Source organism: Solwaraspora sp. WMMB762, assembly GCF_049179115.1.
Classification (GTDB): Bacteria; Actinomycetota; Actinomycetes; order Mycobacteriales; family Micromonosporaceae; genus Micromonospora_E.
This window is the reverse complement of the sequence record NZ_JBMHMD010000001.1, coordinates 4,542,149-4,599,819: the sequence shown is the minus strand read 5'-3', so window position 1 is coordinate 4,599,819 and position 57,671 is coordinate 4,542,149. Positions and strand designations below refer to the sequence as shown.

Genomic DNA, 57,671 nt, shown 5'->3' with positions numbered 1-57,671 from the left:
CTCGTACTTCCCGTCCTGACCGACCCGCGGAGCCTGAGTAGCAGCAGCGACGTGCCTGGCGGGAACGGATCCCGCCAGGCACATGGTGCATGCCGGCCGCTGCCTACTCGTAGCGCAGCGAGTCGACCGGGTCGGCCCGGGCCGCCCGCGACGCCGGCAGCGTGCCGGCCAGGAACGCGATCGCCATCACCAACAGGATGATCACCGCGATGGAGACCGGCTCGAAGGCGATCAGCGTGAGCCCTGGCAAATCCGCCAGGAAACCGCCGGCCAGCGCGCTGCTGATCGCGGTGCCCGCCGCGATCGCCAGCACCGCACCGATCGCGCTGCCCAGGAAACCGATGACGGTAGCTTCCAGGCTGAACAGGCCGAACACCTTGCCGGAGCCCATGCCCATCGCCTTCATCAGGCCGATCTCGCGGGTGCGCTCCTGCACCGACATGAACAGCGTGTTGACGATCCCGAAGCTCGCGGCCAGCAGCGCGATCACCGCGAAAGCGTTCAGCACCCAGACGATGCCGTCGATGACGGTCCGGAACGCGCCGAGCTGGTCGGCGACCGTACTCCCGGTGTAGCCGGCGTCGGCCAGCCGGTCCTTCAACGCGCTGATCTGCTCGTCGGTCGCGGCCGGGTCGAACCAGATGCTCGCCTGGGCGTACCGCTGCGCCTCGGCGGCAGGGATGCCGGTGTTCTGCGCGTCGAACAGCGCGTCGGTCAGCGCGTCGTTGGGCACGACGCCGTTCCCGGTCGCCAGGGTCTCCTCGGCCACCCCGACGATCGTCGCCTCGATCACCTGCTGGGTGCGCTGCGCGTCGGTGACCGCGATCGAGACGGTCTGCCCGACCGCCGCCGCGTCGTCGGTGAAACCGAGCGGTTCGACGTACGACGTCGGGAGCGCGAGCTGCAGTTGCGACGACGAGCTGTCCGGCTCGGCCCCGGCCGCCAGCGGGGTCCGCTGCCCGGCGACCAGCCCGCCCACGTTCACGACGTACCGCGTGCCGCCGCCGACCTGGATGTAGTCGGCGCTGATCGACCTGGTGGCCTGGACGTCGAGGACGCCGTCGATGCCGGCCAGCGTGTCGAGGTCGGCCGGGGTGAGCGCGACGACCGTCTGCCCGGGCGGCCCGTCCTGCCCGCTCGACACCCTCGCCGGGTCGTACTCGGCCGGCCCGGCGTCGGCGGCACCGAACCCGCCGTCCTGCTCCGAGGTCTTCACCACCGCCATGACGTCGGAGGCGCCGATCGCGGTCACCGTGTCGTCGATGTACGCGTTGATGCCGGTGCCCAGCCCACTGGTCAGGGTCAAGGTAAACGCGCCGATGAAGATCGCCAGAATCGTCAGCAGCGTACGGGTCTTCGACCGGAAGGTGTTCGCGGTGGCCGAACCGACCAGATCGGAGATCTTCACGCCGGCACCGCCGCCAGATCGTCGACCAGCTGGCCGTCCCGGACCAGGATACGGCGGTCGCAGCGCGACGCGAGCTCCTCGTCGTGAGTGACGACGATCAGCGTGATGCCGTTCTGCCGGTTGAGGCCGAAGAGAATGTCCTCCACCACGGCGCCGGTCGCGGAGTCGAGGTTACCGGTCGGCTCGTCGGCGAAGATGATGCGCGGGTTGTTCACCAGCGCCCGCGCGATCACGACGCGTTGCTTCTGCCCGCCGGAGAGATTCGACGCCTTGTTCTTCGCCTTGTCGGCGAGCTCCAACTGCTCCAGCGCTGCCATGCCGCGCCGTCTGCGTTCGGCCCGTCCGACGCCGGCAATTTTCATCGGCAGTACGACGTTGTCGAGCACCGAGGTGTTCGGGGTGAGGAAGAACTGCTGGAAGACGAACCCGAACGTCTTGTTCCGGGTCTGGTTGAGGCGGCTGCCCCGCAGCGTACGGGTGTCGACGCCGCCCAGCGTGATCGTGCCCGACGTCGGGGCGTCCAGCAGCGCGAGAATGTGCATCAGGGTCGACTTGCCGGATCCGCTCTTGCCGAGGATCGCAACGCTCTCGCCGTCATGAATGTCGAAGTTGACTCCCTTCAGCGCGTCGAAACTGTTCGCGCCCCGACCGTACGTCTTTCGTACGTCGACAGCCGAGATGACAGGGCTTTCCATCGGACTCCTCGTATTCGCCGACCAGGCCGAATTCCGGCTGGTGTCTCCATCGTCGTCGGCGGTCCGGTTCGCCGCGTCACTCTGTGGCGGGCATTCGCGTACCGCGTTCGCGGTACGGGGGAATACCGCGCCAGGTGGACCTGCCTGGTCACGGCGGCCGGCAGACTGGGGCCATGACGACCACTGCGGCCGGGCCGGCGGACCCGAGGCACCGGCGTCCGCGCGTACCGCCGTGGGTCGGTGACCTCGTCGCGGCGGTGATCATCGTCGCGACGGCGCTCACCCCGTTCAAAGTCCCCGAGCACGAGGCGGCCGGACCGGTCACCGTCGCGCTGGCGATCGTCCCGGCCGTGCTGCTGCCGCTGCGGCGGCGCTGGCCGCTGCCGGTGCTCGCCGGCTGTATCGCGATCTACGGTCTGGTGGCGGCCACCGGGGCGCTGGAGCCGGGCGTGGTGCTCGCCGTGTCGATCGCCATGTTCGGGGCGGCGAACCGCACGGACCGGCGGACCACGCTCACCACGGCCTGCGCCGCCGTCGTCGCGACGACCCTGCTCAACCTCCTGACCGCGATCGGGAGTGTGTTCGATCCCCGGGCGTTCCAGGTCACCGTCATGGTCGCGTTCGCGGCTGCCGCCGGCGACGCCACCCGCTCCCGGCGGGAGTACCTGCTCGCCATCATCGAGCGTGCCGAACGGGCCGAACAGACCCGCGAATCGGAGGCACGGAGACGGGTGACCGAGGAGCGGCTGCGAATTGCCCGTGACCTGCATGACGTCGTCGCCCACCAGATCTCGGTGATCAGCCTCAACGCGGGGGTGGCGTCGTCGGCGCTGGAGTCCCGCCCGGAACGGGCGCAGCAGGCCCTCGGCGTCATCCGGGGCGCTGCCCGGACCGTGCTCACCGAGATCGGCGACCTGCTGCGGGTGCTGCGGACCGAGGACGACGACCCCGCCAACGGGGCGGCGACCGCCCCGCAGCCCGGCCTGCACCGGCTCGACCAGCTGGTCGCCGGCTTCACCGGGGCCGGGCTCCACGTGTCGCTGCGGACCGAAGGGGACCTGTCGGCGGTCAGCGGCGCGGTCGACGTGGTCGCCTACCGGGTCGTCCAGGAAGGTCTCACCAACGCCCACAAACACGGCGCCGAGCACCGCGCCCACGTCCTGATCGAGGTCGACGCCGACCGGGTCCACGTGGTGGTCACGAACCCGGTGTCCGGTCGATCGTCCGACGACCGGCCCGACGTGCCCGTGCCCAGTGGCGGGCACGGCCTGGTCGGCCTGCGGGAACGGGTCGCCTCGGTCCGCGGCGTCGTCGAAACTGGCCTGTCCCCGGGCGGCTACCGGCTCGCCGCCACCCTGCCACTGCCCAAGGAGGATCCCCGGTGACCAGCGTGCTCGTCGTCGACGACCAGTCACTGATCCGGCAGGCCGTGACCGACATCCTGACCGACGACGGCGGGATCAGCGTCGTCGGCGAGGCCGTCAACGGTACGCAGGCCGTCGGGCTCGCCGGCTCGCTGCGCCCCGACGTCGTACTGATGGACATCCGGATGCCGGAGCTCGACGGCATCGGCGCGACGGCGGCCATCTGCGCGGATCCGGCGCTTGCCGACACCCGGGTGCTGATCCTCACCACGTTCGAGGAGGACGAGTACCTGGTGGCGGCGCTGCGGGCCGGCGCGAGCGGCTTCATCGGCAAAGGAGCGGAGCCGGAGGAGATCGTCCGGGCGGTCCGCGCGGTGCACGCCGGCGACGCGCTGCTGTCACCCGCCGCGACCCGCAGCCTCATCGAGCGGTACGTCCTACCGGGTTCGGGTCCGGGCACCGCCGGCGGCTCGCTTGCGGTCCCCGAGAGTTTCGGGCAGCTGACCGACCGGGAACGCGAGGTGCTGCTGCTGGTGGCGCGCGGCCGGTCGAACCAGCAGATCGCCCAGGACCTGGTGATCTCGCCGCACACGGCAAAGACCCACGTCAACCGGATCATGACCAAGCTGTACGCGCACGACCGCGCCCAACTGGTCATCCTCGCGTACGAAAGCGGCCTGCTGACCCCCGGCCTGACCTGAGCTGGACTTCCCATGATCGGATGCGCGCCAGCTACTCGACACGCCGGACGCGTAGCAGCTGGCGCGCATCCGATCATGTGGCACGCGTGACGGATCAGAGGTTGTTGAGGCGCGTCACCGTTGTCGCGGTGTCGCCGCGCGCGGCGCGTCGTCCGGCGGCCGCTGCCTCCTCCGGGGTAGCGCCACGATTCATCGCTCTGGCCACGGCTGCGGTGCGCTGCTCTTCGATCTTCCTGCTACGCCTCTTCGTGAACCAGCTCCAGACAGACATCCGCTGGATCTTCCCGGAAGCCGGAGAGACCAAACCCTGGCTGCTCCCGCCGGCCCGACGTAACCTCAGCGTCGACCTGACACCGGTCGCCGGGCCGGGGAGGGCCGACTACCGGCGGACGAGGACGACGGTTTCGTCGACGAGCCGGGCGCGGGTCGCCTGGTAGCCGCCGGCTGCGATCGCCTTGCTCAGCGAGTTCGACTGCGAGTACCAGTACCCCGAGCCGGTGCGGGCCGACGGTGCCAGCGGACCGCCGATGACGGTTTCCAGCTCGTCGAAGGTGACCGACAGCGATGCGGCGTCCTGCTCACGTAGCCAGTCGGTCAGCGGCCGGTACTTGCCGGTCAGCGCGATGGACTGGCCGGGAGCCGACTCCTCCTCGGGTTCGTCGACCTCCCCGGCTGGCACCTTCTCCTTCTCTGCCGTGGCCAGGGCCGCGACGGCGGCGCTGACGGCCGGTGCCGGCCAGATCTGGATGATCCGCTCGATGAACTCGGCGGTCCGCTGGCGGATCTGCTCGACGTCCCAGCCGTGCGGTGCGGTCAGCACGATATCCGCGTTGATCTTCAACGTGGTGTGTTTCTGCAGCTCGGTAAGCTTGCCGGTGTCGGCGGCACCGACCGACTGGGCCTGCTCGTCGGTCCATGGCCGGTTGGACATGGACGGGTTCAGCTTGTTGTTGACCAGGGTCAGGTTGCCGATGGTGTGCAGCAAGGCGGCCCGATCAGTAGCCAACTCCTCGGTGAGCCCGGCGGTCCAGTACGTCTGCCACCCCTGCGGCAGCAGGTGCTCGATGGTGAGATTGCGTGGGCAGTGCGGCTGCTCGCTCTTGGGGGTACGCCGGTGCTCCTCGACTGCTTCCAGGACCATTCGTAGCCGGGCCCGCAGCAGCGTCCGGTAGACCGGCGCTGTGGTCAGCGCCTCGCGTACCTGATCGTCGGAGGGCCAGAACCGGGAGTCGGCCCGCTGTCCGGCAAGGAAGGTCTCGGTGACGTCGCCAGCGGTCGCCGGGCCGGTCTCGTCGAGCTTGCGCAGCAGGTCGAGAGTCAGCCGGTTGATGTCCTTGCTGGTGAGCCGGCACAGCGCCCGGCGCACCAGCCAGCTTTCCAGCGCGGCCAGTGCCTTGTCCCGCTGGACGGTGGGCAGCTCCTGGTCGGTCCAGCGCAGCAGCCACAGCAGGACCGGGGTGACCACGGCCGAGTCCATCGCCTGCAGCACCCGGTAGCGGAACCTGCCGACAGCCGAGCCGGCCGGCCACTGCTCCAGGGCCGCGTAGTTGGCGGCGTCGCGGGACAGGTCGGCGAGCAGCGCCGGCAGTTCGAGCTGGTCCGGCGGTGTCGGTAGATGCTCCTTGAAGGACAGGTAGAGACGGTCGGCCGGCACCTCTCTGAGGGTCCGGGTGATCAGCCAGTGGTGGAGGAAGATGTCGATCCGGGGCACGTACTGCCGGCCACGGGCGACCCGCAGCCGCCAATGGTCGGTGTCCAACTGCTCCCAGTGCTTGCGATACAGGCCAGCCACATCGAGCTGCCGCGCCTGCGCGATCTGGAAGACCAGGTTCTTGATCAGGTCGGCGGCGAGCAGCGGCATGCCCCGGCTGTTGAGGCTCTCGAAGATCACCTGGGCGTTGTCGCCCGGCTCCAGCTGGATCACCACCAGCTTCAAGTGGTCGCGCAGCGCCTGGGTCAGCGCCTGTAGTCGGGCAGCGGCCTTGTCCGGGTCACCGGTGACCTGGGACCACTCGGCGATCGCCCGGACGAAGAAGTCGTGGCCACGCACCAGCGCGGAGCCGGCCAGCTCCGCGCTGAGCGTGCCGTCGCCGTCCATAGCGGCCCGGAAGGTGTCCTGGTCGCGGTCGGTCGGCCAGACCTTGTACGCCTCCGACGGGTCCTGCAGGATCTCGGGCTGGTTGCGGACCAGGACCTGCAGCGCCTGAGCGTGCAGGGTGCTGCCGTGCTGTGCGGCGACCCGTTGCGCGGCGTTGAGCATGAGCTGCAGGGTGGTCAGCCGCTGCTGGCCGTCGATGACCTGACGCATCGTGAGGAAGCCGGGTGGGCCGGCGGGCTGGTCGAGCACGATCGCGCCGAGGAAGTGCGGGGCGACGGCCGGGGCGCCGTAGCCAACCGGTGCGGTCAGCACATCCTCCGCCACCCGGGCGACGTCTTCCCATAGTGGAGCCCATTGGTCCTGCTCGTTCCACACGTACGGCCGCTGGAACAGCGGCACGACGTGCCGGACCTGGTTGCCGAAGATTTCGGTCGGGGTGAGGGTGTGTGCCTGCATATCGGGGTGCCTCGCGGGGTTCGATGGTGGTCAGTGGGTGGCCTGGGTGTCGAGGAACGGGCTGGGGGCACCGGCGTAGGAGACGTAGAGCGAGTCCCGGGCGCGGGTGCAGGCGACGAATAGCAGGCAGCGTTCCCGCTGCAGGTCGTGCCGGTGTGCGGTGGGGTCGTCTGCGGCGGCGGTGATGGTCGAGCGGGCCGGCATGGTGTCCGCGTCGACGCCGATCGCCGCGATGCAGCGGAACTCGAGCCCTTTCATGGCGTGCATGGTGCCGACCCGTACCGCGTTGGTCTTGGTCGCGGTGGGGGTGCTGACCGGGATACCGGCGGTGCCGAGCCGGTCGCGGGCGGCGCGGGCCAGGTGGCCGTTGCGTGCGGCGACGGCGATCGCGTGCGGCTCGACTCCGTCGTCGATCCAGCTGCGTACCTGGGTGACGAGCTGGTCGTGCTCGGCGTCGCGGTCCGGGTGGCCGACCACCCGAGGCCGGCGGCCGTGCATCGGGGACCGGTAGCCGGTCAGGTTGTCCGGCTGGTCGTCCAGCCCGGTCGGCTGCACGCCGGTGAGTAGCCGCACCGACCAGGCGAGGATCTCCTGGGTGGTGCGGTAGTTGATGGTGAGCTTGCGGCTGCGGCCACGGATGCCGACGCCGAGGCTGCCCAGCGACACGTGGTTGTCGTAGATGCGCTGGTGCGGGTCGGCGACGATGAACAGGTCGTCGGGGCCGGCGGCGACGGCGGCCCGCAGCAGTCGCCACTGCGCCGGGTGCAGGTCCTGGCCTTCGTCGACGATGACGTGCCGGTACGGGCGGTCCGGCCGTTCGGCGAGGATCTTCGCCGCCTGGTCGGCCAACTGCAGGTGGGTGTGCTGCTCCTGTTGTCGCAGCGCGTCGGTGACCTGCCGGATCGCTTCCCAGACGGCGAGCCGCTGGTCGGCGCGCAGCGGCGCGCCCCGGCCGTGTCGGCGGGCAGCCAGGTAGCCGGCCGGTTCGGTGATGCCCTGGGCCAGGATCACCTGCTCCCATTCGCGTTGCAGGAAGGTGGCGCTGTGCTGCCCGCCGGTGGCGGCGGCCGCCTGCTCCCACAGCGGCCGGGTGACGGTCTTGGCGTCGGCGATGACCGGCTGGCGGCCGAGGGTTTCGGCGACGAGCCGGTAGGCGAGCCGGTCGACGTTGAGCACGTCGATCCGGTCGCGGACCGCAGCATCGTCGGTGAGCAGGCCGAGTTGCCGGTCGAGCGTGTCGGCGAGGTTGCGGGTGAAGGTGGTCAGCAGCAACCGGTCCGGGCCGCCGGCCGTCCGTCCGGCGAGGAAGACCGCCCGGTGCAGGGCGGTCACCGTCTTGCCGGTGCCGGCACCGCCGGTCACCAGCGCCGGTCCGGCGTACGACGGCCGGTGGGCGATCTCGCGTTGCGCCGGGTGCAGGAAGACCCGCCAGGAGTCGAACGGGTGGGCGAGGATGCTGGCCAGCTCGTCGGGGCCGGAGACCAGGTGGAACCGGTCCGGGGTGCGGGCGGCGGCGGCGGTCAGGTCGTCCGGGTCGACGGGCTCGGCCGGGGCGCTGGTCGGCAGGTGCGCGCTGACTTCGGCCCACACCTGCTCCGGCGTGTACCCGGCGGCGAGGCCGGTGAGGGCGTCGTACTGGGCGGTGGGCAGCAGGTTCGCCAGGGCTTCCAGGTGCGCTTCGGTGGTGAGCAGCCGGACCAGGGGCAGCACGTCGGCATCGACGCCGAGCCGGATCAGGTCGGCGTCGTTGACGTTGGCGAACAGCAGGCTCGGGTTGGCCTTGGCGGCCTGCTGCAGGGCGGGTTCGATGCTGTCGAGGGCCTGCTGGTTGCGGACCTCGAGAACGCCGAGGGCCTGGTTGACGGTGAACCGGCGGCTGGTGGCGTACTCGATGGCGTCGTCGTGCGGCAGGACGGTGAGCAGCAGGAACTCGTCGCCGCCGGTCGGGGCGAGTACGACGCCCCGGTAGAACTGGGTGATCCGGATGGTGCGGATGCGTGAGTCCTTGGCGTTGGCGAGTTTTTCCAGGTGGATGCCGGCGTGGGTGTGTGCCGCGAACTTGTCGATCACGGCGGAAACCGATTTCTGGACGGGTTTCTGCAGCTTGGCGTAGTCGGCGAGGAAGTCCTTGGCGATACCGAGCTTGGCCACTGTCATATCCCCTGTCGACTGTTTTGGGAGATTCCACTAACCTGCACGCCTGCGTTCGCGGGAGAGCCCATGTTACGCAGCGGCTCCGGGCTCAGGAAACGACGAAAGGTGCAGAGTGGAGGCACGTACGTATGGAATGGGCCGTTCGGACACTTCGCACCAAACTATCGACGATGGTCAGCGTATCGGGTCACCTGTCACAGCACTGACGGACCAGCCGGCGGTGCCGGCCGAAGGTCAACTGGTGACGGTACGAAACCGCAGGTGGGTGGCGGCGCAGGTGCATCGCGGCGAGGTCGCCAGCGCCGAAACCAGCGCGGACACTGGCGGTTGCGGGAGATCCACGTCGAGATCGACGAGGCGATTGCCGAGGCGTACGGCTGGTCCGACCTGCGGCTCAACCACGGCTTCCACGAGACCCGGCAGGGCGCCCGCTACACCATCGACCCGGCGGTGCAGGTCGAGATCCTTGACACACCACGCAGGTCAACCAAGTCGGTCCCGCGACCCCGAGGGCCACAGGAGCCGGAGCCGCTACTCCCTGCCTTCCACGACGCCGTATTCCCCCGCCCCGACGCCCTATTCTGATTCTGGAGTTGAGATGTCACCAAAGCGTCCATCCCGTATTCGTCGCGAGTTGCTGATCAACGGTCGACGAGTCCGCATATCCGACCTCATGGAAGCCGAGTTGCTGCAGCCTGGGCAGAAGCTCTACTACACGCCTCGCTACGGTGAGCCGCCGTACGAATCCGTCGTAACGGACCGTGGGAATCTCCGGCTGGCTGACGGTCGGGAGTTCTCCACGCCTTCAGCGGCTGGCGCTGCTGCTGCTGACATTCGTGCTCTGGCCGGTTGGTCCGCTTGGAGGGTGAGCCCAACCGGAGCCTCGCTGCACGAGCTACGCCAGCAGTTGCTCAAGGCGGTTGCCGAGGAGGTCGCGTCCGAACACCAGGCACCTCCGGAGGAGGCCGAGGCAGCACGTCGTCGCTTCGAGTATCTGGAGGAGGCCCGCGCGAAGGCAGAGGCAGGGAAGCCACAGAGCTTGACCGTGCGTGAGTTCATCCGGCTCTGGGGCGTCGAGGACCGTGACCGTGAGGCCAGCGCTCGCATCGATGCGGATCTCGCCAACCATGGACTGGTGACCGTCCCCGACTTCCGGGCGGTCGGGCTGCATCTCACCCTGCGGCTAGAGACGCCGAATGAGAGCGATGAAGCGCCGGTGAAGGCGGCTGACCACCGTACCCCTGAGCGCGAGGAGTCAGCTGACGACACGAACGACGAGGACAGTACGGACATCGGCCTGACGTTGGGCAACCTGCTGCAAGACGACAGCCCGCTGGTCTCGGTTTCTCCCTCGGCAACCTTCGAGGAAGCTATTACGGCCATGCGGATCAATGACTATTCGCAGGTCGCGGTGCTGGTGAACCCGTATACCGTGCACGGTGCCGTTTCCTGGGAGTCGGTAGCCGCAGCGAAGCATCGAGACCCGAGCGCGACGTTCAGTGACGCCATCGATCGGCGGGTAAAAGACCGCGTCTTTGACTATGACACGCGCCTGCTCGACGTCATTGGCACGCTGCGGCGAGACGGTTTCATCTTCGTTCGCGATTTCGAAAGAAAGATCACCGGTATTATCACGGCTGCGGACGTTGTCCACAAGTATGATGAGACGGCAACGCCGTTCTTTCTAGTTGGCGAGATTGACCAGGAGCTTCGTCAACTGTTGCAGAATACTTTCGACGAAGATGTGATCAGGGACGCCTGTAGTGCTGCAAATCAGACCTTCAAGTCGTTCAATAGTATGTCTGTCGGCCAGTATCAAGCTGTCCTGGATAATCCGAGCTGCTGGGCTCAACTGGGCTGGCCTTTGGATCGAAAGCTATTCATCAAGCGCCTTGACGAGCTTCGCCGGGTGCGTAACAACGTGATGCACTTCAACCCAGACCCGGTGAAGCCAAGCGAGGTGAATAAGCTCCGCATTTTTCTTCGCATCATCCGCGAGTACGGCAAGTAGTCGCGCTCGTGGGTGCTTGTCGGCCGCTGACGCTCTCAGTCGGTGCGGCCTTGCAGATGAATTCCGCCGAAGACGTCGCGGGCCTGGATGACGGTGCCTTCGACGTCGCCGGAAATCTGGTTGGTCACGGAGCCGTCGCTGGAGCCGGGAGTGCCCACGGCTCGCCAGAGCGCGACCAGTTGGCGAGCGAACTCGGGGTCCCGTTCAGCCTCCTGCCACAGCAACTCTGCGGCCTGGGTCGTCTGCTCGGGCTGGACCTGCGTAGACAAGGTGCCTTCGACGAGCGTGAGCTCTGCTGGTCTCTCCTGGAACCGATTGCGGATCAGCCGTACCCACGACTTGACAGTGTTGCTGCCGCCCTGGGCGACGGCGGTCGTCGCCCAGGTGACGAGTGCGGAGACGACGGTGGCCATGATCGGTTCAGTCACCGGCACTCCCAATCTGAGGATTATCCCTATTGGCGACATCGGGTGCGAAAGGAGCTTGATCAAGCTGTTTCGATGTTACCGTAAGTCACACCGGCTAGCGAGTCTTGGAAGGTCATCATGAGTGGATCAAAGTGGGAAGCCGATCCGACAGCCACCCTCATCAGGCGCTGGGGGAAGTCCGCGCATGAGCTGGGAGAGACTTCTGGTGATGGAAGTTGCCCCGACATCTGGGAGCTCTCCAACGGCGACATCGCAGTGATCGGCCATGATCTGACCGAGACCTACCACCAGCAACTGCCGGAGGGCGTGTCGATCGATCCGGGCGAGCGCCTGGTGATCATTCCTCGTTCGACCATGATCGCGGCAAGGGCGGACATACCTGATGCATGAGGTCCTCGGCGATGACCCAGGTGAGCTGCTGACGCTCGATGACTACTGGTCCGACTTCTACGAGCACTTCTGGCGGATAGAGTCGGTCGGCTTCTGGAAGCTGGAGCGGCAGCAGTTCTTCAAGGAGCCCGGCAACAAGAGCTGGGAGGCTTTCGTCGACGGCCGGTGGGATGAGTCGCTTCGGCTGATCGAAGAGCAGCGCGACGACTTCGCCGACTACTACGGCCGGATCGCGCGTCAGGGCTTCGTCAACCGGCGGGTGCGGATCGTCGAGAAGCCGATCATCCCATACCTGCAATGGGAGCTGCACCTGCTCCGGCTCCGGCATGAGTACGGCGGCCTGACCAACGTCGTCGGTCCGGAGCAGGTCGCTCTGTACGAAGCGGAAGGTCCGCTGCCGGAGATTTACACGCTCGGCCTCGACGTGATGTACGAGGCGGTCTACGACGACACGGGTGTGCTCGCCGCCGCCCGTCGCTTCACCGACCCTGAGCTGATTGCCCGGTGCCAACGTCTCATCGAAGGGCTGTACCAGCAAGGCGAGCCGTTGGACACGTTCTTTGATCGGGAAGTGGCCACACTGGAGCCGCCTACGGGAACATGAGACATGTTCCAGGGCGGCGCGGCGTCGGACGACCCGGATCCCCGACACGTCAACCAGACCGACCTTTCCGGCAGCGCGGACCTGGTGCAGGCCCGTGACGTGCATGGGGGCGTACATTTTCATGGCGGCGACCCGGCACCCGGTCCGCCGCCACGGCAGCTACCCGGCGGGGTCGCCGGCTTCCTCAACCGCAACCGCGAGCTTTTGGCCCTCGACCGCCTGCTGACTGACGCCCACCAAACCGCACCTGCGGTGACCTTGTTCGTCGTCGCCGGCACGGCCGGGGTTGGCAAGACGTCGCTTGCCGTCCGCTGGGCACATCGGGTCAAGACGCGTTACCCGGACGGACAGCTCTATGTGAACCTGCGCGGATATGACCGCGGACTGCCGGTCGATCCAGCGGAGGCCCTGGACCGGTTCCTCCGGTCGCTTGGCGTACCACCTGCTGCGATCCCGGCAGACCTGGACGAGCGGGCAGCGGTGTATCGGTCCCGCCTCGCCGACCGGCGGATCCTCGTCGTGCTGGACAACGCCGCATCGGTTGGTCAGGTTCGACCGCTGTTGCCTGGCACAGACACCTGCTCGGTCATCGTCACCAGCCGGAGCAGACTCTCCGCACTGGTGGCCAGGGACGGTGGCCAACGCCTGACGCTCGACATCCTGCCGGAACACGACGCCATCGAGCTGCTGCGGACTGTCATGGACGGCTATCGCCAGGGGGACAGCGACGAGGAGTTGGCCGAACTGGCCCGGCTATGTGCGCGGCTGCCGCTGGCGCTGCGGATCGCCGGCGAACGAGCGGCCAGCCGGCCCTTCATGACACTGCACGAACTGATTCAGGACCTGCGCGACGAGTCAGCGCTCTGGGACACGCTCACTGCCGACGACGGTGACGAGTCCGACGCGGTCCGGACGGTGTTCGCCTGGTCGTACCGTGCGTTGACCGAGGAAGCGGCGCGACTGTTCCGGTTGCTGGGGCTGCATCCCGGCCCGGATTTCAGTGCGGCGGCGGCCGTCGCACTGTCCGGCACCCCGGCACGCCGGATCCGGCACCTGCTCGATCAACTCGTTGGCGCCCACCTACTGGAGCACGTCGGGCTGGACCGGTACCAACTGCACGACCTGCTCCGCGCGTACGCCATCGATCAGGTGCGCCAGCATGAGCCGGACGACGAACGCCAAGCGGCGCGGCTGCGGGTGCTCCGCTGGTACCTGCACAGCGCCGACGCTGCGGTGACGGCGATGCTCCCGTTCAACCAGACGGTGCCGCTGGACCCGCCCGGTGGCATCGAGGCGATGGCGTTCAGCGCATCGACGACCGCGGCCGAATGGTTCGAGACTGAGCGGCACAACCTGGTCGCGGCGACCCGCCTCGCCAGCGAGTGCGGCGCACACCAGGTCGCTTGGCATCTGGCGGCGGTGCTACGCGGCGTCTACATGCATCAGAACGCGTTCGACGAGTGGTCGACCACTGCGCGGATCGGGCTGGCGTCAGCCCGGTCGGTCGGTGACCGGCGCGGGGAAGCCGAAACCCTGGAAAGTCTCGGCAAGGCACACTTCCAGGCACGCCAACTCGACGAGGCGGCCGAGTGCCACCAGGCGGCCCTGACGGTCCGCCGCGAGATCGGTGACGAGTTCGGCACCGCTGTTTCGATCAACGCGCTCGGCCTGCTGGGGCTGCGGCATCGCCGGCTGACTGACTCGGTCCGCTTCTTCTCCGAAGCCCTGGAGATCGTCACCCGGCTCGGCAACCGACGCTGGCGGGCGCTGGTGCTGAGCAATCTGGGCGAGACACGGTACGAGATGCTGCAGTTGCCGGAGGCCGCCGTGCTGCTCCGGGAAGCCCTCGCCGAGCTACGCGACCTCGGGGACCGGGGCCAGGAAGGCAACGCGTTGTTCTTCCTCAGCAGGGCCGAGCGGGAGATGGGTGACGTGGCCAACGCCGAGGCCAACATTGAGACTGCGGTCGCGATCGCCGAGGAAGCGAACAACTCGCTGTGGCTGGGCCACTGGCTGGTCGAGCTGGCCCGGGTACGGCAGGCCATCGGTGACCCTGCCGCCGCACTCGACATCCTGCACCGCGCTGCTGCGCTGCAACGACGAATCGGTGACCGCAGCCGGGAAGCAACCGCAATCGACGGCGTCGGCGAGGCGTATCAGGATCTTGGCAGGTCGGCGGAGGCAGTGGACTTCCACCGCCAGGCCGCCGGAGTGCACCGCCGGCTCGGCGACTCCTGGCAAACCGCCGTCGCACTGCACAACTTGGCGACTGCCCTTGCTGCGACTGGCCGTGAAGCAGAAGCCCTGCCGGTACGGCAAGACGCGTTGACGCTGCTCAGCCAGTTCGAGGACGCCCGCGCAGTCGACCTCCGCGAACGGATCGAGCGGGCCTGACCACGCCGTCGACTCCGATGCTGTGCGGATACCACACGCCCGGCTGTAGTGGTAGCTGACCCATCCGCAGAGTGGACTTACCGATACTGGGTCTGAAACATCCGTGAGCGTGGCCGTAGCCGATAGCGGCGCCAAGGGGTCGCGGAGTAGGCGACGATGCCGATGAGGAGAAGCGCGCCACTGAGGACAAGGCTGGGAACGTCGTTCGGAGGGCGGGCGGTGAACTCCCACCAGAGATAGTAGCCTTGGCTGCCGTATCCCCAATACCAAAGAAACAAGATGGTTGTTACCGGCATGGCCCAGGCGAGACGCCACCCTAGGATCACGCCTGATAAAAGCGAAATTCCGTACCAGGCAATGAGCGCGCGGAGGGTGATAGCCAGAGCTTCAATAGGAAGAGTGGTACCTGCAAGGATGAGATACAGCAACCAGCATGTGGTTGCCATGGCGACAGCGTAAAGCCAGGTGAGTCGTTTCAGGTGGGCGGTAGCCACAGATTCTAGGGCGCCCAGATTGCTCTGTAATGCAAGTACCGGAGAAACGCTCGCAGCCATTGCGAGCATTCTCCAGAGCGGAACGCTGACCTGGCCGTTTTCGCCCACGGTTGGCAGGGTAGCCTCAATTGTTCCAAACCAGGCGGCGGATACGCCGCAGAGTGCAGCTGAAATTAGGGCAGACCGGACCGGTCGCACGGCAACAAACATCCGGATCCCCCGCCAAGAAGCGCGGCTGGACTGCTTAACTCGGGGAGCTGCAGTAGCGGTCACGAATCTCACTCACTTCTTCGTTTGCCCAGGCGATTTGATCGCCAATTGATTCGTTGCTAGCGAGCGTTCGACCCGCCTTCCACGCGTCCTGCATGTCGCTTGGGGCATTTGTTGTCGAGTCTGGGGCGCCACCGCCGACCAAGTAAGCGGTCAGCCATGCTTCAAGTGTCCACAGTCGATTCGAGTCGTCTTCTGATATTTTCTGCCAATTACATGCATCCCGGTCAAGGAATTGGAATGTTAGGCTCAGGATGGCTTTTCCGATGTCATCTCCGTAGGACCATGGGCTGCCTGCGATGATTTGGAAGTATGGGGCGGCATCTAAATCTTGTTCGCGTTCGTTGGTGAGATATGAGTGTGAATCTATCCCATACTCGTTCATTTGAGATGGAATCGAAAAATTCCCTGGAAGGGCATTGATGCGAGTGCTGATGGCGCGAATGTCAGAAAGATACTTTTCGTGCTCAGGCCAGATGCACAGATGCGAGCGTCCTTCGACGCAGAGTACGTTGTTTCCGGGTGGATTTCGTGATACAACGACCGGCGTGGCTAGCATGGATACTATGACTGCTATGGCGGTTGCCAAAGATAAGCCGAAACTTCGAAGCTTGGTTTTCTCCGATTTGGATATCCAGAGTAGTGTTACAAGAAATGCAATTATGCTGGAAGTTCGTAGGAGCAACGAAAGCGAGTCAAGTACAAACGCAGGCCTGCCGGTTAGGATGGCGAAAGAGCCCTGTTGGTCGAGAATTCCAATGAGGAGTAAGAATCCGAGTGGTGCGATCAACGCGGCTATCGCAGCATTAAATATCTTCCCCATTAGCCAGCCGACAGCAATCGCAACAAGTAGTACAAAGGCTCCAAAAACGAAATAGCCTATCCAAAGATGGAATCCTGGCGGTGCTGTCCGAGCGGTAATGGCAAGGGCGACAGCTTGGCCAATAACGTAGGGGCTGAGTAGAATGGTGGCTGTCGCACATAGAAGGTAAGCTTCGCGGGCGGCTGGAGCAACTCTGGCTGCGGCGAGTTGCTCATCTACCCCGTGTCTACCTGGCGCTGTCACCGACCATGCTGCAGCGCCGGCTGTCACGACACCGAGCATGTATGCTGGCACCTGAGCTGCGGCACCTGTTTCCGGCCACACTCCGATCCAGTGCCGACTGCGTATGAATATGATCAATAGGTCCAAAACAATTAAGGGTGGCAGCGCCCAACGAATTGGGGAATTGCGCAGGTGTAGCAGTAGAATCCTCATACCTGCCGCTCGCTTTCCGGCAAGACGTGCATGTATGCCTTTTCCAGATCGGAGTGACCTGGCAGGTCCTCGCGACTCAGGGACGATAGGGCAATAACCGACCCGTCGAACCGGACCTCTCCGCTGTGCATGACAATTACTCGATCGCAGGCGGCGGCGACGTCGTCAGTGAGATGGGTGCTTAGCAGGACGATCGCGTCATCGAGCCCGGATAAGATACTCCTGAACTGGAGCCGCTGGCGAGGGTCCAAGCCAACGGTAGGCTCGTCGAGTAGCACCATTTGAGGGTTTCCTACGATCGCCCAGGCAATGCCTGCTCGGCGACGCATACCGCCCGAGAGCTTTCGCATCTTCGATCGTCTCCGATCGGTCAAGTCGACCATCTCTAGCACACGATCTATCGATCTATTCCACTCTCCTGGCTCGACTCCCCGCATCCATGCAGCGTACGCTACGAAATCGGCAACGGTCATCTGCGGATCAAATCCGAAGTCCTGCGGGAGGTAGCCGATACGGCTGCGGACCGATCGAGCCTTCTGTTCTGTGTCAATCTGGACGTCGTCGAATAATATGGAGCCGTAGCTGGGTGGCATGATCGTTGCCAATGTGCGCAGAAGGGTTGTCTTGCCGGCACCGTTTGGGCCGAGAATGCCAATTGTGCCAGGCTGAAGTGTGAGGCTGATGCGATTCATGGCGAGCGTCAATCCGTACCGCTGTGACACCGCGTCTAGCACTACGTTCATCTGATGATCTCACTCCTCAGCAGCGTGCTGGGGGTGCGTATTACCGCACCCCCAGCACGCTGTTTCGCCTAGCGTTCGATAGGTTCTAGTAGTAAGTGATATGCCCGTTGCTGACGGAGAAGAGGCAGTCGGCACCGGAGACGGTTTGGGTGCTCCCGGAAAAACGGAATCTATCAAGGTAGCGGGTGCCCTGAAGTGAGCAGCTGACGGAAGATTGGTACGTTCCGGTCAGACCGGCACCCGGCGATGAGCACTTTTGTGCCCACGCGGTGTTCCACCATTCGGTGTAGCAGTTTGAAACTTTGTTTGACGTGCCAGCTGCGGTTGCTGCGGAACTGCCAAGTGCCACCGCTGCGACCATGATGGCTGCGAGGGCAACCGCTTGTGTGATCCGCCTTGGGTTCAGTGAGTTCCGCTGTCGTACCACTTGCCTTGCACTCATGAGTCCACCTCGCGAGTTGAAGGAACAGCTGGCAACGCAGAAGTGATTGATCTGCATGCGCAGCGTAGCAATGCTTCGGCGGGGGGGGCAACGAGGACGGATCTGGTTCGCTGGCCTTTGGCAGCTGCGGGCCGGAGCCTCCTTGTGCAGGTGCAGGTGCAGGTGCAGGTGAGTGAGTCACTCCTAATGTCGGTCGGGCGAACGCGTGTGATGCATGTCACACCCACCTAGGCTCGTCGAGTGGGTTGGCGGCTTCGCTGGGGGTGGACCGCCGTCATGCTTGCCGCCGCCCAAGGAGGAGGCCGCGCTTGGTTCGCGTCGCCGAGATCGCCGTCGGTCCTTGGGGCGCAGGAACCTCGAGCAGGGCTGGGCTGCCAGGGCTGGGCGGGGGTGTGCTTGAGGCCGGTGACGAAGCTGATCCAGGTGGCGGCAACGAAGGCGAGGATCGGGCCGGTGCGCTCTTTGGCGTCGCGTACGTCCACCTGGCCACCAGCGAAGCGGACCTCGACGCAGGCGGCGTTGTTGGAGCTGCGCGACGACTTAGAGGCCGCGCGGAATGGTTGGTGGTCATCGGCGGCGGGTGGGGCGGTTGTCCCATCGGTAGAGGGTCCATGCGCGTCGGGTGAGGCTGCGGACGGTGATGATCGCGTCGGCGAGGTCGAAGTACGCGTCGATGACCTTCTCTGTTCGTTCGTAGCAGCGTTGCAGCCGGTTGAACGCGTTGTGCCAGCTGTTCGTCCGTTCAACGTGCCACCGTTGGCTCGCCTGGATGGGTGCCTTGTCGCCCTTGTGGGCGATCTCGCCGGTCAGGCCGCGTTCGGCCAGCAGCGTTCGGGTGGTGGCGGAGTCGTAGCCGGCGTCAAGGTGCACCGTGATGGTCGGCGGTAGTGGGCCGAGGTCGTCGAGGTGATCGAGGGTGGGTGCCAGCAGGGGCGAGTCGTGTCGGTTCGCGCCGGCCAGGACCCGGCCGAGGGGAATGCCGTAGCCGTCGACCATCGTGGAGCGTTTCATGCCCTGCTTGCCCCGATCGACGGGGGACCGTCCGGCGCAGTCACCGCCGCCGGGAGCCTTGGTGATGCAGCCGTCTACGGCGATGTCACTCAAGACCAAGCCGACGAGCCGGTCGTAGGCGTCCACGGCGATCTGCTTGAGCTGGGCGAACACCCCGAGGCGGATCCATTCGTCACGGCGGCCGCGGATCGTGGTGGCCGAACAGGTGGCATCGGCGATCGCCTCGTAGGAGCAGCCGAACCGCAACACCTGAACCAGCTTGTCGAACACGATGCGGTCATCGACCCGTCTACGGTGACAGCCCAACGGGTGTGTCGGTTGGTAGGTCGGCCGATCGGGTAGCAGCGCGGCGAACTGGACCCACAACGGCTCGATCAGCCATGCTGGGATGGCAGGCACAGAACCTCCCGTGATCACGGAGCGTCAGCAACTTCATGATCACTAGTTCTGTGCCTGCATCCGTTCAGGCGCGCCGATCAACCCACCATTACGCGCGACCGCTTAATCCAGTCCTGGTCAGGGGTGCCGATCTGCGGGGTCATCCCATCTCTTCACGGCATCACCCGGATCTCGATCTGCTCCGGCCGGTCGGTCTTCAGGGCGGCGAGGTGGTCGAGCTGGCCTCGCATCACCGCTGGGCCGCCGATCTGCTGGCGCAGCGCGTCCTCGCTGATCACCTTGTTAATCCGGATCGGGTCGCTGCCATCGAAGCGGACCTGGCGAGCCATCCGAACGGCGACCCGTCGATTCACTTCGGTTTGTCGAACGAATGTGTTGCCGCCACGGATTGCGGCACGGGTGTACTCCTCGGTCTGAGCAGGCCGTGGTTGGCCTCGGAGTGGAGGCTACGCAGCTGCGACGCGCCGGCCTCTTAGCCGAGGAAGCGCAGGAATTCGTTCGGGAAGAGCTTGGCGTAGTCCTGCCACCAGCCGCGACGCGCGGCGCCCATCCGCAGCTCTTCCAACTCGGCGGCGTCTCAGCGGAGCTCAGTTTGAGGATCGGATGCTCTCCATCTGCATGACACACCGAGCGTGAAGCAGCTGGAGAGCATCCGATCCTGGAGTCATGCGGTGCAGCCGTCGCGCCTGGCAGGGTTCTGCGGTCAGGGCTGGGTGGGGGTGCTCTTCAGTCCGGTGACGAAGGTAGCCCAGGTGGTGGAGTCGAAGGCGAGGGTCGGGCCGGTGCGGTCCTTGGTATCGCGTACGTCCACCTGGCCACCAGCGAAGCGGACCTCGACGCAGGCGGCGTTGTTGGAGCTGCGCGACGACTTGATCCAGTCCCGGTCAGGGGTGCCGACCTGCGGGGTCATCCCATCTCCTTGGCTATCTGGCGGATCAGCGCGAGTGAGTCCTGCGAGCTTAGCGCGCGTTCCTCAGCCTCAGCGAAGGTCATCGTGTAGTCGGCTACGCGAGCGGACTGGTCGATGATGTCGCTGGAGGTCAGGACTTCCTGCCAGACCAGGTCAGGCAGCCGGGGCGATGGGAACGAGAGGATCTGGAACGGCCCGCCGAGCGCGGGGTGTGCTCCGGCGGTGAACGGCACGACCCTGATATGGATCTGATCCGGATGCGAGGACACCAGCTCGGCCAGGTGGTTGAGCTGGTTGTGCATGACCGCTGGACCGCCGATCTGCTGACGGAGGACTGCCTCGCTGATGACGGTGCTCACGTTCAAGGGGTTGGGGCCGGTCAGCCGAGCCTGCCGTGCCAGGCGCGCCTTCACCCGCCTGGTCATCTCGGTCAACCGGACGTAGGTGTTGCCGCCACGGATCACGGCACGGGCGTAGTCCTCGGTCTGGAGCAGTCCGTGGAGTAGCTCGTTGTCGTAGCTGCGGACGTGATCCGCGCCGGCCTCGTAGCCGAGGAAGCGGAGGAAGTCAGCGGGGAAGAGCTGGGAGTACTGGTGCCACCAGGCGCGACGGGTCGCTCCCACCCGCAGCTCTTCCAGCTCGGCTGCGTCCTCCGGGTCGATCTCGTAGATCTCGATGAGTTGAGCCAGTCGACCGGCTGGCAGTTTGACCCGGCCGGCTTCTACGCCCGAGATGTACGCCTGGGCGATGCCGGTCGCCTTGCCGGAAGCAACCGCTGTCATGCCCAACTCCTCACGGCGCACGCGCAGCCTGATGCCGAGTTCCCATGCCTGCACCGTGGGCGAGACGTCTGCGCCGTCGGTTGCCTCTTGGCCCGTCGGTGACTGGATCATGTTCCTCACTCCTTACAGGACCGGATAGCAGGGTGAGCCTACTTCAGGAAGTCGCCACAGACTAGGGGGTTGATATAACAAACGACTTGCCTGATGCTAGTCACGGTCGGCAGTCCCGCCGCAAACGAGGAGGTTCCCGTGTACCGATTCGGAAAGTTGATCTACCAGCAGGAGGAAGGTGAGCGGTACGGGTTCTCGCTGTGCCGCATCGACAACGCCGGCACGCGCGACCAGACGTACGACCTGCTCGGCGTCATCCGGGTCGCCGTCGACCCACGTCAGCCGGAGAAGCTGGGGGAGAACCTGCGTGGCTGGGCGGTCGCGACCCTCGCGGCCGGCGGCCACGGGTTCGGCTGCTACCACGCCGCCTTCAGCACCCTCGACGAGGACGACCAGCCCGAGAGCGACCTTGGCAACCTCGACATCAACTGGTCCGGCTCGGAAGTCCTCGTGCCCGCCGCCGAGTAGCCGTGTTCACCGAAGCGGCAGCGGCCCGGCTGCTCCGCGTACCGCCGTCGACCCTGCGCCGCTGGCTGGCCGTCACCGACGGCCGCCAGCGGCGGTCCGACCCGTCCGGCAGCCGAGCCGGCCCGCCCAGCCGGCGGGTGCTCGACTGGGCCGAGTTTGTCGAAGCCGCCTACCTGCGGGAACACCGACAGGCGCATCGTGCGCCGATGAGCGGACTGCCGATCTTCCTCGCGTTGCTCCGGGACCACTTCGGCGTGCCGCACCCGATCGCTGACCGGCGCGCCTTCACCGATGGACGCGCTCTCGTCCGGGATGCCCAGGCCGCAGCCGGCCTGCATCCGCGCTGGTGGCTGGTCACGACCACCGGCAACCGGCTGACGCTGACCCCGCCGGCTGCGGCCTTCCACCGACGCATCGGCTGGGCCGGCAACTCCGCGGCCAGTTACCGACCCGACCCCGACCCGGACTCGCCGGTACGCGTCCGGCCCGACGTCCGCTTCGGCCGGCCCGCCATCGGCGGAGTGAGCACCGAGGCCATCGCCGGACAGCACGCGGCAGGCACCGACCCCGAGACGATCGCCGAGATGTACGCCCTGACCCCGAGTGACGTTGCCTGGGCGTTGGCCTACGAGTCCGGCACCCGGCCCAGCCGTTGACTGAATTTGGGAGGTCCGATGCCAGACCCGGTGCTGTGTCAGGCCGAGACACTGTTTTCGGTCACGACCGGCTCTACTGCTGAGCTGATCGCAGCCACTGCCGACGAGATCGCCGGGTGGCGGGCGGACGGGATCGGCGTACACACCTTCTCAGACGACAGCTACCCAGCCCAGTTGCGCGGCATCAAGGAGGCGCCTCCGCTGCTGTTTACCCGTGGCCAGCTCTGGGCCAACGATCCTTCCATAGCCGTCATCGGCAACCGCAAGGCGTCAGCGCGTGAACTGAGCATCGCGCGATCGGTAGCCGAGTCGCTGACCAACCGGGGAGTGACGGTCGCCAGCGGGTTGGCTCACGGCATCGACACCGCCGCCCACACCGCAGCCCTCGCCGCTGGTGGCCGGACCGTCGCGGTCATCGGCACCGGCATCCGCAACTACTATCCGTCGGCCAACCGGCGGCTGCAGGACCACATCGCCGAAGTCGGCCTGGTGGTCAGCCAGTTCTGGCCCGACGCCGGCCCCACCAGGCAGAGCTTCCCGATGCGCAACGCGGTGATGAGCGGGTACGCGGCGGCGACCCTCGTCGTCGAAGCCAGCGAGACCAGCGGCGCCCGCATCCAGGCTCGCCTTGCCCTCGGGCACGGCCGGCCGGTGATCCTGACCAGCCATGCCCTGCAAAGCCGGTGGGCGCAAGCCCTGGCCACCAAGCCGGGCGTCCACGTCGTACGCGGCACGGCAGAGCTGATCGAAGCCGTCGACGGCCTTCTCAACCGACTGCCCCCCCGATAGCGACCTGGAGGGCTTTCCTGGCTACGCCCTCGTGTCAGCACGGAGCATTACGACTCCGCGAGCGCGAACCATGTGGCAACGATTGCGATGATCAACGCCCAGCCGCCGACCCAGCCGGTTACCAGTCCTCGCTTGAACATTCGATTCCCACGCTCGGACCAGACGAAGACGAGGCCGACGGTCAACAAGATCACGTGTACGGAGGCGTAGGTGCACAACACCGCGTAGATGACGGCGAACCGACCGCCAACACCCAGGTCCTCGCTGGGGCTGGACGCGCCGAGCGCCCTGACCGGGATCGTCAGAGCGGCGACGGCCAGTGCGTGACCCAGCGCGGCAACGCCAAAGCCACCAGCCAGCGGCCACCAGCCCTTGCCGCTACCCGCCTCGGTTGCGCCGCCCGGATCCGACACCCGCACTCCGCTTCGACGCTGCGTCAACTTGCCGACGGAGATCCTATGGGGTCAGCCGTAGCGGAAGCCCACCCATTATCCGATGGTCGATCGAGATTCTGCCGTTCACGGCGTGACGCTGACGATGGTGTGCAGCATGGCGAACTCGCCGCCGCCGGTCAGGCAGTCGGGGGCGACGTCGGGCAGGTCGAGGTCGCTGGTCGACGGGTTGGCGTAGCCGCCACCGCCGACGACCCGGCTGCCGATCGCGATCGGCTCTCGGCCCGGTACGTCGACCCCGGCGACCTGCCCACCGTCCCGCCACACCTTCGAGCCGGGTGGCCAGACGGCGACGTTGCGCATCCCGTCCTGCCCGGTCGTCGGGTCCGGTTCGAGGACGAAACAGTCGGCGTCGGCGAGGTGGCGCAGGTATCCGTCGATCTGCGCGTCGTCGCCGCCACGTCGGACGTCGTGAACGAGCAGCGTCGGGTCCGATTCGCCGACGGATACCGGCGGACCCGACGTACAGCCGAATCACACTGCGGCCGACAGCGCGGCGAGGAACACCCGAGCCAGCCGGCTGCGCCGGAGGCAGCTTCGCTGTCGAGGCGCGTCGGTGCCTCCGGCGTTCGACCGAGACTCACCGGCGGTGGTGACCGGATCTCGTACCTTCATTCTGGTCCGACCGTGGGCGTGAGTTGGATGGCTGCTTGAAGCTCGGGGTCGACCATCTGGAGCGCGGCATCGAAGTGGCGCTGCAGGTTGCTCACCAGCCTGGCTACCGCGTTGCCACCACCGCGCTTCTCCAGGTAGATCCTCATCCAGTCGTTGCCGACATCGATCCGGAGCTGCTGGCCCACGTGCAGATCCACGGCAGCGACTTCGGCGGAGCCGTCAGCGGTGACGGCTGGGCGGCCCCAGAGCCAGAACGGCGCTCTCGACGAGAACAGCTCACTGAAGAAGGTGGCCTGATCGTGAATCTGTTTGCTGAATCGGGAGGACTTCCCGAAACTATTACCGGGCTTTCTCAACGTAATCCGTAAACGCGAAAGATCTCCAACTTCATTACCGTACGTAATGTGGCAGGAAAGTGTTCCAACGATCTGCGGAACCCGGTCTTGAGAACCTTCCAACACTTCAGATGGGCGATCGCGCGTTCGACGGCGGCGCGGAGCCGGTTGAGTGCGGTGTTGCACGCGCGTCGGACCCCGGTCAACTCCCGACCCCGAGGCTTCTTGTACGGACTCACGATGCCGGCACCCTGGTACCCCTTGTCACCGATCATCCCGGGCCCGCCGGGGGCGTAGTGGCCGGCCCACCCGGCGGCGATCCCGGACACGTCGAACGCCTTCCGGTCGTGCATGCCACCCGGACACGGGTCACCCACATCGACCACCCGCCCGGCGAGATTGGCCACCACCTGCACGTTCTGCCCACAGAAGCCCTTCTTCTCGGAGAACAGCCCGTCGACGTCGTCGCGTTCCCCGACCGGCGCGACCAGACCATCGACCAGGACCGCGTCCCGGCGGGCCTGGTCACGGACCTGCTCGTACAGCGGGGTCAACACCACGTCCACCAGCGGCTCCAGCTCCTCCTGATACCGCTCCACGGTCGTCGAACCGCAGCCGAAAACCTCACCGATCACGTCCGGCGCCAGATTGTGCCGCAGCCCGAACAACACCAGCACCAACGCCGTGTACAGCGGCAACGCCCGAGGGCGCCCCACCGGCAGGTCCCAGTCGACCAGCGCGTCCACCTGCTCGTACAGCCAGTCCAGTTGATCGGAGTCCAGTCCGGTCATACGCTCACAGCGCGGCGGCCGGCCGTCGATCGTTTGAGTCCACACAACCCAGATGATCCAGACGTCGCCGGCCGCCGTTTCCACAAACGACACGCCCACCTTGGTCACACCACAGGCCGTCACCCCACGTAATATCGACGAACCTCGGTGCCAATCGGCTCGAAGCCTATTGGGAAGTCCTCCGGATGGTGATCGGCCCACCGGTCACGTTGCCGCCGCCATCCTCGGTGCCAAGGGTCGACCAGGAGATGACCTTGCTCTCGCAGAGCGTCGCGAGCGTGCTGCTCATGGGTCTCTTCCTACCACTGCGGCTGACAGCTTTCGACACCATTGTTTGGCAGAATGGCAAGCAATCTTGCTGATTATCCACGCACGACCAAGTTGATCAAAGGAACTGCCGCAGATCGGCCGATCGCATGAGGACGGTGTCGGAGGGAGCCGTTACGGTGGCGGGCATGGGTGAGGTGGGCGTACTCGGCAGACCAGACGCGGGCGTGATCCGCGACGAGCTGCAGGCGCTGGTCCTGGCCGACCTGCTCGGGCCGCTCGACGGGCCGGACGAGGAGTTCGGCACCCAGGAGAGCCCGCTGGACCGCTACCTGCTCGGCCGGCTCGCCCCCAACGGCCAGGCCGTCGAGCCCGACACCCAGGACGAGCTGTCCGACGCCAGTGCATCGGACATCATGGAGGGCGAGCCGGAGCCGAGCGCACCCAACGTGCCCAGCCTCGCCCCGTCCGCGCTCGGCTTCACCGCCACCGTGGACGGTGCCGCCGCCGCGCTGCGGGTCACCGGCGGCTGGGGCCGCTACGACCGGGGCGCCTCGCAGCGGGAGGAGCACGCCGGTCGGCGGGTCTGGCAGCGCCAGAGCCACGGCGGCACCATCACCGTCGTACTCGCCGAAGGCCCGCTGCCGCCGCAGGCCCTCGACCCGGACCAACCCGACATCGTGGTACGCGGCCGGGCCCGCCGCCGCGACGGCCGCTGGCTGATCTCCCTGTTCCTGGAGAACCGGCAGAAGCCCGGCGCGCGGCGCGACGCCAGCTCCTGGATCTTCCAGGTGGAGCTGTCCGCCACCGGTGACGGCGACCAGCCAGTCTTCTGGCCCCGACCCGAGCAGATCACCGGCGGCGACGCCTCCGACCAGGCCGAACGCCGCCGGCTGTCGATGGCCTACCGCTTTCACCCCGAGTACGCCGTCGGCCACGGCACTGCCGTGCAGGCCGACCCGGCCGCCGACGGTGGCCACGCGCTGCGCGCCCACCGGATCCGCGCCTGCACGGTGCCCGCGCACGAACTGCCGTTCACCGACGTGCCGACCGCCGACACCGACCCTGATCTGCCGGAGCTGGCCGCCGTCGAGCTCGACATGAAACGCCTCGCCGAGCTGGCGGCCACCCAAGCCGTGACCCCGGCAGCCGGCCCGACCGATGATCCGCTGCTGGCGGCGCTGACCCCGCTTGTCGACGGCTACCGGGCGTGGATCGCCGGCAACGAAGCAGCCGCCGACCAGCCGCACCGCCGGCTCGCCGAGCACCGCCGCCAGGTCGCCGAGGCGCTGCGCGACGCCCGCCGCGCCGCCGACCGGATCGCCGCGGGCATCGGCCTGCTCGCCACCGACCCGGCCGCCCGCCGCGCCTTCGGCTTCGCCAACCAGGCGATGTACCTGCAGCGGGTGCACACCAGGGTCGCCGACGCCCGTCGCGAACACCCCGGCCTCGGGCTCGCGGCGGCGACCGCCGCCGCCGACCAGCCCGTCAACCACCGCTGGCGGCCGTTCCAGCTCGCCTTCCTGCTGATCAACCTGCCGGCGCTGGCCGACCCCTGGCACGCCGAACGGGCCGAGGACCCGCAGCGGGCCGTCGCCGACCTGCTGTGGTTCCCCACCGGTGGCGGCAAGACCGAGGCGTACCTCGGGTTGACCGCCTTCACCATCGCGATCCGCCGGCTGCAACCCGCCCATGGTGACCTGGTCGCAGCCGACGGCCTCGCCGTGCTGATGCGGTACACGCTGCGGCTGCTCACCATCCAGCAGTTCGAGCGGGCCGCCACCCTGATCTGCGCCGCCGAAACCCTGCGCCGCGCCGACGAGGCCACCTGGGGTGACACGCCGATCCGGATCGGACTGTGGGTCGGCGGCAAGGTCACCCCGAACCACACCGACGACGTCAAACAGTGGTTGCAGCAGCAGCGGCGGGGTCGCGGTGCCGCCACCCGAGGTCACGGGTCACCGCACCAGCTGACCAGCTGCCCGTGGTGCGGCAGCCGGATCGAAGCCGGCCGGGACATCATGGTCGAGGCGACGTACCGCCGGACCCTGGTGCGCTGCTTCGACGTCGAATGCCCGTTCAGCGACGCCGCTGGACACAACCTGAGGGAGGACCGGCGCGGCCTGCCGGTGCTGCTGGTCGACGAGGAGATCTACCGGAACCCGCCGGCCCTGCTGATCGCCACCGTCGACAAGTTTGCCCAACTGGCCTGGAAAGGTGCGACCGCGACGCTGTTCGGGCAGGTCAGCCGGCGCTGCGAACGGCACGGCTACGTCACCGAAGACCTGGAACGCGCCGACTGGGAAGCGACGTACCACCGGGCCACCGGCAACGCCGGGCCGGCCCGGATCGTCGACTGCCCCCGGCTGCGACCCCCCGACCTGATCATCCAGGACGAGCTGCACCTGATCTCCGGCCCGCTCGGCTCCCTCGTCGGCCTCTACGAGACCGCCGTCGACCGACTCGCCAGCTGGCAGCCGGCACGTGGCCACTGGACCCGACCAAAGGTGATCGCCTCCACCGCGACGGTCCGCCGGGCCCACCGCCAGATCGACGCCCTGTTCCACCGCAGCACCGAAGTCTTCCCGCCGCCCGGCCTCGACGCCGCCGACAGCTTCTTCGCCCGCCAACGCCACCCCGACCAGCGTCCCGGCCGGCGCTACATCGGCATCTGCGCCCACGGCACCCGGATCAAATCCACCCTGATCCGGGTCTACGTGTCGGTCCTCGGCGCCGCCCAGAAGCTGCACGAACGCTACGGCCGCAACGACGTCACCGACCCGTACATGACTCTGGTCGGCTACTTCAACAGCCTGCGTGACCTCGGCGGCATGCGACGCCTCGTCGAAGACGACGTCTCCACCCGACTAACCCGCGCCGACGAACGCGGCCTGGCCCGCCGCTACGACCCGCTGCTGGAGGAGCTGACCTCCCGGATGTCGTCCGACGCGATCCGGCCACTGCTGGACCGGCTCGCCGTCCGGTTCACCGCCGAACGCGGCAAAGGCGGCCCCCGACCGATCGACGTGCTGCTCGCCACCAGCATGATCGCCGTCGGGGTCGACGTGTCCCGGCTCGGCGTGATGGTCGTCGCCAACCAGCCCAAGTCCGCCGCCGAATACATCCAGGCCACCAGCCGGGTCGGCCGCGCCGCTCCCGGCATCGTTTTCACCGTCTACAACTGGGCCCGGCCCCGCGACCTGTCGCACTATGAACGCTTCGACCACTTCCACGCCACCGTCTACCGGCAGGTCGAAGCGCTGTCGGTCACCCCGTTCGCCGAACGGGCCATCGACCGCGGCCTCACCGGGGTGCTGGTCGCCCTGATCCGCGACCTGGAACGCACCTACAACGGCAACCTGCGTGCCCAGGAATTCGACCGGTACGGCAAACTCGCCGACCACGTCGTCCGGTTCCTCAAGCGGCGCAGCGACGTCGCCGGCGACAACGCCGTACGGCAGCGGGTCGAGGACGAGCTGGAAGCGCGGCTCGACGTGTGGGCGCGGGAACGGGCCGTGCCCGCCCGGCGACTCGCGTACGACAAGCCACGCCGCAGCGACGACGTCGCCGGCCTGCTGCACCGCCCCGAGGAAGGCCGCTGGCGGCAGACCACCTGCCCCACCTCGCTGCGCGACGTCGAAGCCGGCGTACAGCTGCAGTTGCAGCTCGCTGCCGTCGGCGCGGCGGAGCCCCCGCCACCGTTCCTCCCCCGCGCCGACGATCCGGCGGCCGACACCAGGGCCGCTGGCACCGGGCCCGAGGCGGAGGTGCCGGCGTGAGCGACCCGCAGCAACGCCAGCTGCGGGTCGGCGCGCTGCGCCCCAACCAGCTGCTGCACACCTATGGCATCGGCTCCGTCGCCGACCTGCCCAGCCTGTCGGTGATGCCGCTCGGTCTCGACCACTGGGAGCTGGCCCGCGCCACCGTCATCACCGAGGACCGGCTGCTCGCCGCGATGCGCGCCAAACTCGGCAACCAAGTGCAGGCGCTGCGGCTGCCGCCGCACCTGCCGGAAACCTCCGACCCGTACGCCGAATGGGCCCGAATCGGCGTGCCGGTGGCACTCTTCCCGAGCTGGCTGCGCTGCTCCGACACCCGCTGCAACCGGCTCGCCCCGGCCGAATCCGGGCTGTTCGAACTGATCTCGACGCACCTGCCGGACAAGGTCCGCTACGTGCACACCTGCCGGGGCAACGGCGGCGGCCGACCCACCGCCGTACCGGCCCGGTTCGTGCTGGCCTGCGGCAACGGCCACCTCGACGACTTCCCCTGGTCGTACTTCGCGCACCGGGGCAGCGACCCCGGAGCCGGCCATCCGCTGCAACTGTCCGAACGCGGCAGCACCGGTGAGACCACCAACATCTTCGTCACCTGTAACCAGTGCTCGACCCACCGGCCCATGTCGGAGGCGATCGGGGCGCTCGCCGAACGCAACCTGCCCGCCTGCCGGGGCCGCCACCCGCACCTGGGCACCTACGAGCCGTGTGACGCGCCGCCACGCACCCTGGCCCTGGGCGCCACCAACAGCTGGTTCGCCATGCAGGTGCCGGTGTTCAGCCTGCCGAAGGCGGAACATCCGGTGGACCACGCCGTCGACGAGTTCTGGGCGACGCTGAGCGTGCTCGCCTCGCTTCCATCGGAGACCGGCAAGGCGATTCTGCCCACCCAGACCTGCTGGCCGGAGCTGGAACCGTACGGAGTGGACAAAGTGTGGGCGGCGATCCAGCGGCGGCACGACGCCGGTGACGACTCACCTGGTGCCGGGGGCCGGCTCGGCAGCAGCGACGACGACCATCTCGACCTGCGGCTGCCCGAGTGGCGGGCGTTCACCGCCGGCACCGGTGCCGAACTGCCCGACTTCACCACCCGACCGGAGCGGGTCCCCGCCGGGCACCGGCACTGGCTGAGCCAGGTGGTGCTGGTGCCCCGGCTCCGACGGGTCGCCGCACTGTACGGCTTCACCCGCATCGACGCCCCCGAGCGCGACGTGCTCGACACCCCCGACCGGCGTCGCGCACCGCTGTCCGCCGAGCCACCCACCTGGGTGCCGTGCGCCGAAACCCGCGGCGAAGGCATCTTCCTGCGGTTCGCCGAGGACCGCATCGTCGAATGGGAACACGACCCTGAGGTCAAGGCCCGCGAACATCTGCTGATCCAGGCCCACGAGAAGTGGCGGGCGCAGCGGCAACTACCCCCCGGCTGCTGGCCCGGCCTGCGCTACCTGCTGCTGCACACCTTCGCGCACACCCTGATCCGGGAGCTGGCGTTGGAGTGCGGCTACAGCGCCTCCGGCATCGGTGAACGGGTGTACGCGCGTACCGGCGAAGTGCCGATGGCCGGGGTGCTGCTCTACACCGCCGCCCCGGACAGCGAAGGCACCCTCGGCGGGCTGGTCTCCCTCGGCCGGGCCGACCGGCTCGGCCCGCTGATCGAACGAGCGTTGGACGGTGCCCGGCTGTGCAGCTCCGACCCGCTCTGCGCCGAACACGACCCGACCGTGCACGGCCGGCTCGCCGGGGCCGCCTGCCACGCCTGCCTGTACGCCGCCGAAACCTCCTGCGAAGGCGGCAACCACTACCTGGACCGGTCGTTGCTGGTCGACACCCTCGCCGACAACGAGTGCGGCTTCTTCCGGTGACCGCCGCTGGTGCCGACGGCCGGGCCGCTGCCGGTCCTGACGCCGAGGTATTGGCCGGAACAGTCGCCGAATTGGCCGCCGAGCTGCCGGCCGGGCACGTCGCCGCGTGGGCCGGCGTACTCGCCTCGGTCCGGCGGCCGGACGTCACGGTCGAGGCCGCGCTGATCGACGCCCGCCCCGGGTACGCCGTCGCCGCCCACGCCCGGAGGCTGGTCACCGCCTGGCGGACCCACGCCCCCGATCTGCCCGGCGCTGCCGTCGCGTTGGCCCTGCGCGGCGCCGCCCACCTGCAGCGGCGCGCCGAGACCCGGCGTACCGAGCTGGTGGTCAGCGGGCCGAGCAGCCCGGCCGTCGCGGTGCGGCTGACCCGGTCGGTGGTGGTCGAGCTGATCCGGCAGGCCCGCCGGTCGCTGCTGATGGTCAGCTTCGCCGCGTACGGCGTCGCCGAGGTCGTCGCCGAGGTGTCCGCCGCCGCCGACCGTGGGGTACGGGTCGACCTGGTGTTGGAGAGCGGCACCGCCGACGGTGGACCGCTGCGCGGGGTGACCGGCGCGGACGTCTTCGCCGGCCTCGGCGACCGGGTCACCTGCTGGCACTGGCCGGCGGCGCGACGGCACTCCGGCGGGCGCGCCCGCGCCGCACTGCACGCCAAGGTGCTCGCCGCCGACACCGATGCGGCGCTGGTCAGCAGCGCCAACCTGACCGACCGGGCGCTGTCGGACAACCTGGAAGTCGGCGTGGTGGTGCGGGACCCGGACGCGGTACGGCGACTCGTCGACCACTTCGCCGCGCTGATGGACCCACGAGGTGGCGTCCTGCGGCGGCTCTGACCTGCTGAGCGAGCAGCGATGTTGACTCTCAAGTCGGTTGAGACGCCATAGTCACTGCCATGGACGAGCTCTACTCGATCGGCGAGGTCGCCAGGCGTACCGGCCTGAGCGTCAGCGCGATCCGGTTCTACTCCGACGCCGGGATCGTCACCCCCGCCGAGCACACCGACGCCGGCTACCGGCGCTACGACGTCGACGGAATCGCGCGTCTCGAACTGATCCGTACCCTCCGCGAGCTGGACGCGGGCATTGACGACATTCGCAGACTGCTGGCCGACGAGATCACACTGGACGATCTCGCGACCGCGCACCTGGCGGTCGTCGACCGCCAGCTGAGCCGGTTCCGGGCCCGCCGGGCCGTCCTTCGCACGATCGTCAGACAACGCGGTACGACCGAACAGGTGAGCCTCATGCACAAGCTGGTAACCATGTCCGACGACGACCGTGAGCGGCTCGTCGACGAGTTCTGGACCGAGGTCACCGCCGGCCTCGGGATCGACGACTTCATCGACTATCTGCGCCCGTGGCGGCCCCGGTTGCCGGCGGATCCGACCTGCGAGCAGCTCGAAGCGTGGATCGAGCTGGCCGACCTGGTGCAGGACGCCGACTTCCGGCAGGCGGTCCGCGGCTACTTCAGCGACGTCTTCGCCGGGCCGGCCGCCGACCAGAGTACGCAGCCGCAGCCGCAGCCGCAGTCGGATGCGGAGGTGGAGCACCTGGTGGAGCTGCTCACCGAGGCCAGGGCGGCTGCCGAGGCCGGGTTGCCGGTCGACTCACCGCAGGCACGGGAGTTGGCCGGCCGGTACGTGGCGTCGGTCGCGGCGCGCGCCGGCGAACCGGATGTGGCCGACGTCCGGCGGCAGCTGGTCGACGCCGATCCGGGCCGGCAGGTGAGCCGGCACGCCGAGCTGCTCGGCAGGTACCACTCGTTGACGGCGACGATCAACGGCGTACCGCAGCCGAAGGCGGCCGACGCGCCGGCCACCACCTGGCTGCACGCGGCGGTCTCGGCCCTGCCTTGAGGCACAGCGATAGCGACGGCGCGCATGCGACGGTCCGGGGTGCCGCCAACGAAAATGCTGGCGGCACCCCGGGCGGTAGTGACGGTCAGGGATCAGCTGGCGGTGGCCGGCCGGTCGTCGGCAAGCTCGCGGCGGGTCTCGAAGCGGGTCGCCGCTGCGGCCCGGCGGGCCGGGTCGGTGCAGAGCTCAGCGATCTGGGCCTCGGTCATCGGACCGCCCCGGGACCGGGTGACGCCCAGGTGGTCGGGGACCTCGACGGTCGCCTCGAAGTCCCAGATGTACCACTCCTTGCGGCCCCAGGCCTTGTTCTTCAGCTTGATCTCGATCGTGCCCTGGGCGGTCTGCAGCTTGGGGCTGCGGTCCAGCGCGGCCCAGCCCGACGGGCCGGCGTTGAGCGACGTGGTCCGGGAGACCGTCGACTCCCAGCTCCACTGCCGGCCGATGCTCTGGCTGATGCTCGTCGACACGTTGCTCAGCGCGCTGGAGCCGAAGGTGGTCGCGGGGACCTTGGCGGTCATGCTGATCGACCCACCGGTGGTGTCGGACCATTCGACCGACAGGCTGTTGTCGTACGGGGTGCAGTTGAAGTGCGAGGCGACCTCGTGGAAGCCGGCGGTGGTCTCGGTCACCGGCGTTCCCGGAACGAACCGGCAGGACACGGCCCGGCTGTCGCAGTGCTCGAAAAGCTCCGCGCGGGACGGTCCGTCCCAGAACCTGACCGAGCTGTACTGGTTGTCGGCGGGCACCCGCGCGAGCCAGTCGTGCGAGTACCACATGTGGGGGGTGCCGGACTGGTTGGCGTTGACGTAGTAGTTGCTGGCGCAGTCGGTGACGTTCTTGTACGAGCTGATCACGTCGCCCCAGCCAGCGCTGGCGAGGTTGTTGAAGTAGTAGTACTTGCCGCCGCTGCAGGTGCCGGATTGCGAGATCATGCTCAGCGAGCCGCCCAAGAAGTTGGCGTCCCGGTACGCGATCCCGAGCACCACCTGGGCGGCTGCGGTCCTACCCGAGGCCATGGCGCGGGTGGCGGTCTCGCCAGCGGCGGCGATCCGCTCGGTGGTCGCCGCGTCGAGTCGGCTGCCGTCGCGCGGGGCGTCGGAGACCGCCCCTGCGGTCGCCACCTTCATGGCGGTCCGGAAGTCGCGATAGCAGGCCAGCTCCTCGGACGATTCGTAGAGCAGGCAGTCGGCCATCTCCGCGGTGGGCACGGTGGAGGAGGCGGCGGCCGGGGTGCTCGCGGCGAGCATCGGACCCAGCATCAGTACGGACAGGACGGTCGCGGTGCGGGCGTGCCGGAACATCCGACGGTGCTGCAGGAATGTCATGAGCACCAAGCCTTGCAGCGCGGAACCGCGCAGACTTGGTGGCAATCAAATGATTCACTGAGGAAAATGTGAGGAAGGATTGCGGTCGGTGACCCGTACGGTGGATTTATGTGATCACCGCAACGCCAATTCTGACCGGAACGCTACACCATTTCTGTCGGGTCTCAAACAGTCCGACCGTAAGAGGTGCCGCTGACCTGCACATCCAGGCCCACACCAGTCGGAGCTCAAGATCGTCCGCCGAGGGGTGGGCGCGAACCGGACGGTACGCTCACCCGATGGTCGGCGACACCTACAGCTTCGGTGAATACGAACTGGATATGGCCCGTTACCAGCTGCGGCGGTCCGGTGAGCCGGTCCACGTGGAGCCCCGGGCGCTCGACCTCCTGCAGTACCTGATCGAGCACCGCGACCGGGTGGTGTCGAAGAACGAACTTCTCGACAAGGTGTGGGGCGACCGTTTCGTCAGCGAGGCGGCCCTGACCACCGGGCTGCGTACCGCCCGGATCGCCGTCGGTGACACCGGCCGTCACCAGCGGCTGATCCGGACCGTGCACCGGCGGGGCTACCAGTTCGCGGCATCGGTGACGGTGACCCGGGCCGGTGACCCGGCCGACCCTGGGCCGGAGCCCGCCGCGTACCCGATCCGACCGGCACCGGCACCGGCCCGGTCGGTCGTCGCCGGGGAGACGAGCGGCGCGGACCGCCAGGTCGTCCGGTTCTGCCGAGCCGACGACGGCACCCGGATCGCCTACGCCACCGTCGGATCCGGTCCGCCGCTGCTCAAGGCGGCCAACTGGATGACCCATCTCGATCTGGAGTGGACCACCCCGGTGTGGTCGCACTGGCTCAACGGGCTGGCCCGGGACCGGCAGTTGGTCCGCTACGACGAGCGGGGGTGCGGGCTGTCCGACTGGGATGTGCCGAGCTTCTCCTTCGACGACTGGGTCGATGACCTGGACACCGTGGTCGAGGCGGTAGGGCTGGACCGGTTTCCGCTGCTCGGCGTCTCCCAGGGCGGCGCGGTGGCGGTCGCCTATGCCGTCCGCCGACCGGAGCGGGTCAGTCGGCTGATCCTCGCCGGCGCGTACGCCCGGGGCCGCCAGGTCCGGGCCCGCAACCAGGCCGAGCAGGACGAGGCGGCCCTGGACCTTAACCTGGCCCGGGTCGGCTGGGCGCACCAGGACCCGAGTTTCCTCGGCGTCTTCGCTTCCCAGTTTCTGCCCGAGGGCACCCCGGAGGAGCTGGAGGACTTCATCAGCTTCCAGCGGCGGACCACCTCGGCGGCCAACGGGGTCCGGTTCCTGGAGGAGTTCGCCCGGATCGACGTCTCGGACATCGCCCACCGGGTGCAGTGCCCGACGCTGATCCTGCACTGCCGCGACGACCTGCGGGTGCCGACCTCGCAGGCCAGCGAGCTGGCCACCCTCATCCCGGACAGTCAACTGGTGCTGCTGGACAGCCGTAACCATCTGCTCACCGCGTCCGAGCCGGCCTGGCCGGAGTTCCTGGCCCAGATCGACGCGTTCCTGACCGACTGACCTGGTGATCACATCGACGGTGGCCAGCGGAACAGGTGTTGGCAACATCGATGTGACGTGGGCAATACGATAGTGCAACGTCGATTTCCCACTCTTGGGCGATGGGCGACCACGGCAGTCCCGACCTGGGCCCGAGCGTGCCGACCCACTGCCCGTACTGCTCGCTGCAGTGCGGCGTACGGATGCGGCCGGCGCCGCCCCGACCGCCCGTCATCGAGCCAGCGGACTTCCCCACCAACCGGGGTGGGCTGTGCGCCAAGGGCTGGAGCGCGCCCGAGCTGCTCGACCACCCGGACCGACTGCTCACCCCACTGGTCCGCGCCGACCCGGCCGACCGGCGCAGCCCGCTGCGCCCGGCCAGCTGGGACGAGGCCCTGGACCGGATCACCGCCGCCGTCCAGGCCAGCCAGCACCGGTACGGACCGGCCAGCGTCGGCCTGTTCGGCGGCGGCGGGCTGACCAACGAGAAGGCGTACCAACTCGGCAAGTTCGCCCGGGTCGGGCTACGTACCCCGCACATCGACTACAACGGCCGGTTCTGCATGTCGTCGGCGGCCACCGCCGGCAACCGGGCCTTCGGCATCGACCGGGGCCTGCCGTTCCCGTTGGCCGACATCGCCGACGCCCGCGCCGTGCTGGTCGTCGGCGGCAACCCGGCCGACACCATGCCGCCGGCCATGCAGTACTTCGACGCCGGCCGGGCCGCCGGCGCGGTCCACATCGTCGCCGACCCGCGCCGTACGGCGACCGCCCGGGGCGCCGGCATCCACCTGCCGGTGGCGCCCGGCACCGACCTGGCCCTGGCCAACGGGCTGCTGCACATCGCCATCCGGGCCGGTTACGTCGACCAGGCGTACGTGCGGGACCGCACCACCGGGTTCGACGCGGTCCGCACCGCCGTCGCCGGCTACTGGCCGGACCGGGTGGAGCGGATCACCGGCGTGTCCGAGGCGCTGCTGCAGCGTACGGTGCACGCGCTGGCCACCGCGCCGACCGCGATGATCCTCACCGCCCGCGGTGCCGAGCAGCACAGCAGCAGTACGGACACCGCGCAGGCGTACATCAATCTGGCGCTCGCCCTCGGCCTGCCCGGCCGGCCCGGCAGCGGCTACGGCACGATCACCGGGCAGGGCAACGGCCAGGGCGGCCGGGAACACGGCCAGAAGGCCGACCAACTGCCCGGCTACCGGCGCCTCGACGACCCGGCCGCCCGCGCCCACGTCGCCGCCGTGTGGGGCGTCGATCCGGCCGACCTGCCCGGCCCGGGGGTCTCCGCCACCGAGATGATCGACCGGATCGGCACCCCCGGCGGGGTGCGCACGATGCTGGTGTTCGCCTCGAACATCCTGGTCTCCGCGCCGGACCGGGACCGGGTCGCCGACCGGCTGGCCGCGCTGGACTTCCTCGTCGTGTCGGACATCTTCCGGTCCGAGACGGCCGCCGTGGCCGACGTGGTGCTGCCCACCGCCCAGTGGGCCGAGGAGGAGGGCACCATGACCAACCTGGAGGGTCGGGTGCTGCGCCGCCGCCGGGTGCTGCCGCCACCGGACGGGGTGCGCGACGACCTGAGCGTGCTGGCCGCGCTCGCCGACCGGCTCGGCCGGGGCAAGTACTTCTCCGCCGACCCGCAGACCGTCTACGACGAGCTGCGCCGGGCCAGCGCCGGCGGGATCGCCGACTACGCCGGCATCAGCTACCAGCGGATCGAGGCCGAGGACGGGGTGTTCTGGCCGTGCCCGGCCGACGACCATCCGGGTACGCCGCGACTGTTCGCCGAACGGTTCGCCACCGCCGACGGGCGGGCCCGGTTCATCCGGGTGGAGCACTGGGAACCCGCCGAACTGCCCGACCGCAGCTACCCGTACCTGCTCACCACCGGCCGGATCATGGGCCAGTACCAGAGCGGCAACCAGACCCGCCGCTCGCCGTCGCTGAGCAGTACGGCCAGCGATCCGAAGGCCGAGATCCATCCGGACCTGGCCCGCCGGCTCGGCATCGGCACCGCCGACCTGGTCGAGTTGACCACCCGGCGGGGCCGGGCGGTGTTCCGGGCGTACCTGACCGAGCACATCCGCCCCGACACCGTCTTCGTGCCGTTCCACTGGGGCGGCCTGGCCAGCGCCAACGCGCTGACAGATCCGACCCTGGACCGGCATTCCCGGATGCCGGCGTTCAAGGTCTGCGCGGTCGCGGTCCGCCGCCTCGCCGGACCCGACGGAGCCGGCGGGGCCACCGCCGGCCCGGACGAAGCCGGCCGGAGCAGCGCCGCCCCGGACGATCCCGCCACCTGACGAAAGGGACCCACGATGCAGTCGACCCCACGTTTCCTGCAAGGAGTGTTCGCGTTCGACGGCAAAGGGTTGGACACGCCGCTGCCGTTGGACGGCAGCCTGCGCTACACGGTGCCGGACGGGCTGGTCGCGCAGACCGTCTACTTCCGGGGCGGCAACAGCTCTGGCGAGCTGGTCTACGTCCTGCTGCTGCGCGACGGCGATCCGATGCGCTACTTCCCGATCGGCGCCCGCGACGCGGTGCACGTACCGCTGCGGGTCGTCGAGGACCTCGACAGCGGCACCGTGGTGGAGCTGCAGGTCGCCGCGCCGGCCGGCACCACCGGCACCGTCGTGCTCGATCTCGGCCTGGTGGAGGTGTGAGTTGACGCAGCGACGACCGCGGCTGGTGGTGATCGGCAACGGCATGGCCGGTGCCCGTACCGTCGAGGAGATCATCGACCGGGTCGGCCCGGACCGCTACGAGATCACCATGTTCGGCGCCGAACCGTACGGCAACTACAACCGGATCCTGCTGTCCAACGTGCTCTCCGGTGCCGAGGCCGAGGACGGCATCTTCCTCAACAGTCTGCCCTGGTACGAGGAGAACGGCATCACCCTGCGGGCCGGCGTGGAGGTCACCCGGATCGACCGGTTCGCCAGGGCGGTGCACGCCGTCGACGGCACCACCACCCCGTACGACAAGTTGGTGATCGCCACCGGCAGCGTGCCGTTCGTGCCGCCGATCGACGGCGCCCATCACCCGCGACGCGGCTTCCACCAGGGAGTCTTCACCTTCCGCACGCCCGACGACACCCGGGCGATGATCCGCTACGCCCGCGACCACCAGCGGGCGGTGGTGATCGGCGGCGGGCTGCTCGGCCTGGAGGCCGCCCGCGGCCTGCAGCAGTACGGCGTGTCGGTGACCCTGCTGCACGCCGCCGGGCACCTGATGAACGCCCAGCTCGACGCCACCGGCGGGGACATCCTGCGGCGCAGCGTCGAACGGCTCGGCATCGATGTGGTCACCAAGGCCCGCACCGAACGGATCCTCGGTCGCGACGCCGTCGAAGGGGTCCGGCTCGCCGACGGGCGCACGTTCGCCGCCGACATGGTGGTGATCGCCGCCGGGATCCGGCCCAACACCACGCTCGCGCAGGTCAGCGGCCTGCCAGTGGAGCGGGGGATCGTCGTCGACGACCACCTGCGGGTGCTCGACGAGCCGGACATCTACGCGGTCGGGGAGTGCGTGCAGCACCGTGGCCAGACGTACGGCCTGGTCGCGCCGCTGTGGGACCAGGCGAAGGTGCTCGCCGGGCAGCTCACCGGCACCGACCCGACGGCGGCGTACCACGGCTCGCGGACCGCGACCAAGCTGAAGGTCGCCGGGGTCGACGTGGCCGCCATGGGGGTGACCGCGCCGGAACGCGATGACGACGAGTTCGTGGTCTTCGCCGAACCCCGGCGCGGCGTCTACAAGAGCGTGGTGGTCCGCGACGACCGGCTGATCGGCGCCACCCTGGTCGGCGACGTCAGCAAGGTCGGCTTCCTGATGCAGGCGTTCGACCGGGGTTCGCCGCTACCCGAGGAACGGGTCCGGCTGCTGTTCGACCTCGGTGGGCCGCCGGCCGAGGTGTCCGCTGCCGAACTCGACGACGACGCCCAGGTCTGCAACTGCAACGGGGTCAGCAAGGGCGCGCTGGTCGCCACCGTCGCCGGCGGGGTCCGCACGGTGAGCGGGGTGATGGACGCCACCCGGGCCGGCAAGGGCTGCGGCTCGTGCAAGAGCCTGGTCGGCCAGATCGTCGAGTGGGCCGCCGGCGGCGAGGTCGCGGAGGACCCGGCCGCCAACTGGTACGTGCCCGGGGTGCCGATGGACAAGCCGACCCTGATGGCCGAGATCCGCGCCCGCCGGCTGCGCAGCGTGTCGGCGGTCTTCGAGGCGCTCGCCGACGGCCGCGAGGACGCCAAGAGCAAGATGGGGCTGGTGTCGCTGCTGCGGATGATGTGGGGCGACGAGTACGTCGACGAGCGCGGTGCCCGGTTCATCAACGACCGGGTGCACGCCAACATCCAACGCGACGGCACCTTCTCGGTGGTGCCGCAGATGAAGGGCGGCTGCACCACCCCGGCCCAGCTGCGCCGGATCGCCGACGTGGCCGAGAAGCACCAGGTGCCGCTGGTCAAACTGACCGGTGGGCAGCGCATCGACCTGCTCGGCATCCGCAAGGAGGACCTGCCGCAGGTGTGGGCCGACCTGGACATGCCGTCCGGGTACGCGTACGGCAAGAGTTTCCGGACCGTGAAGACCTGCGTGGGCAGCGACTTCTGCCGGTTCGGCCTGGGCGACTCGACCGCGCTCGGCATCGCGATCGAGGAACGGTTCCAGGGGCTGGAGGCGCCGGGCAAACTCAAGCTGGCGGTCACCGGGTGCCCGCGTAACTGCGCCGAGGCGTACGTCAAGGACCTCGGGGTGGTCGCGATCGAGGGCGGCCGGTGGGAGATCTACGTCGGCGGTGCGGCCGGTGCTCACGTACGCAAGGGCGACCTGCTGGCCACCGTCGACACGCCAGCCGAGGTGATGACGCTGACCGGCCGGTTCCTGCAGTACTACCGGGAGAACGCGAACTGGCTGGAACGCACCTACGCGTTCGTGCCCCGGGTCGGCGTCGACCGGCTGCGGGAGCTGATCGTCGACGACGTCGACGGGCTCGGCCCCGGACTCGACGAACGGATGGCGGCGGCGGTGGCCGGCTACCGGGATCCGTGGCGGGAACGGGACACTCCGGCGACCCCGGGCCAGTTCCGGACCGCGTTGCCGCTGGTGCCGCTGCCGGCGGTGCCGGTCCGCGCCGAGAGCAGCCGGTCGTGACCGCCGTCGACGACGGCCGGCTGGTCGAGCACCGGATCGGGCCTGCCGACGACATCCCGCCCGGCGAGGGGCGGGCCTACCCGGTCGCCGGTGATCTGGTGGCGGTGTTCCGGCTGACGTCGGGGCAGCTGCGGGCGGTGTCGGCGGTCTGCCCGCACGCCGGCGGTCCACTCGCCGACGGGCTGATCGACGCCGAGGTGGTGATCTGCCCGCTGCACCAGCACGTCTTCGAGTTGGCGACCGGATGCTCGCGCACCGGGCAGCCGGCACTGCGCAGCTATCCGGTCCGGCAGGACCCGGCCGGTGTGGTGTGGGTCTCGGTGCCGGCGGCACGGGCCTCGGCACCGCGCGTCGGTGGCGACGGCCGGTAGATCTCACAACGTCGGGGCCGGCCCGGTGCGAACCATGACCACGCCCCGACATCACCGTTTTCCACGCCAGGAAACATTCGGTTCATAACCTGACTCCCCAATGCCACCCCGGCCGACGCCCGATCATCGCCGATCCGCAAACGTCGCTCGGCAGCATCTCGATCGCCACCCTACGGCACCCGATGGCTAAGGAGCCAACCTGATGGCCAACGAGACAGTCAACGCGGAGACCATCGAGACCCGCCCGCAGGAGAACCGGAAACGGTGGATCGCCCATTGGGAGCCGGAGGACCCCATCTTCTGGCGTACGGTGGGCCGGCCGGTGGCCCGGCGCAACCTCATCTTCTCCATCTTCGCCGAACACATCGGCTTCTCGGTGTGGCTGCTCTGGAGCATCGTGGTGGTGCGGCTGAGCAGCGCCGGGTGGGACCTCAGCGTCAGCCAGACGCTCTGGCTGACCGCCGTACCCAGCGGCGTCGGGGCGTTCCTGCGGCTGCCGTACACCTTCGCGGTGCCGATCTTCGGCGGCCGCAACTGGACGGTTGTCTCCGCCCTGTTGCTGATCATCCCGTCCGCCGGTCTCGCCTGGGCCGTGAACAATCCGGAAATCGGGTACGGCGCCCTATTGGTGATCGCCGCGACAGCCGGATTCGGCGGCGGAAACTTCGCATCCAGCATGGCCAACATCTCGTTCTTCTACCCGGAACGGGAAAAGGGCTGGGCGCTCGGCCTGAACGCCGCCGGCGGCAACATCGGCGTCGCGGTGGTGCAGTTCCTGGTGCCGAAGGTGATCGTGCTCGGCGGTGGGCTGGCGCTGTCCCGGGCCGGCCTGATGTACATCCCGCTGGCGGTCATCGCGGCGGTCTGCGCCTACCTCTACATGGACAACCTGGCCGAGGCGAAGGCGGACGTCGAACCGGTCTGGTCGTCGCTGCGCCACCCCGACACCTGGATCATGTCGCTGCTCTACATCGGCACGTTCGGCTCGTTCATCGGCTACTCGGCGGCGTTCCCGACCCTGCTCAACGCGGTGTTCAACCGGCCGGACATCGCGCTCGGCTGGGCGTTCCTCGGCGCCGGGATCGGCTCGGTCGCCCGGCCGCTCGGCGGTCGGCTCTCCGACCGGATGGGCGGTGCCCGGGTGACCGCGGCCAGCTTCGTCGTCCTCGCCGCCGGCGCCTACGCCGCGCTGTGGGCGGTGCAGCAGCAGAACCTCGGCGTCTTCTTCGTCAGCTTCATGGTGCTGTTCGTCGCCACCGGCGTCGGCAACGGGTCGACGTACCGGATGATCTCGAAGATCTTCCGGGTGAAGGGTGAGGACCGGGGCGGCTCTGCGGAGACGATGCTGCGGATGCGCCGGGAGGCGGCCGGCGCACTCGGCATCATCTCGTCGGTCGGCGCGTTCGGCGGCTTCCTGGTGCCGATCTGTTACGCCTGGGCCAAGTCGACGTACGGCAACATCGAGCCGGCGCTGCGCTTCTACGTCCTGCTGTTCGTGGTGATGCTGGCCGTCACCTGGTTCGCCTATCTGCGGCGGGGTTCCCGGATGGCGCAGGCCGGCGTCTAGGATCGGCCGTTGTGCGCGTACTTCTCATCGGTAGCGGCGGACGCGAGCACGCGCTCGCGTCCAGCCTGGCCGCCGACCCGGCCGTCGACCAGTTGATCGCCGCTCCCGGCAATCCGGGCATCGCGGAGGTGGCCGAGCTGCGCCCGGTCACCACCACCGACCCGCAGGCGGTCGCCGCGCTCGCCGTCGAGGCGGCGGCCGACCTGGTCGTGGTCGGCCCGGAGGCGCCGCTGGTCGCCGGGGTCACCGACGCGGTACGCGCCAAGGGCATCGCCTGCTTCGGGCCGTCCGGCGCGGCCGCCGTCCTGGAAGGCTCCAAAAGCTTCGCCAAGGACGTGATGGCCGCCGCCGGCGTGCCGACCGCCCGCGCCGTGACCTGCCGGAACGCCGACGAGGTGGCCGCCGCGCTGGACGCCTTCGGCACCCCGTACGTGGTGAAGAACGACGGGCTGGCCGCCGGCAAGGGGGTGGTGGTGACCGAGGACCGGGCCGCCGCCCTCGGCCACGCCGAATCCTGCGGGCAGGTGGTGGTCGAGGAGTACCTGGCCGGGCCGGAGGTGTCGCTGTTCGTCGTCACCGACGGCACGGCGGCGGTGCCGCTGCTGCCCGCCCAGGACTTCAAGCGGGTGGGCGTCGGCGACACCGGCCCGAACACCGGCGGCATGGGTGCGTACGCGCCGTTGCCGTGGGCGCCGCCGGACCTGGTCGACCAGGTGATGGCCGAGGTGGTGCACCCGACGCTGGCCGAGATGCGCCACCGGGGCACCCCGTTCGCCGGGCTGCTCTACGTCGGGCTGGCGGTCACCGCCGCCGGCCCCCGGGTGATCGAGTTCAACGCCCGGTTCGGCGACCCGGAGACCCAGGTGGTGCTGGCGCTGCTGGAGACCCCGCTGGCCGGCCTGCTGCACGCGGCGGCAACCGGTACGCTCGCCGACCACCCGCCGCTGCACTGGCGGGACGGGGCAGCGGTGACCGTGGTGCTCGCGTCGGCCGGCTACCCGGCGGCGGCCCGCACCGGCGACATGATCACCGGTGCCGGGCAGGCCGGGATCAGCCACGCCGGCACCGCCCGCGACGCCACGGGGCGGTTGGTCTCGGCCGGTGGTCGGGTGCTCAGCGCCACCGGCGTCGGTGCCGACCTGGCCGGCGCGCGGGACGCCGCGTACCGGCTGCTGGCCGGGGTCGACCTGCCCGGCGGGCACTTCCGGACGGACATCGCCCTGGCCGCCGCCGAAGGCCGGATCACCCTGCCCTGACCCGGGTGCCGGATCACCCCGTGCCGGCCGGATAGCGGCCCGCCCGGCGGGTACGCCCCGGCGCATGGGGACGAGCTACCAGGACGTACTGGACAGCCTGAACGAGCTGGACTTTCCCGCCGACAAGGAACAGATCGTCGCGGAGGCGCGGCGGGTCGGCGCCAGCCCCGGCGTGGTACGCGCGTTGCGCGGCCTGCCGCCGGTCGAGTACGCCAACCGTACGGAGGCGGCCCGCTCGGCGCACATCGACGCCGCGCCGGAGCAGGACCCGGCCCAGCGGGCGGCGCGGGCGCGGTTCCGGGACCACCAGCGGGTGGCCCAGCATCTGCGCCAGCCGTGAGTGCCGGGTGAGTGTCGGGTGAGTGCCCGGTGTGCGCCGAGTGTCCGGGTCCGGGTCGGGGCCCGGGGTCCGGTCAGCTGCCCGTCGGCCGGGGCAGGTCCCGGGTGACCACCTTGCCGGCGGCGTTGCGCGGCAGCGCCGACAGGAAGATCACATGCCGGGGGACGGCGAACCGGGCGCGGTAGCGGCGCACGTACTCCCGGACCGCCTCGGCGTCGAGCGTCTCCTCCGGGTGCAGCACCAGGTACGCGGCGAGCCGCTGGCCGTACTCCGCGTCGGGCAGGCCGACCACCGCGGCCTCGCGTACCTGCGGTAGCTGGGCCAGCAGGTCGGCGACGTCGGACGGGAAGACGTTCTCCCCGCCGGAGACGATCATGTCGTCGGCCCGGCCGCCGACGAAGAGCAGCCCGTCGGCGTCGACGTGACCGAGGTCGCCGGTGCCGAGCAGCCCGTGCCGGCGTTCGGCCGTGCCGTCGTCGCTGGTGGTGTAGCCATCGAAGAGCAGCTCGTTACCGACGAAGATTTGCCCGACCTGCCCGGTCGGCACCGGTTCGCCGTCCGGCCCGAGCACCGCCAGCCGGGTGCCGTACGGGGGCCGGCCGGCGGTGTTCGGTGCCCGGCGCAGGTCGGCCGGGGTGGCGATGGCCGCCCAGGAGACCTCGGTCGACCCGTACAGGTTGTAGAGCACGTCGCCGTACCGGTCCATGAACCGGGTGGCGATGCCGCCGCCGAGCGCCGAGCCGCTGACCGCGACCACCCGCAGCCCGGTCGGCTGCTGCCGAGGCTCCGGTACGTCGTGCAGCAGCCGTTGCAGCATCACCGGCACGGCGAACAGAGCGGTGCAGTCGTGCCGGTCGACGGCGGCCAGCGCGGCTGCCGGCTCGAATCGTCGGTGCAGCACCACCGTGGCCCGCAGCGCGAACGCGATCTGCAGGGCGGCGTACCCCCAGGTGTGGAAGACCGGCGTGGCGATCATGATCCGGTCGTGGACCCGCAGCGGGATCCGATCGATGATCGACGCCAGCGGTCCGAAGCCGGTCGGGGTCCGTCGTCGGGCGCCCTTCGGGGTGCCGGTGGTGCCGGAGGTGAGCACGATGGTGCGGCCGTCGCGGCGCGGTGGCTCCAGCCGGGTGTCCGTCGGTGCGTCGCGCAGCAGCTGCGCGACCCGGGTCTCGTCGACCCGGATCACCGCGGTGTCGACCTCGACGACCTGTTCGCCGAACTCGCGGTCGTGCAGCAGCACCCGCAGCCGCTGCTCGTCGGCGACGGCGGCGAGCTGCGGCCCGGCCAGCCCGGTGTGCAGCAGTACGGTGTCCGCGCCGAGCAGCCCGGCGGCGACCATCGCGGTCACCATGTCGGGGTGGTTGCGGCAGAGCAGGCCGATCCGGTCCCCGGCGGAGACGTCCAGCGCGGTACGCAGCGCGCCGGCCAACCGCTCGGCGCGGTCCAGCAGCTCCCGGTAGGTCAGCTGGTGTCCGCCGTCGTCGATGAGCGCGACCCGGCGCGGATCGCGGGCGGCGGCCTGGCGCAGTTCGCCGACGAGGGTGAACCCCCAGCGACGCAGCGCGGCGAGTTGGGCGACGGTCCGCACCGGCAAGCCGGGGGTGAGCACCCCGCGTCGGGTCAGCGTGGAAATCAGGAACGGCAGGTCCACCGGCACACACCCCCAGCTGCGGGCGTGACCGGTCGGAGGGATGGTCGACCCCGCTGATACAGGACACGTATCAGGCGGGGCTACGGATCGGTGGTCAGCTCTTGGGGATGTCGAACAGGTTGGGGATCTGGGCGGCAAGTCCGAGATCGCCCTTGGCCTTGAGTTTGCCGGTCATGAACATCATCATCGGGTTCGCGGTGCCGGCGACGACCTTGAGGAAGTCGACCGGTCCGAGGGTCAGGCTCAGCCGCGGTTCGCGCTCGGCGGCCGGGGATACCACGCAGGTGCCGTTGTCGACGACGATCTCGTAGGTGTCGGTGCCGCCGTCCGGCCGGCCGGTGATGTTCCAGTGGATCACCGCGCTGGTGGCGCCGGCTTTCTCCGGACGGAACAGGACGGGCATCCGGTTGAACACCTCGTCGAGGACCTTGCCGCGCAGGTCGCCCTGCATCACCTCGGCGATCTTGGAATCCGGGGTGGTCTTGACCAGCTTGCTGAACTCCTTGGCGTCGATGGACGCGAAGTTGGCCGGGTCGAACTCGGTCATCGCATACCCTCCAGATCGGAACGTCGGGCCTACCTTAGCGTAATGTTACGCGTCGGTAGGTTTGGCCGGTGGGGCCTGACGCAGATCGGGCAGGTCAGCGCGCCAGCAGCTGGTCCGTCGCACCGAGTAGCGATCCCGGGTCCTCCTCGTAGCGGTCGTGGTACGGCCACTCGGTCTCGACGAGGCCTACCGGGCCCGGCGCGATCACCAGCCATCCCCGCTTCCATTCGCCGCCGCCGCCGGTCGTCCGCCGCTGGGAGACGAAGATCTGGACTCGCAGCCCGTGCTCGGTCAGCCCGAGCCAGTCGGCGAGCCGTTCCCGGAAGGGATCGCCCGGATAGTCGTTCATCGCGAGGTTGACCTCGACGACACCACCGGACTCCAGCTTCCGGGGCACTTCCCGGAAGAACTTCTGCAGGATCGGTTCACCGGCCTCAAGGAGGTCGACGAACTCGTTGCCCTCCTCGTTCGTCGGTGAGTTGAAGACGATCCGGGAGAACCGCCCCTCGGCTGGCTCGAACAGGTCCCCCTCGTCGAAGGTGACATTTGTCAGCCCGTTGAGTGCGGCGTTGAGCCGCGACAGGGCGACGGCACGCGGGTTGACGTCCAGCCCGAGAACTGCGTCGTACCGGTCGGCGAGTACCAGAGAGAGCACCCCGGAGCCGCAGCCCATGTCCAGCGCGCGGCTACCGCCGCGGCCGAGCATCAGCCGGATCAGCAGGTCCGCTTCCCAGAGCGGGTCGATGTACCAGCGGTGTTGCACGTCCTCATCGACGTCTGGGTCAGTCAGCACCACGACGCCGTGCAACTGGTGGCCGCGCAGCGGGGACGACAGATGCCGACCGTCGTCGAGTGCGATGCCACTGTCCAACAGCACCCGTCGGCAGTCCGTACCGATCTCCGCGGCCAGTTCGTCCGGGTCGACCGCGGTGCCGCAGAGCAGGTCGGCCAGAGGTGTCTCCCGCTCGCCGCCGATCACCTTCCGCATGGCGTCGCCGAGTTGCTGGAGTGCCGCCGCGTCGGCACGTTCCGGGTGAATGGCTGAACCACCGACGATCATGCGCTACTCCCGGGAGTTGGTTCCAGAGCTGGGATGGAGGCGGAGGTTGACCAAAAGACCTCCTGGCGTAGTGGCCCCTCCCAGGCCAGGAAGTGGGGATGGTCCACGGCGAGACCTGCCAGCTGCGAGGCATGGCAGCGGAGCATGGCGATCTTCAGCCGCATGGTGGGGTCGTCGAGGCGGGCGATCCGCGGGCTTGCCACGTCCACGAGGTGGGCCAGGGCGGCGAGCTGCGGCTCCCACTGGTCGGCGATGGGTCGCTCGGAGTCGGGTGCGTCCCAGCCGGAGCCGAACGCGTACGGGCAGTCGGCGTAGAAAATCAGCGGGCAATCGGTATCGGCTCCGGCGACAGCGGCCAGAACTGCGTCCCGGGTGCCGACATGGTCTGGGTGGTCACCGATACCGACCGGGATCCACAACCGCACGTCCCGCCGGATCAGGCCGGCGAGTGCCGACACCACCATTTCCGACGGGAATCTGCTGCGGTACGGCGCATCCGGGACCGGAAGGTGCATCACCGAGTTGCCGGCGACCGCTGCGGCGGCCCGATCCTCAGCGGCCCGTCCTTTGGCGGCGGCGGGACCCGATTCGAAGCCACACAGACGGTCCCACTCCTCATGGCTCCTCTCCTGGCCCTCTGCCGGCACGCCGCCACACACGGTGATCAGGAGTGTGGAGTGCCCGGCATGCAGTGCCGAGGTTGCCGAGAGTACGCCATCGTCGAAATGCGGCGAGACGACGATGTCCGTTATCGCCGAGTAGTCCTGGTCGGGCATTCGGCGCCCTTTCGAGGGATGGTGGGCGGAGGCCGGGCTGGACCGTTTGAAGCGATTGTGGCAGCGGATATCCCCAAGCGAGGTCGACTTTGTCGTGCGGTGGCGGAAGTTCCGGCGGGGTTTGATACTAAGATGGAGCCGAATGAGCGTCAAGCAATCCGATGGCGGCTTTGTCGGTGCCCGATATGGGCGGTTCACGCATATCTGCCAGTATGTCCGTACGATTTCAATTGGTGCGGATCTCTCGGTACGAAGTGGAATCTGCACTGGTGGCCGTACGCCTCGGTCCGACCGCGCCGATCCGGGCCCGGATGCCGTCAACTGCCTGGACTGCGCAGCCAGTGAGTGGTCCCGCCGCCACCGCCCGACTCCTGTACCTGCCGGTCACCACGCCTGGTGCCAGGGCGCCGTTTCGGGCAGCAGTCGTCCGGTGCACCCGTCCGCAGCGCCGGTTGTCGGCCCGATGGGCGGCGCCTGCGATCGAGGTTGCGCGGCAGCGCGCCTGGTAGGTGCGCCGACCACCTGGCTGGCGAGGGCCATGGCGGTGGCGGTGGAATGCCGGAGCAGTCGGGAATACGTTAAGTATCGGACGCGTCCACGTGGGTGCGGGCAGACCGCCGATTCCGGGTTGAGTCGGCCGGCTAAACTGCTCATGTGGACGTTTCCCAATCCCGCTGTTAAAGTCAGGGCCGGGTGTACGCCTCGTAACGTTGGGTGGCGATGCGATCGACCGATGGCGATGCCGCTGGCCGGTACCGAGCTACCTGGCCACCGATGTGCATGTGCATGACGTTGAGCGCATCATTCACGCCCGCCTCACAGTGCCGTGCGTGGACCGGAGGGCGCACGTAGACCGAGGGTAGTCGATCGGTGTATTTGGGAAATGTGCCATCGCCACCCTGGCCAACGAAAGTCCTCTTGACTGTTCCGGTCACATCTGATTTTCGAGAGTCGAGGGAAATGGCCATGAAGAATTTCCGATTAGCTTCCCTGGTCGAACGTATGTCGCGCGGAGGGCCGCCGACCGCGCTCGACCCGACGGAGCGTTCCCGGATGTCGCGTGGGACGAAAACCGAGATCGACTGGACCGGGATTCACAACCCGGACTTCGTCGCACTCGGGCTCGGCGGAACCAACATGATGGCGATGCTGTGGTCGGTGGCCAACGGCCGTCGGTGCGTCGGCGTCGAGTTGCGCGGCGACCCTTCCCTCGGTGTCCACTGGAACATCCGGGAAGACTTCTGGCATCATCTCGGCCTGATCGACCAGCTGATGCTGGCTCGGTACGGCGAGGAGCGCATTCCCCGCAAGGGCGACGGCCGGCTCTTCAAGCTCCGGGAGACGTTCTACAGTGCGGTCACCGAACCCGGTGACGTGTACGCCGACGAGATCATCGCCGGCGGTGAGGATTCGCACGTATCGGGGCTCATTCACCACACCGAGTTCATCGACGACCGGTGGTCGGCAGGCAAACCGGAACGGGTGCTGACCGTTCTGCAGCCCGCCAAACCACCGGCCGAGCACGACCCGAGCAAGGTCGGGCGGGATGTCCTCGAGGTCCTCGACGGTCCATCCACCTTCCAGGCCGGCGCCTCCGAGGTGCTGATCATGCTGCGCCGTTACCTCGAGTTGATCGAGGAGATGGACATCGCCGCAGGCGTCCCGCCGCGGGTACGCCTCTTCCTCTCCCACCGGGTCGCGATCGGCGACGAGGGGGACGGCGACGGCTTCCTCAAATGGATGCGGCAGGAGGACGGGTTCGTCAGTCTGCCGGACGGGCGCAAACGATTGATCATCGAGGAGGTCCAGGAGCTTGACTACCGCGGCCGGTACCGCCGGATCCGCAAGCCAGGCACCCCGCTGATCGACTTGGGCGTCCCCGAGTTGTTCATGATCGCGCAAGGCTTCGACAGCAGCGACGCCGACCGCCTCGGCTTCCGTCAGGAGGATGTCGCGGTCGACCACCACGACGGGCGAGGGCCGGTCGTCGCCCAGGCCGACTACCTCGCGGGCTACCTCGAGTTGCACGTCGGCGGCCGGTTGCGGCGGCGGATCGCGTCCGAGTTCGACCGCGAGGGGAACGAGTACTGGGTTCGCCAGATCGCGGTAGGCCACGAGGACGACCCCGAGGTGGGCTGGATTCTGGTCCAGGTGCCGGACTTCAAGACTTTCGACCCGATCCTGGCCGGGCTGGTCCCTGCCGGCACACCGAAACGGGCCAAGGAGTACCTCAACGCGTATCAGCAGTTGTTGCGCGAGTTCTACCTGGAGCAGGTCTCGCTGATCACCGAGATCCCCGTGGCGGAACTCGACAAGGTCCAGGCTCCTTACGGTCCGAAGCTGTTCAGCCTGGTGGAGAGGATCGGCGCCGACGCACTGGTAGCCGCCAACGGCGTCGTGGCCGGCGACTCCTTCGGCAACGGCCACTTCATGACCAGCGGTGGTGCGATCACCGGCATGGTGGGGCACGGCTCCCGGGTGCTGCGGTACTGGCAGGCACGTGACGCCGGGATGGACCGGCCAGCGGCGATCCGGGCCCTGGCGGACCAGATCAAGGCCGACACCCTCGGTTGGCTCCAGGCCAGTGCCCAGGAGTTCAGCCAGGCCGTGCCGATCAACTTCGGCGAGGAGCGGATCAAGGAGATCGAGAAACAGAGCGGACGTGCCTCCAGCGAACGGGCGAACACGATCGACGCGACCCGCCGGCACCGGCATTCGCTCGTGCCGCTCGACCCGTCAGACTGGCGACGCCTCTCGGTACGTAGCGGCCGCCTGCACAGCAGTGAACTACCGCCGCTGATGACCACCCATCCTGAACAGCGGCGGGTCATGTCCGCAACCGAAGATGACGCGTCGACGGGTGGCGACATCCGGGAGACCGTCGCGGTCGGGGCCGGTTCGGAATCGTGAGCCTGCTCAGCCAACCCCGCGGCGACTCCTACGGCGGTTCGGGCGAGACGGTCGTCGTGCGTGAAACAGCACGGCCGCTGCGGAGCCTGCGGGAGCGGCAACTCGCGCTGGTCGTGCTCTGCGTAGGCGTGCTGATTTCCGTTGTCGACGGCTCTGCGGTGTATGTCGCCCTCCCGTCCATCCAGGTCGGCCTGGGATTCTCCCAGGCCGACCTGGCCTGGGTGGTAAACGCGTACCTTATTCCCTTCGGCGGGCTGTTGCTCTTCGCCGGCCGGCTCGGCGACCTGATCGGTACGAAGCGGGTCTTCCTCAGTGGTCTCGGCCTGTTCACCGCCGCGTCGGTCGTTTGCGGGCTGGCGAATGACCAGGCCGTGCTGATCGGAGCGCGGTTCGTGCAGGGGGTGGGTGGCGCGTTCACCACCGCCGTCGTGCTCAGCATGATCGTGACCATGTTTCCGAAACCCAGGGAACAGGCCCGGGCACTCGGCTTCTACGCCTTTGTGGCGGCGTCCGGAGCCGCGCTCGGCCAATTGGCCGGCGCAGCACTGACCGCGTCGTTGAGCTGGCACTGGATCTTCTTCGTCAACGTTCCGATTGGGCTTATCACCATTCTTTCGGCAGTCCGGCTGCTGGACAACGTCCGCGACGTGACGGCCGGTGACGGGATCGACTGGATCGGCGCGTTGGCCCTGGTTGGCTCGTTGATGCTGGCGGTCTCCGCCATCGTGCAGGCCGATTTCAGTGAGCTCCGGACAACGCTGCTCGCCGGTGCGGCGCTGCTGCTGATGGCCGTGTTCGTCCGCTGGCAGCGGCGGGCCCGAAATCCGCTGATGCCCGGCGCGATACTTCGCGCCCGCAACGTCGCCTGGTCGAACATCGTCCTGGCCCTGATGGTCGCCGGGCCGACTGCCATGTTCTTCCTCTGCGCCCTCTATCTGCAGAACGTCCTCGGCTTCACGGTGCTGGAACTGGGCTTCGCGTTCGTGCCGGCCGCCGTCGCGATCGGGGTCGGCTCGTTGAAGATCGCTCCCCGGCTCGCCCGTAAGCGGGACGCGAAGACGTTGCTCCTTCCCGCGATGGGCCTGATGGCCATCGGCCTGCTGCTGCTGGCCCGAATCCCGACGGAGGGCAGCTACTGGATCGACGTACTCCCGGCACTGCTGCTGATCGGTACCGGTTCCGGCCTTGCGACACCCCCCGTGTTGCGGATCGCCCTGGCTGACGCCACGCTCAAGGACAGTGGGGTTCGGTCCGGCCTGCTCAACACCACCCAGCAGCTCGGCTCCGCGATCGGACTGGCGGTGCTGGCCCCAGTAGCGGCCAACGTCACGCAGTCAGCCATCGCCCGAGGTGAGACGACGGCTGCCGCATTGACCGACGGTTTCCAGATGGCATTCCTGGTCGGTTTCGGCACCATGGCCGTAGCCATGCTGCTCGCCGCCTTCGCGGTGGAGAGCGAGGTACCCAGGACTGCGCCCGACTCGCTGGACGAGACGGCATCGACACCGCCGAACCGGCAGGTCGACCCGACCGGCGCTGCCGATCCGGACTTCCTCGCGGTGGGCCTGGGCGGCACCAACATGATGGCGATGCTCTGGTCGATCGCAAGCGGCCGGCGGGCGGTCGGTGTCGAGCTGCGGGGTGACCCGTACCTGACGCTGATGCAGTGGAAGGTCCGGGCCGACCTCTACCACCATCTCGCGGTCATCGACCGGATGATGCGGGAGCGCTACGGCCCGGAGGGCATTCCACGCCGGATCGACGGGAACCCGTTCATCCTCCACGAGGTCTTCTACCGGCCCGATGCCGAGGACGGCGCCGAGGCCCGGGCCGACGAGATCCTGTACGGATGGGCCGACTCGTGCGTCGGGGGACACGTCGGCACAGCGGAGTTCGTGGACGACAGGTGGGTGGACGGAAAGCCGCATCGGGCCGTCACCGTCACACACCCAGCAGTGCCTTCCCTGGACCTGGGCCCGGATTCGGAAACCGTCGGACGCAAGATGGACGAGGTCTTCGCGGAGTCCCCCGCCTTCCAGGTCAACGCGGAGGATCTGCTGATCATGCTACGTCGGTACCTGGAGGAGATAGAGCGGATGGACCTGGCGGCCGGCCGGGAGCCAAGGTGCCGCCTCTTCACCTACCACCGAGTGGCAGAGCCGAGCCGGCCGAGCGGATGGCGGCGCTGGCTTCGCCGGGAACCGGCCCAGGACCATGGGTTCGTCCGAGGCTCGGACGGTCGGCTGAGGGTTCAGATCGAGGCCATCCGGGAGATCGACGAGAAGGGCAGCTACCGACGGATCCGGGCCCGAGGCACCGAACCGGTCGATCTCGGCACCCCCGGTCTGATCATGATCGCTGAGGGGGTGGAGAGCGCCGACGCCAGTCGACTCGGGTTCACCCAGGAGATCGTGACGATCGACCACCAGGACGGACGCGGTCCGGTCGTGGCTCAAGCCGACTACATCGTCGGACTGATCGCGGTGAACGTCGGGGCGAACTCCCGTCAGCGCATCGCCTCGGCCTTCGACAAGCAGGGCAACGAGTACTGGGTGCGGCAGATCACGCTCGGGCACGACGGCTTCAGCGAAACCGGCTGGACGATCCTGGAGGTACCGGACTACCGGACGTTCGATCCGATCCAGGCGGGCATGGTGCCGGCCATCACCCGTCAGGACTCCGCTGAGTACTTCGGAGCGCACCGCTACCTGATCCGGGACTACTTCCTGGACCAGGTGCCGCTGCTTACCGAAATTCCCCGCCAGGAGCTTGTTCGTACCCTCAGCCTCGCCACCCCGAAGCTGGTCAGCAATGTAGAGCGGATCGGGCGGGACGCGTTGGTTGCCCCGAACTGCGTGGTCGCCGGAGACTCGTTCGGAAACGGCAGTTTCCTGCTCAGTGGGGGCTCCGCAACCGGCATGATGGGTCACGCATCCCGGGTTCTCCGCTACTGGCAGGACCGAGACGAGGGGGCCAGCCACGGTACGGCTGTGCGTCGACTCGCCGACGGCATCCGCGAGGACACCGCTGCCTGGCTGCGAGCTAGCGAGGCGGACTTCGCCCAGCCGGGGCATGCCCGTGCGGGCACCGATCCGCGGACCGGCACGCGCCTCGATCCGCTGGCTCGGGAACGGATTCTCGAGGAGACGAGACGGCACCGTCGGTCCATCGTCAGGACCAGCAACCGTCTGGACGACTTCGGCCGACTGAACGTCTTTCCTGGCCGGCTGCAGATTCTCGGCCTGCGTCCGCTGCATCCGATGCCGCCCGAAGCGCGCGACAGGCAGACGGACGAGCAGGCCAGGCAGACGGACGAGCAGGCAACGACGACAACGGCTGCTACGGCGAGCCGCGCCGGTCGGCCGGGAGATCCCGTGACAGCAACCGAGGAGCAGGCCGGAATGGTCGCCGATCAAGGGGACCGGACGAGCGAGTCCCGGGTCTGAACCTGGAGGTGGTCGGGCCGGCCTCTGCGGCGGCCCGACCACCAGTAGCGCCCCGGCCTGCTCAGTCCTCGCCTCGGTAGACGCAGCCGGACGTGCAGGTTTCCCGGACCGTAACCGCCGACAACGGCAACTGACCGACAAGTCGCTGCCAGATCCATCGGGCCAGCACTTCGCTCGTCGGGTTCTCCAGTCCGGCGATCTCGTTGAGGTAGTGGTGGTCGAGTTGCTCGCGGACCGGTGCGAACGCCTGCTTGAGATCGCCGAAGTCGATCACCCAACCGGTCTGCGCTCCGACCTGGCCACTGACGTGCACGGTGACCCGGTACGAGTGCCCGTGCAGGCGGGCGCACTTGTGTCCCTCGGGCACGTACGGCAGGCGGTGCGCGGCTTCGAAGGTGAACTCCCGGAAGATCTCCATCAGGCAATCCCAATGTACTTGTGAGTCTGCAAACTCAGGTGCCACTGTGGATGCTCCAGGCAGTACCGCACCGCGGCCGCGGTATTGGCGACCCGGTCCGGGCCGTCCATCGGCTGCAGCAGAAAATGGCCGAAGTCGAGGTGCTCGAAGCGAGCCGGGTCGGCCTCCGGCTGGGGAAAGACGAGCTTCAAGTCGTCACCCCGGGTGAGTACCACCTCCGCGCCGGCCTTGGGACTGACACATATCCAATCGATGCCCGCAGGCGCGGGCAAAGTGCCGTTGGTCTCGACCGCGACCTCAAAGCCTGCTTCGTGCAGGGCGGTCACGGCCGCCTCGTCCAGCTGCAGCAGTGGCTCGCCGCCGGTGCACACCACGTACCGCCGGCTGCGGGGGTGCGCCCGCCCTTGCCAAGCCTCGGCGACGGCGGCGGCCAGATCGGAGGCGGAAGGGAATCGCCCGCCCCCGGTGCCGTCGGTGCCGACGAAGTCGGTATCACAAAAGCGACAGATCGCCCGATGTCGATCGCGTTCTCGCCCGGTCCAGAGATTGCAACTGGTGAAGCGGCAAAAGACGGCGGGGCGACCGGCATGCGTACCCTCGCCCTGGAGGGTGTAGAAGATCTCTTTGACCCGGTACACGCCGATCATCCGTTGCCGGACAGGGCAGGGTCGGTCATGCCGAGTTCAGCGAAACCGCGTCGCCGGAGCAGGCAGGAGTCGCAGCTGCCGCAGGCCCGGTCGTCGACCGGGTCGTAGCAGCTGTGTGTCCAGGCGAAGTCGACACCCAGCTCCAGACCCCGCTGGATGATCGCAGCCTTGGTCAGCCGGATCAGCGGGGTGTGGATGCGCAGCCGCTGCTGCCCCTCGACGCCGGCCTTGGTGGCAAGATTGGCCATCGCCTCGTACGCAGCGATGTACTCCGGGCGGCAGTCCGGGTAGCCGCTGTAGTCCAGTGCGTTCACCCCGATGAAAATGTCGGAGGCGCCCAGGGTCTCAGCCCAGGCCAGTGCGAACGAGAGGAAGATCGTGTTGCGTGCCGGTACGTACGTGACCGGGATGGTGTCGCCCATCTCGTCGGCGTTCGTACGGTGCGGTACCGCGAGCGCGTCGTCGGTCAGTGCCGACCCGCCGAAGGCCCGCAGATCGATGTCCGCGACGATGTGCTGGGCCGCGCCGAGTGCCTTCGTCACGCGGGCGGCGGCGTCAAGTTCGACGGTGTGTCGCTGCCCGTACCGGAAACTGAGCGTGTGGGCCCGGTAGCCCTCGTGTATCGCGATCGCGAGCGCCGTCGTGGAGTCGAGGCCGCCGCTGAGCAGCACCACGGCATTACGCGTCCCCGTCGGCACCTACTCCGCCACCTTCCGCCCTCGTCTATCAGCACAGGTCTACCCGGCTGGCAAGCATACCCAGCGTGCCGCCAGAGCCCCGATCAGGGCCAGCGCCCCGGGCGGGGACCACGCCGGCCGGCTCGCCGTGATCCGGTGCAACGAGTGCGCCCCGCCGCTACTGCCCTGCGAAGCAGCGTGCCGGGACCTCGGGTCCTGGCGAATTCATACCGGAATTCAGCGCGTCAAGAACCGCCGCAATGCCGATCGTCGTACCTCAAACTGGACGTATTCGATCATTGGTGCGGCATCAACCGAATCTGCTCCGGAACCGCTCCGGATCTGCTCCGGATCTGCGATGACGTCAGCGTGCGGATCAGTCACCCAACCTAATCGGTGCTGCCGCATAATTGGCGAGAATCTTAGTTGAGTCTCGATCATCTGTCAAGTTCCAGTTTGTGGTGCGGAAACTGTTGAGCCTTGATCTCCCGGCATCTAAAGTGTTCCAGAGATCGACTCACGACCGTGTGGGGGGACGGATGCGGGCGCTGCAGTTCCATGGTGGACACAAGGCCCAGATTGTAGACCTTCCTCGGCCGAAGGCTCCTCCTGGTTGGGCAGTCGTAAAGGTGCACTACTGCTGTCTCTGTGGCAGCGACCTATGGCTGTTCCGTGGCAAGTGGCACGGTAACCGGTACCCGATCGTGCCCGGTCATGAGTGGGCCGGGGTGGTGGATTCCGCGCCGGACGGTCATGAGTCCTGGGTCGGGCGCGCGGTCACGGGTGATCTGATCGTCGGCTGCCAGGTCTGCGGGCCATGCCGCGACGGGCTGCCGGTGATGTGCGAGGACCTCGTCGAGATCGGCTTTACCGTGGACGGCGGCTGCGCGGGCTACGTCGCGGCCCCGCTCGCCAACCTCTATCCCCTACCGGACGGGATGGACCTGGCCGCGGCGAGCCAGGCCGAACCACTCGCCGTCGCCCTGCACGCGGTGGACCGGATCAGCC

The 57,671-nt window shown here is 68.4% G+C and carries 50 protein-coding genes and 2 pseudogenes (2 of these 52 running past the window's edge); 27 read left to right on the top strand and 25 right to left on the bottom strand.

Annotated elements, in window-relative coordinates:
- Positions 1 to 19, top strand: partial view of a hypothetical protein gene (locus tag ACN27J_RS20460; RefSeq protein WP_421368598.1) — the 3' portion only. It extends 1,202 nt beyond the left edge of the window; 19 of the gene's 1,221 nt are visible here — the last part of the coding sequence; the start codon falls outside the window, past its left edge; it ends in the stop codon at positions 17 to 19.
- Between the two features lie 84 nt (positions 20 to 103).
- On the opposite strand, the gene ACN27J_RS20455 is transcribed toward ACN27J_RS20460, so the two are convergent.
- Together ACN27J_RS20455 and ACN27J_RS20450 are read right to left on the bottom strand one after the other, a co-directional pair.
- The gene (locus ACN27J_RS20455; protein ID WP_421368596.1) at positions 104 to 1,408 is read right to left on the bottom strand and encodes an ABC transporter permease; all 1,305 of its coding nucleotides are present in this window, start codon (positions 1,406 to 1,408) and stop codon (positions 104 to 106) included.
- Positions 1,405 to 2,103, bottom strand: coding sequence for an ABC transporter ATP-binding protein (locus ACN27J_RS20450; RefSeq protein WP_421368594.1), 699 nt, complete (start codon positions 2,101 to 2,103; stop codon positions 1,405 to 1,407). Before ACN27J_RS20450 ends, ACN27J_RS20455 begins: the two co-directional genes overlap by 4 nt.
- A 173-nt stretch (positions 2,104 to 2,276) precedes the next feature.
- On the opposite strand from ACN27J_RS20450, the gene ACN27J_RS20445 reads away from it, so the two are divergent.
- Both ACN27J_RS20445 and ACN27J_RS20440 read left to right on the top strand, forming a co-directional pair.
- Entirely contained in the window at positions 2,277 to 3,488 is a 1,212-nt protein-coding gene (locus ACN27J_RS20445; protein WP_421368592.1) for a sensor histidine kinase, read from the top strand.
- Positions 3,485 to 4,168: a response regulator transcription factor gene (locus tag ACN27J_RS20440; RefSeq protein ID WP_421368590.1), complete on the top strand. Its 684-nt coding sequence runs from the start codon at positions 3,485 to 3,487 to the stop codon at positions 4,166 to 4,168. The genes ACN27J_RS20445 and ACN27J_RS20440 overlap by 4 nt, the downstream gene beginning before the upstream one ends.
- A 379-nt stretch (positions 4,169 to 4,547) precedes the next feature.
- Here the strand turns inward: ACN27J_RS20440 and ACN27J_RS20435 are convergent, their stop codons facing one another.
- Together ACN27J_RS20435 and ACN27J_RS20430 are read right to left on the bottom strand one after the other, a co-directional pair.
- The gene (locus tag ACN27J_RS20435) at positions 4,548 to 6,722 is read right to left on the bottom strand and encodes a DUF262 domain-containing protein (RefSeq protein WP_421368588.1); all 2,175 of its coding nucleotides are present in this window, start codon (positions 6,720 to 6,722) and stop codon (positions 4,548 to 4,550) included.
- 30 nt (positions 6,723 to 6,752) lie between these two features.
- On the bottom strand, positions 6,753 to 8,873 hold the full coding sequence (locus tag ACN27J_RS20430; protein WP_421368586.1) for a UvrD-helicase domain-containing protein: 2,121 nt from the start codon (positions 8,871 to 8,873) through the stop codon (positions 6,753 to 6,755).
- 330 nt (positions 8,874 to 9,203) lie between these two features.
- On the opposite strand from ACN27J_RS20430, the gene ACN27J_RS20425 reads away from it, so the two are divergent.
- A complete protein-coding gene (locus ACN27J_RS20425) occupies positions 9,204 to 9,461 on the top strand; it encodes a hypothetical protein (RefSeq protein ID WP_421368584.1) in 258 nt (85 codons plus the stop codon).
- 13 nt (positions 9,462 to 9,474) lie between these two features.
- Positions 9,475 to 10,887, top strand: a complete 1,413-nt coding sequence (locus tag ACN27J_RS20420) for a CBS domain-containing protein (RefSeq protein ID WP_421368582.1) — start codon at positions 9,475 to 9,477, stop codon at positions 10,885 to 10,887.
- 35 nt (positions 10,888 to 10,922) lie between these two features.
- Here the strand turns inward: ACN27J_RS20420 and ACN27J_RS20415 are convergent, their stop codons facing one another.
- Positions 10,923 to 11,315 carry a hypothetical protein gene (locus ACN27J_RS20415; protein ID WP_421368580.1) on the bottom strand — a complete coding sequence of 131 codons (393 nt, stop codon included), beginning with the start codon at positions 11,313 to 11,315 and terminating at the stop codon, positions 10,923 to 10,925.
- A gap of 117 nt (positions 11,316 to 11,432) precedes the next feature.
- Between ACN27J_RS20415 and ACN27J_RS20410 the strand changes: the two genes are divergently transcribed.
- From ACN27J_RS20410 to ACN27J_RS20400, 3 genes are read left to right on the top strand one after another with little or no spacing between them, the layout of a single operon-like run.
- Positions 11,433 to 11,705, top strand: coding sequence for a hypothetical protein (locus ACN27J_RS20410; RefSeq protein ID WP_421368578.1), 273 nt, complete (start codon positions 11,433 to 11,435; stop codon positions 11,703 to 11,705).
- A complete protein-coding gene (locus tag ACN27J_RS20405; RefSeq protein ID WP_421368576.1) occupies positions 11,698 to 12,309 on the top strand; it encodes a DUF6879 family protein in 612 nt (203 codons plus the stop codon). The genes ACN27J_RS20410 and ACN27J_RS20405 overlap by 8 nt, the downstream gene beginning before the upstream one ends.
- A gap of 3 nt (positions 12,310 to 12,312) precedes the next feature.
- The gene (locus ACN27J_RS20400; protein ID WP_421368574.1) at positions 12,313 to 14,703 is read left to right on the top strand and encodes an ATP-binding protein; all 2,391 of its coding nucleotides are present in this window, start codon (positions 12,313 to 12,315) and stop codon (positions 14,701 to 14,703) included.
- Between the two features lie 77 nt (positions 14,704 to 14,780).
- Here the strand turns inward: ACN27J_RS20400 and ACN27J_RS20395 are convergent, their stop codons facing one another.
- The 8 genes and pseudogenes from ACN27J_RS20395 to ACN27J_RS20360 form a co-directional block, all read right to left on the bottom strand.
- The gene (locus ACN27J_RS20395) at positions 14,781 to 15,305 is read right to left on the bottom strand and encodes a hypothetical protein (RefSeq protein WP_421368571.1); all 525 of its coding nucleotides are present in this window, start codon (positions 15,303 to 15,305) and stop codon (positions 14,781 to 14,783) included.
- Positions 15,306 to 15,441: 136 nt separating this feature from the next.
- Complete coding sequence (locus tag ACN27J_RS20390) at positions 15,442 to 16,560, bottom strand: hypothetical protein (RefSeq protein ID WP_421368569.1); 1,119 nt, start codon at positions 16,558 to 16,560, stop codon at positions 15,442 to 15,444.
- Between the two features lie 161 nt (positions 16,561 to 16,721).
- Positions 16,722 to 17,468, bottom strand: coding sequence for an ATP-binding cassette domain-containing protein (locus ACN27J_RS20385; protein WP_421368567.1), 747 nt, complete (start codon positions 17,466 to 17,468; stop codon positions 16,722 to 16,724).
- A gap of 669 nt (positions 17,469 to 18,137) precedes the next feature.
- Positions 18,138 to 18,440: pseudogene (locus ACN27J_RS20380) on the bottom strand (DUF397 domain-containing protein); the annotation flags it as partial.
- Between the two features lie 37 nt (positions 18,441 to 18,477).
- Entirely contained in the window at positions 18,478 to 19,320 is an 843-nt protein-coding gene (locus ACN27J_RS20375; protein ID WP_421364797.1) for an IS5 family transposase, read from the bottom strand.
- A 152-nt stretch (positions 19,321 to 19,472) separates the two neighbouring features.
- Positions 19,473 to 19,736, bottom strand: a pseudogene (locus ACN27J_RS20370) (Scr1 family TA system antitoxin-like transcriptional regulator); the annotation flags it as partial.
- 287 nt (positions 19,737 to 20,023) lie between these two features.
- A complete protein-coding gene (locus ACN27J_RS20365) occupies positions 20,024 to 20,230 on the bottom strand; it encodes a DUF397 domain-containing protein (protein WP_421368565.1) in 207 nt (68 codons plus the stop codon).
- Complete coding sequence (locus tag ACN27J_RS20360) at positions 20,227 to 21,123, bottom strand: helix-turn-helix domain-containing protein (protein ID WP_421368563.1); 897 nt, start codon at positions 21,121 to 21,123, stop codon at positions 20,227 to 20,229. The genes ACN27J_RS20365 and ACN27J_RS20360 overlap by 4 nt, the downstream gene beginning before the upstream one ends.
- A gap of 138 nt (positions 21,124 to 21,261) precedes the next feature.
- Here ACN27J_RS20360 and ACN27J_RS20355 point away from each other — a divergent pair, with 138 nt between their 5' ends.
- From ACN27J_RS20355 to ACN27J_RS20345, 3 genes are read left to right on the top strand one after another with little or no spacing between them, the layout of a single operon-like run.
- Positions 21,262 to 21,591, top strand: a complete 330-nt coding sequence (locus ACN27J_RS20355; RefSeq protein ID WP_282232882.1) for a hypothetical protein — start codon at positions 21,262 to 21,264, stop codon at positions 21,589 to 21,591.
- Positions 21,592 to 21,593: 2 nt separating this feature from the next.
- Positions 21,594 to 22,247, top strand: a complete 654-nt coding sequence (locus tag ACN27J_RS20350) for a DUF433 domain-containing protein (protein WP_421368561.1) — start codon at positions 21,594 to 21,596, stop codon at positions 22,245 to 22,247.
- 18 nt (positions 22,248 to 22,265) lie between these two features.
- On the top strand, positions 22,266 to 23,036 hold the full coding sequence (locus ACN27J_RS20345; RefSeq protein WP_421368558.1) for a DNA-processing protein DprA: 771 nt from the start codon (positions 22,266 to 22,268) through the stop codon (positions 23,034 to 23,036).
- 47 nt (positions 23,037 to 23,083) lie between these two features.
- Here ACN27J_RS20345 and ACN27J_RS20340 read toward each other — a convergent pair whose 3' ends face one another.
- Together ACN27J_RS20340 and ACN27J_RS20335 are read right to left on the bottom strand one after the other, a co-directional pair.
- Positions 23,084 to 23,449, bottom strand: coding sequence for a hypothetical protein (locus tag ACN27J_RS20340; protein WP_421368557.1), 366 nt, complete (start codon positions 23,447 to 23,449; stop codon positions 23,084 to 23,086).
- Between the two features lie 105 nt (positions 23,450 to 23,554).
- Entirely contained in the window at positions 23,555 to 23,791 is a 237-nt protein-coding gene (locus ACN27J_RS20335; protein ID WP_421368555.1) for a hypothetical protein, read from the bottom strand.
- A gap of 347 nt (positions 23,792 to 24,138) precedes the next feature.
- On the opposite strand from ACN27J_RS20335, the gene ACN27J_RS20330 reads away from it, so the two are divergent.
- Positions 24,139 to 24,471 carry a hypothetical protein gene (locus tag ACN27J_RS20330; RefSeq protein WP_421368554.1) on the top strand — a complete coding sequence of 111 codons (333 nt, stop codon included), beginning with the start codon at positions 24,139 to 24,141 and terminating at the stop codon, positions 24,469 to 24,471.
- Here the strand turns inward: ACN27J_RS20330 and ACN27J_RS20325 are convergent.
- Positions 24,456 to 25,322, bottom strand: coding sequence for a transposase family protein (locus ACN27J_RS20325; RefSeq protein WP_421362034.1), 867 nt, complete (start codon positions 25,320 to 25,322; stop codon positions 24,456 to 24,458). The two genes, ACN27J_RS20330 and ACN27J_RS20325, sit on opposite strands and share 16 nt — an antisense overlap.
- A 73-nt stretch (positions 25,323 to 25,395) precedes the next feature.
- Positions 25,396 to 25,518 (bottom strand): hypothetical protein, encoded by a 123-nt coding sequence (locus ACN27J_RS20320; protein WP_421368552.1) that lies wholly within the window; start codon positions 25,516 to 25,518, stop codon positions 25,396 to 25,398.
- Positions 25,519 to 25,684: 166 nt separating this feature from the next.
- Here ACN27J_RS20320 and drmA point away from each other — a divergent pair, with 166 nt between their 5' ends.
- Genes drmA through ACN27J_RS20300 form a run of 4 tightly spaced genes read left to right on the top strand, consistent with a single transcriptional unit; the run spans position 25,685 to position 32,986 of the window.
- Positions 25,685 to 29,275, top strand: a complete 3,591-nt coding sequence (drmA, locus tag ACN27J_RS20315) for a DISARM system helicase DrmA (RefSeq protein WP_421368550.1) — start codon at positions 25,685 to 25,687, stop codon at positions 29,273 to 29,275.
- Positions 29,272 to 31,134 carry a DrmB family protein gene (gene drmB, locus ACN27J_RS20310; protein ID WP_421368548.1) on the top strand — a complete coding sequence of 621 codons (1,863 nt, stop codon included), beginning with the start codon at positions 29,272 to 29,274 and terminating at the stop codon, positions 31,132 to 31,134. Before drmA ends, drmB begins: the two co-directional genes overlap by 4 nt.
- A complete protein-coding gene (drmC, locus tag ACN27J_RS20305; protein ID WP_421368546.1) occupies positions 31,131 to 31,964 on the top strand; it encodes a DISARM system phospholipase D-like protein DrmC in 834 nt (277 codons plus the stop codon). The genes drmB and drmC overlap by 4 nt, the downstream gene beginning before the upstream one ends.
- A 59-nt stretch (positions 31,965 to 32,023) precedes the next feature.
- On the top strand, positions 32,024 to 32,986 hold the full coding sequence (locus ACN27J_RS20300) for a MerR family transcriptional regulator (RefSeq protein ID WP_421368544.1): 963 nt from the start codon (positions 32,024 to 32,026) through the stop codon (positions 32,984 to 32,986).
- A 92-nt stretch (positions 32,987 to 33,078) separates the two neighbouring features.
- Here ACN27J_RS20300 and ACN27J_RS20295 read toward each other — a convergent pair whose 3' ends face one another.
- The gene (locus ACN27J_RS20295) at positions 33,079 to 34,311 is read right to left on the bottom strand and encodes a hypothetical protein (protein WP_421368542.1); all 1,233 of its coding nucleotides are present in this window, start codon (positions 34,309 to 34,311) and stop codon (positions 33,079 to 33,081) included.
- Between the two features lie 278 nt (positions 34,312 to 34,589).
- On the opposite strand from ACN27J_RS20295, the gene ACN27J_RS20290 reads away from it, so the two are divergent.
- The 8 genes from ACN27J_RS20290 to ACN27J_RS20255 all read left to right on the top strand — a co-directional run bounded on the left by ACN27J_RS20290 (position 34,590) and on the right by ACN27J_RS20255 (position 44,528).
- Complete coding sequence (locus ACN27J_RS20290; protein WP_421368540.1) at positions 34,590 to 35,852, top strand: alpha/beta fold hydrolase; 1,263 nt, start codon at positions 34,590 to 34,592, stop codon at positions 35,850 to 35,852.
- A gap of 101 nt (positions 35,853 to 35,953) precedes the next feature.
- Positions 35,954 to 38,143, top strand: a complete 2,190-nt coding sequence (locus ACN27J_RS20285) for a molybdopterin oxidoreductase family protein (protein WP_421368537.1) — start codon at positions 35,954 to 35,956, stop codon at positions 38,141 to 38,143.
- Between the two features lie 15 nt (positions 38,144 to 38,158).
- Positions 38,159 to 38,506 carry a molybdopterin oxidoreductase gene (locus ACN27J_RS20280; protein ID WP_416594874.1) on the top strand — a complete coding sequence of 116 codons (348 nt, stop codon included), beginning with the start codon at positions 38,159 to 38,161 and terminating at the stop codon, positions 38,504 to 38,506.
- A gap of 1 nt (position 38,507) precedes the next feature.
- Entirely contained in the window at positions 38,508 to 40,994 is a 2,487-nt protein-coding gene (gene nirB, locus ACN27J_RS20275) for a nitrite reductase large subunit NirB (RefSeq protein ID WP_421368535.1), read from the top strand.
- The gene (locus tag ACN27J_RS20270) at positions 40,991 to 41,365 is read left to right on the top strand and encodes a Rieske (2Fe-2S) protein (protein ID WP_421368533.1); all 375 of its coding nucleotides are present in this window, start codon (positions 40,991 to 40,993) and stop codon (positions 41,363 to 41,365) included. The genes nirB and ACN27J_RS20270 overlap by 4 nt, the downstream gene beginning before the upstream one ends.
- Before the next feature lie 202 nt (positions 41,366 to 41,567).
- On the top strand, positions 41,568 to 42,932 hold the full coding sequence (locus ACN27J_RS20265; RefSeq protein ID WP_421368531.1) for a NarK family nitrate/nitrite MFS transporter: 1,365 nt from the start codon (positions 41,568 to 41,570) through the stop codon (positions 42,930 to 42,932).
- Positions 42,933 to 42,943: 11 nt separating this feature from the next.
- Entirely contained in the window at positions 42,944 to 44,188 is a 1,245-nt protein-coding gene (purD, locus tag ACN27J_RS20260) for a phosphoribosylamine--glycine ligase (RefSeq protein WP_421368529.1), read from the top strand.
- Positions 44,189 to 44,252: 64 nt separating this feature from the next.
- The gene (locus tag ACN27J_RS20255; RefSeq protein WP_123606462.1) at positions 44,253 to 44,528 is read left to right on the top strand and encodes a DUF2795 domain-containing protein; all 276 of its coding nucleotides are present in this window, start codon (positions 44,253 to 44,255) and stop codon (positions 44,526 to 44,528) included.
- Positions 44,529 to 44,601: 73 nt separating this feature from the next.
- On the opposite strand, the gene ACN27J_RS20250 is transcribed toward ACN27J_RS20255, so the two are convergent.
- From ACN27J_RS20250 to ACN27J_RS20235, 4 genes are all read right to left on the bottom strand, one after another.
- A complete protein-coding gene (locus tag ACN27J_RS20250; RefSeq protein WP_421368527.1) occupies positions 44,602 to 46,182 on the bottom strand; it encodes an AMP-binding protein in 1,581 nt (526 codons plus the stop codon).
- 94 nt (positions 46,183 to 46,276) lie between these two features.
- Complete coding sequence (locus tag ACN27J_RS20245) at positions 46,277 to 46,729, bottom strand: SCP2 sterol-binding domain-containing protein (protein WP_282232857.1); 453 nt, start codon at positions 46,727 to 46,729, stop codon at positions 46,277 to 46,279.
- 94 nt (positions 46,730 to 46,823) lie between these two features.
- Positions 46,824 to 47,789 carry a methyltransferase domain-containing protein gene (locus tag ACN27J_RS20240; protein WP_421368525.1) on the bottom strand — a complete coding sequence of 322 codons (966 nt, stop codon included), beginning with the start codon at positions 47,787 to 47,789 and terminating at the stop codon, positions 46,824 to 46,826.
- Positions 47,786 to 48,565 (bottom strand): PIG-L deacetylase family protein, encoded by a 780-nt coding sequence (locus tag ACN27J_RS20235; protein ID WP_421368523.1) that lies wholly within the window; start codon positions 48,563 to 48,565, stop codon positions 47,786 to 47,788. Before ACN27J_RS20235 ends, ACN27J_RS20240 begins: the two co-directional genes overlap by 4 nt.
- Positions 48,566 to 49,525: 960 nt before the next feature.
- On the opposite strand from ACN27J_RS20235, the gene ACN27J_RS20230 reads away from it, so the two are divergent.
- Positions 49,526 to 51,475 carry a hypothetical protein gene (locus ACN27J_RS20230; RefSeq protein ID WP_421368521.1) on the top strand — a complete coding sequence of 650 codons (1,950 nt, stop codon included), beginning with the start codon at positions 49,526 to 49,528 and terminating at the stop codon, positions 51,473 to 51,475.
- Positions 51,476 to 51,531: 56 nt separating this feature from the next.
- On the top strand, positions 51,532 to 54,921 hold the full coding sequence (locus ACN27J_RS20225) for an MFS transporter (RefSeq protein WP_421368519.1): 3,390 nt from the start codon (positions 51,532 to 51,534) through the stop codon (positions 54,919 to 54,921).
- Positions 54,922 to 54,982: 61 nt separating this feature from the next.
- On the opposite strand, the gene queD is transcribed toward ACN27J_RS20225, so the two are convergent.
- The 3 genes from queD to queC are packed head-to-tail and all read right to left on the bottom strand — an operon-like array spanning position 54,983 to position 56,684.
- Complete coding sequence (gene queD, locus ACN27J_RS20220) at positions 54,983 to 55,339, bottom strand: 6-carboxytetrahydropterin synthase QueD (protein WP_416594887.1); 357 nt, start codon at positions 55,337 to 55,339, stop codon at positions 54,983 to 54,985.
- Positions 55,339 to 55,986: a 7-carboxy-7-deazaguanine synthase gene (queE, locus tag ACN27J_RS20215; protein ID WP_421368515.1), complete on the bottom strand. Its 648-nt coding sequence runs from the start codon at positions 55,984 to 55,986 to the stop codon at positions 55,339 to 55,341. Before queE ends, queD begins: the two co-directional genes overlap by 1 nt.
- Positions 55,983 to 56,684, bottom strand: coding sequence for a 7-cyano-7-deazaguanine synthase QueC (queC, locus tag ACN27J_RS20210; protein WP_421368513.1), 702 nt, complete (start codon positions 56,682 to 56,684; stop codon positions 55,983 to 55,985). Before queC ends, queE begins: the two co-directional genes overlap by 4 nt.
- 518 nt (positions 56,685 to 57,202) lie before the next feature.
- Between queC and ACN27J_RS20205 the strand changes: the two genes are divergently transcribed.
- Positions 57,203 to 57,671 carry the start of a zinc-dependent alcohol dehydrogenase gene (locus ACN27J_RS20205; protein ID WP_421372353.1) on the top strand. Its footprint extends 542 nt past the window's final position, so 469 of the gene's 1,011 nt are visible here — the first part of the coding sequence; the start codon lies at positions 57,203 to 57,205; the stop codon falls past the right edge of the window.

Coding starts and splice junctions, on each gene's coding strand:
- ACN27J_RS20280 (WP_416594874.1), top strand. CDS start 38,159: ATGCAGTCGACCCCACGTTTCCTGCAAGGAGTGTTCGCGTTCGACGGC.
- ACN27J_RS20450 (WP_421368594.1), bottom strand. CDS start 2,103: ATGGAAAGCCCTGTCATCTCGGCTGTCGACGTACGAAAGACGTACGGT.
- queE (WP_421368515.1), bottom strand. CDS start 55,986: ATGATCGGCGTGTACCGGGTCAAAGAGATCTTCTACACCCTCCAGGGC.
- ACN27J_RS20230 (WP_421368521.1), top strand. CDS start 49,526: ATGGCCATGAAGAATTTCCGATTAGCTTCCCTGGTCGAACGTATGTCG.
- ACN27J_RS20290 (WP_421368540.1), top strand. CDS start 34,590: ATGGTCGGCGACACCTACAGCTTCGGTGAATACGAACTGGATATGGCC.
- ACN27J_RS20240 (WP_421368525.1), bottom strand. CDS start 47,789: ATGATCGTCGGTGGTTCAGCCATTCACCCGGAACGTGCCGACGCGGCG.
- ACN27J_RS20420 (WP_421368582.1), top strand. CDS start 9,475: ATGTCACCAAAGCGTCCATCCCGTATTCGTCGCGAGTTGCTGATCAAC.
- drmA (WP_421368550.1), top strand. CDS start 25,685: ATGGGTGAGGTGGGCGTACTCGGCAGACCAGACGCGGGCGTGATCCGC.
- ACN27J_RS20435 (WP_421368588.1), bottom strand. CDS start 6,722: ATGCAGGCACACACCCTCACCCCGACCGAAATCTTCGGCAACCAGGTC.
- ACN27J_RS20235 (WP_421368523.1), bottom strand. CDS start 48,565: ATGCCCGACCAGGACTACTCGGCGATAACGGACATCGTCGTCTCGCCG.
- ACN27J_RS20245 (WP_282232857.1), bottom strand. CDS start 46,729: ATGACCGAGTTCGACCCGGCCAACTTCGCGTCCATCGACGCCAAGGAG.
- ACN27J_RS20365 (WP_421368565.1), bottom strand. CDS start 20,230: ATGACCCCGCAGGTCGGCACCCCTGACCGGGACTGGATCAAGTCGTCG.
- ACN27J_RS20320 (WP_421368552.1), bottom strand. CDS start 25,518: ATGAGCAGCACGCTCGCGACGCTCTGCGAGAGCAAGGTCATCTCCTGG.
- ACN27J_RS20410 (WP_421368578.1), top strand. CDS start 11,433: ATGAGTGGATCAAAGTGGGAAGCCGATCCGACAGCCACCCTCATCAGG.
- ACN27J_RS20445 (WP_421368592.1), top strand. CDS start 2,277: ATGACGACCACTGCGGCCGGGCCGGCGGACCCGAGGCACCGGCGTCCG.
- ACN27J_RS20295 (WP_421368542.1), bottom strand. CDS start 34,311: ATGACATTCCTGCAGCACCGTCGGATGTTCCGGCACGCCCGCACCGCG.
- ACN27J_RS20335 (WP_421368555.1), bottom strand. CDS start 23,791: ATGCGCAACGTCGCCGTCTGGCCACCCGGCTCGAAGGTGTGGCGGGAC.
- ACN27J_RS20345 (WP_421368558.1), top strand. CDS start 22,266: ATGCCAGACCCGGTGCTGTGTCAGGCCGAGACACTGTTTTCGGTCACG.
- ACN27J_RS20405 (WP_421368576.1), top strand. CDS start 11,698: ATGCATGAGGTCCTCGGCGATGACCCAGGTGAGCTGCTGACGCTCGAT.
- ACN27J_RS20285 (WP_421368537.1), top strand. CDS start 35,954: ATGGGCGACCACGGCAGTCCCGACCTGGGCCCGAGCGTGCCGACCCAC.
- ACN27J_RS20400 (WP_421368574.1), top strand. CDS start 12,313: ATGTTCCAGGGCGGCGCGGCGTCGGACGACCCGGATCCCCGACACGTC.
- ACN27J_RS20265 (WP_421368531.1), top strand. CDS start 41,568: ATGGCCAACGAGACAGTCAACGCGGAGACCATCGAGACCCGCCCGCAG.
- ACN27J_RS20255 (WP_123606462.1), top strand. CDS start 44,253: ATGGGGACGAGCTACCAGGACGTACTGGACAGCCTGAACGAGCTGGAC.
- ACN27J_RS20360 (WP_421368563.1), bottom strand. CDS start 21,123: ATGATCCAGTCACCGACGGGCCAAGAGGCAACCGACGGCGCAGACGTC.
- queD (WP_416594887.1), bottom strand. CDS start 55,339: ATGGAGATCTTCCGGGAGTTCACCTTCGAAGCCGCGCACCGCCTGCCG.
- ACN27J_RS20300 (WP_421368544.1), top strand. CDS start 32,024: ATGGACGAGCTCTACTCGATCGGCGAGGTCGCCAGGCGTACCGGCCTG.
- ACN27J_RS20385 (WP_421368567.1), bottom strand. CDS start 17,468: ATGAACGTAGTGCTAGACGCGGTGTCACAGCGGTACGGATTGACGCTC.